At 72.1% G+C, this 56,907-nt stretch carries 51 protein-coding genes, 1 tRNA gene and 2 pseudogenes (2 of these 54 cut by a window edge); 34 read left to right on the top strand and 20 right to left on the bottom strand.

Translation table 11 applies throughout. The features are described 5' to 3' along the window. The 6 genes from JK363_RS15515 to JK363_RS15490 all read left to right on the top strand — a co-directional run. Positions 1-961 carry the 3' end of an ABC transporter permease/substrate-binding protein gene (locus tag JK363_RS15515; RefSeq protein WP_201875480.1) on the top strand. It extends 989 nt beyond the left edge of the window, so the window shows 961 of its 1,950 coding nt (coding positions 990-1,950); its start codon lies beyond the left edge, outside the window; the stop codon is at positions 959-961. A gap of 54 nt (positions 962-1,015) precedes the next feature. After that, positions 1,016-1,942, top strand: a complete 927-nt coding sequence (gene rbsK, locus JK363_RS15510; protein WP_201875479.1) for a ribokinase — start codon at positions 1,016-1,018, stop codon at positions 1,940-1,942. Beyond that, on the top strand, positions 1,939-2,343 hold the full coding sequence (rbsD, locus tag JK363_RS15505) for a D-ribose pyranase (RefSeq protein ID WP_201875478.1): 405 nt from the start codon (positions 1,939-1,941) through the stop codon (positions 2,341-2,343). Before rbsK ends, rbsD begins: the two co-directional genes overlap by 4 nt. Before the next feature lie 331 nt (positions 2,344-2,674). Continuing rightward, complete coding sequence (locus JK363_RS15500; RefSeq protein WP_201875477.1) at positions 2,675-3,028, top strand: hypothetical protein; 354 nt, start codon at positions 2,675-2,677, stop codon at positions 3,026-3,028. Positions 3,029-3,097: 69 nt separating this feature from the next. Then, complete coding sequence (locus JK363_RS15495; protein WP_201875476.1) at positions 3,098-3,730, top strand: sigma-70 family RNA polymerase sigma factor; 633 nt, start codon at positions 3,098-3,100, stop codon at positions 3,728-3,730. Further along, complete coding sequence (locus tag JK363_RS15490; protein WP_201875475.1) at positions 3,727-4,086, top strand: hypothetical protein; 360 nt, start codon at positions 3,727-3,729, stop codon at positions 4,084-4,086. The genes JK363_RS15495 and JK363_RS15490 overlap by 4 nt, the downstream gene beginning before the upstream one ends. Before the next feature lie 44 nt (positions 4,087-4,130). On the opposite strand, the gene JK363_RS15485 is transcribed toward JK363_RS15490, so the two are convergent. From JK363_RS15485 to JK363_RS15475, 3 genes are read right to left on the bottom strand one after another with little or no spacing between them, the layout of a single operon-like run. After that, positions 4,131-4,430, bottom strand: a complete 300-nt coding sequence (locus JK363_RS15485; protein ID WP_236075814.1) for an MvdC/MvdD family ATP grasp protein — start codon at positions 4,428-4,430, stop codon at positions 4,131-4,133. 31 nt (positions 4,431-4,461) lie between these two features. Then, positions 4,462-4,677, bottom strand: coding sequence for a hypothetical protein (locus JK363_RS15480; protein ID WP_201875474.1), 216 nt, complete (start codon positions 4,675-4,677; stop codon positions 4,462-4,464). Further along, positions 4,677-4,994 carry a hypothetical protein gene (locus JK363_RS15475; protein ID WP_201875738.1) on the bottom strand — a complete coding sequence of 106 codons (318 nt, stop codon included), beginning with the start codon at positions 4,992-4,994 and terminating at the stop codon, positions 4,677-4,679. Before JK363_RS15475 ends, JK363_RS15480 begins: the two co-directional genes overlap by 1 nt. A gap of 691 nt (positions 4,995-5,685) precedes the next feature. Between JK363_RS15475 and JK363_RS15470 the strand changes: the two genes are divergently transcribed. The 3 genes from JK363_RS15470 to JK363_RS15460 all read left to right on the top strand — a co-directional run bounded on the left by JK363_RS15470 (position 5,686) and on the right by JK363_RS15460 (position 7,399). Next, positions 5,686-6,516, top strand: coding sequence for a helix-turn-helix domain-containing protein (locus tag JK363_RS15470; RefSeq protein ID WP_201875715.1), 831 nt, complete (start codon positions 5,686-5,688; stop codon positions 6,514-6,516). Continuing rightward, a complete protein-coding gene (locus JK363_RS15465; protein ID WP_201875473.1) occupies positions 6,513-6,722 on the top strand; it encodes a DUF397 domain-containing protein in 210 nt (69 codons plus the stop codon). Before JK363_RS15470 ends, JK363_RS15465 begins: the two co-directional genes overlap by 4 nt. 254 nt (positions 6,723-6,976) lie before the next feature. Then, a complete protein-coding gene (locus tag JK363_RS15460; RefSeq protein WP_201875472.1) occupies positions 6,977-7,399 on the top strand; it encodes a hypothetical protein in 423 nt (140 codons plus the stop codon). Here JK363_RS15460 and JK363_RS15455 read toward each other — a convergent pair. Genes JK363_RS15455 through JK363_RS15445 form a run of 3 tightly spaced genes read right to left on the bottom strand, consistent with a single transcriptional unit; the run spans position 7,327 to position 10,552 of the window. After that, positions 7,327-8,226 carry a sugar phosphate isomerase/epimerase family protein gene (locus JK363_RS15455; protein WP_201875471.1) on the bottom strand — a complete coding sequence of 300 codons (900 nt, stop codon included), beginning with the start codon at positions 8,224-8,226 and terminating at the stop codon, positions 7,327-7,329. The two genes, JK363_RS15460 and JK363_RS15455, sit on opposite strands and share 73 nt — an antisense overlap. Beyond that, positions 8,223-9,395 (bottom strand): dihydrodipicolinate synthase family protein, encoded by a 1,173-nt coding sequence (locus JK363_RS15450; protein WP_201875470.1) that lies wholly within the window; start codon positions 9,393-9,395, stop codon positions 8,223-8,225. The genes JK363_RS15455 and JK363_RS15450 overlap by 4 nt, the downstream gene beginning before the upstream one ends. Beyond that, positions 9,392-10,552 (bottom strand): Gfo/Idh/MocA family protein, encoded by a 1,161-nt coding sequence (locus JK363_RS15445; RefSeq protein ID WP_201875469.1) that lies wholly within the window; start codon positions 10,550-10,552, stop codon positions 9,392-9,394. Before JK363_RS15445 ends, JK363_RS15450 begins: the two co-directional genes overlap by 4 nt. A gap of 306 nt (positions 10,553-10,858) precedes the next feature. Between JK363_RS15445 and JK363_RS15440 the strand changes: the two genes are divergently transcribed. From JK363_RS15440 to JK363_RS15430, 4 genes and pseudogenes are all read left to right on the top strand, one after another. Further along, on the top strand, positions 10,859-11,911 hold the full coding sequence (locus tag JK363_RS15440) for a LacI family DNA-binding transcriptional regulator (protein ID WP_201875468.1): 1,053 nt from the start codon (positions 10,859-10,861) through the stop codon (positions 11,909-11,911). A gap of 154 nt (positions 11,912-12,065) precedes the next feature. Beyond that, entirely contained in the window at positions 12,066-13,208 is a 1,143-nt protein-coding gene (locus tag JK363_RS15435; protein WP_201875714.1) for a methyltransferase, read from the top strand. Positions 13,209-13,537: 329 nt separating this feature from the next. Beyond that, a pseudogene (locus tag JK363_RS45020) lies at positions 13,538-13,624 on the top strand (SAM-dependent methyltransferase); the annotation flags it as partial. A gap of 355 nt (positions 13,625-13,979) precedes the next feature. Beyond that, positions 13,980-14,654: pseudogene (locus JK363_RS15430) on the top strand (sugar phosphate isomerase/epimerase family protein); the annotation flags it as partial. On the opposite strand, the gene JK363_RS15425 reads toward JK363_RS15430, so the two are convergent. Continuing rightward, a complete protein-coding gene (locus JK363_RS15425) occupies positions 14,644-15,645 on the bottom strand; it encodes an EamA family transporter (RefSeq protein WP_443726300.1) in 1,002 nt (333 codons plus the stop codon). The pseudogene JK363_RS15430 and the gene JK363_RS15425 sit on opposite strands and share 11 nt — an antisense overlap. Before the next feature lie 94 nt (positions 15,646-15,739). Here JK363_RS15425 and JK363_RS15420 point away from each other — a divergent pair, with 94 nt between their 5' ends. The 3 genes from JK363_RS15420 (at position 15,740) to JK363_RS15410 (ending at position 19,401) form a co-directional block, all read left to right on the top strand. Next, positions 15,740-16,654, top strand: coding sequence for a LysR family transcriptional regulator (locus JK363_RS15420; RefSeq protein ID WP_201875466.1), 915 nt, complete (start codon positions 15,740-15,742; stop codon positions 16,652-16,654). A 174-nt stretch (positions 16,655-16,828) separates the two neighbouring features. Continuing rightward, the gene (locus JK363_RS15415; RefSeq protein WP_201875465.1) at positions 16,829-17,341 is read left to right on the top strand and encodes a hypothetical protein; all 513 of its coding nucleotides are present in this window, start codon (positions 16,829-16,831) and stop codon (positions 17,339-17,341) included. Positions 17,342-17,451: 110 nt separating this feature from the next. Continuing rightward, entirely contained in the window at positions 17,452-19,401 is a 1,950-nt protein-coding gene (locus JK363_RS15410; protein WP_201875464.1) for a glycoside hydrolase family 3 protein, read from the top strand. 89 nt (positions 19,402-19,490) lie between these two features. Here the strand turns inward: JK363_RS15410 and JK363_RS15405 are convergent, their stop codons facing one another. Continuing rightward, positions 19,491-20,894 carry a S28 family serine protease gene (locus JK363_RS15405; protein WP_201875463.1) on the bottom strand — a complete coding sequence of 468 codons (1,404 nt, stop codon included), beginning with the start codon at positions 20,892-20,894 and terminating at the stop codon, positions 19,491-19,493. A gap of 183 nt (positions 20,895-21,077) precedes the next feature. Between JK363_RS15405 and JK363_RS15400 the strand changes: the two genes are divergently transcribed. Then, positions 21,078-21,521: a hypothetical protein gene (locus JK363_RS15400; protein ID WP_201875462.1), complete on the top strand. Its 444-nt coding sequence runs from the start codon at positions 21,078-21,080 to the stop codon at positions 21,519-21,521. A gap of 128 nt (positions 21,522-21,649) precedes the next feature. On the opposite strand, the gene JK363_RS15395 is transcribed toward JK363_RS15400, so the two are convergent. Together JK363_RS15395 and JK363_RS15390 are read right to left on the bottom strand one after the other, a co-directional pair. Further along, positions 21,650-25,690: an ABC transporter ATP-binding protein gene (locus tag JK363_RS15395; protein WP_372444793.1), complete on the bottom strand. Its 4,041-nt coding sequence runs from the start codon at positions 25,688-25,690 to the stop codon at positions 21,650-21,652. Positions 25,691-25,813: 123 nt separating this feature from the next. After that, positions 25,814-26,092: a helix-turn-helix domain-containing protein gene (locus JK363_RS15390; RefSeq protein ID WP_201875461.1), complete on the bottom strand. Its 279-nt coding sequence runs from the start codon at positions 26,090-26,092 to the stop codon at positions 25,814-25,816. Between the two features lie 75 nt (positions 26,093-26,167). On the opposite strand from JK363_RS15390, the gene map reads away from it, so the two are divergent. Both map and JK363_RS15380 read left to right on the top strand, forming a co-directional pair. Beyond that, positions 26,168-26,935: a type I methionyl aminopeptidase gene (gene map / locus JK363_RS15385; protein WP_201875460.1), complete on the top strand. Its 768-nt coding sequence runs from the start codon at positions 26,168-26,170 to the stop codon at positions 26,933-26,935. 234 nt (positions 26,936-27,169) lie between these two features. Continuing rightward, positions 27,170-28,183 carry a helix-turn-helix domain-containing protein gene (locus tag JK363_RS15380; RefSeq protein WP_236075813.1) on the top strand — a complete coding sequence of 338 codons (1,014 nt, stop codon included), beginning with the start codon at positions 27,170-27,172 and terminating at the stop codon, positions 28,181-28,183. Between the two features lie 96 nt (positions 28,184-28,279). Here JK363_RS15380 and JK363_RS15375 read toward each other — a convergent pair whose 3' ends face one another. Next, on the bottom strand, positions 28,280-31,015 hold the full coding sequence (locus JK363_RS15375; RefSeq protein WP_201875458.1) for a glycosyl hydrolase family 65 domain-containing protein: 2,736 nt from the start codon (positions 31,013-31,015) through the stop codon (positions 28,280-28,282). 104 nt (positions 31,016-31,119) lie between these two features. Here JK363_RS15375 and JK363_RS15370 point away from each other — a divergent pair, with 104 nt between their 5' ends. Next, positions 31,120-31,848 (top strand): hypothetical protein, encoded by a 729-nt coding sequence (locus tag JK363_RS15370; protein ID WP_201875457.1) that lies wholly within the window; start codon positions 31,120-31,122, stop codon positions 31,846-31,848. Between the two features lie 84 nt (positions 31,849-31,932). Here the strand turns inward: JK363_RS15370 and speB are convergent, their stop codons facing one another. Then, positions 31,933-32,919, bottom strand: coding sequence for an agmatinase (gene speB, locus JK363_RS15365; RefSeq protein WP_201875456.1), 987 nt, complete (start codon positions 32,917-32,919; stop codon positions 31,933-31,935). Positions 32,920-33,101: 182 nt separating this feature from the next. Beyond that, a complete protein-coding gene (locus JK363_RS15360; RefSeq protein ID WP_201875455.1) occupies positions 33,102-33,404 on the bottom strand; it encodes an SCO5918 family protein in 303 nt (100 codons plus the stop codon). A gap of 281 nt (positions 33,405-33,685) precedes the next feature. Here JK363_RS15360 and JK363_RS15355 point away from each other — a divergent pair, with 281 nt between their 5' ends. Further along, positions 33,686-33,889: a cold-shock protein gene (locus tag JK363_RS15355; RefSeq protein ID WP_010986199.1), complete on the top strand. Its 204-nt coding sequence runs from the start codon at positions 33,686-33,688 to the stop codon at positions 33,887-33,889. 289 nt (positions 33,890-34,178) lie between these two features. Further along, positions 34,179-34,988: a phosphatase gene (locus tag JK363_RS15350; RefSeq protein WP_201875454.1), complete on the top strand. Its 810-nt coding sequence runs from the start codon at positions 34,179-34,181 to the stop codon at positions 34,986-34,988. 104 nt (positions 34,989-35,092) lie between these two features. On the opposite strand, the gene tesB is transcribed toward JK363_RS15350, so the two are convergent. The 3 genes from tesB to JK363_RS15335 form a co-directional block, all read right to left on the bottom strand. Then, entirely contained in the window at positions 35,093-35,980 is an 888-nt protein-coding gene (gene tesB / locus JK363_RS15345; RefSeq protein WP_201875453.1) for an acyl-CoA thioesterase II, read from the bottom strand. 63 nt (positions 35,981-36,043) lie between these two features. Next, positions 36,044-37,201, bottom strand: a complete 1,158-nt coding sequence (locus JK363_RS15340; RefSeq protein ID WP_201875452.1) for an acyl-CoA dehydrogenase family protein — start codon at positions 37,199-37,201, stop codon at positions 36,044-36,046. 131 nt (positions 37,202-37,332) lie between these two features. Next, positions 37,333-37,959 (bottom strand): SACE_7040 family transcriptional regulator, encoded by a 627-nt coding sequence (locus JK363_RS15335; protein ID WP_201875451.1) that lies wholly within the window; start codon positions 37,957-37,959, stop codon positions 37,333-37,335. A gap of 99 nt (positions 37,960-38,058) precedes the next feature. On the opposite strand from JK363_RS15335, the gene JK363_RS15330 reads away from it, so the two are divergent. From JK363_RS15330 to JK363_RS15315, 4 genes are read left to right on the top strand one after another with little or no spacing between them, the layout of a single operon-like run. Then, complete coding sequence (locus JK363_RS15330; protein WP_201875450.1) at positions 38,059-39,702, top strand: carboxyl transferase domain-containing protein; 1,644 nt, start codon at positions 38,059-38,061, stop codon at positions 39,700-39,702. A 14-nt stretch (positions 39,703-39,716) separates the two neighbouring features. Continuing rightward, positions 39,717-41,846 (top strand): acetyl/propionyl/methylcrotonyl-CoA carboxylase subunit alpha, encoded by a 2,130-nt coding sequence (locus JK363_RS15325; protein WP_201875449.1) that lies wholly within the window; start codon positions 39,717-39,719, stop codon positions 41,844-41,846. Next, entirely contained in the window at positions 41,846-42,808 is a 963-nt protein-coding gene (locus JK363_RS15320) for a hydroxymethylglutaryl-CoA lyase (RefSeq protein ID WP_201875448.1), read from the top strand. The genes JK363_RS15325 and JK363_RS15320 overlap by 1 nt, the downstream gene beginning before the upstream one ends. Before the next feature lie 3 nt (positions 42,809-42,811). After that, positions 42,812-43,978, top strand: a complete 1,167-nt coding sequence (locus JK363_RS15315; RefSeq protein WP_201875447.1) for an acyl-CoA dehydrogenase family protein — start codon at positions 42,812-42,814, stop codon at positions 43,976-43,978. 36 nt (positions 43,979-44,014) lie between these two features. On the opposite strand, the gene JK363_RS15310 is transcribed toward JK363_RS15315, so the two are convergent. Next, positions 44,015-45,622, bottom strand: coding sequence for a beta-N-acetylhexosaminidase (locus JK363_RS15310; protein ID WP_201875446.1), 1,608 nt, complete (start codon positions 45,620-45,622; stop codon positions 44,015-44,017). 104 nt (positions 45,623-45,726) lie between these two features. Here JK363_RS15310 and JK363_RS15305 point away from each other — a divergent pair, with 104 nt between their 5' ends. From JK363_RS15305 to glmS, 3 genes are all read left to right on the top strand, one after another. Continuing rightward, positions 45,727-46,773, top strand: a complete 1,047-nt coding sequence (locus JK363_RS15305) for a DUF4429 domain-containing protein (protein WP_201875445.1) — start codon at positions 45,727-45,729, stop codon at positions 46,771-46,773. Continuing rightward, positions 46,745-47,020, top strand: coding sequence for a hypothetical protein (locus JK363_RS15300; RefSeq protein ID WP_201875444.1), 276 nt, complete (start codon positions 46,745-46,747; stop codon positions 47,018-47,020). Before JK363_RS15305 ends, JK363_RS15300 begins: the two co-directional genes overlap by 29 nt. A gap of 77 nt (positions 47,021-47,097) precedes the next feature. Beyond that, on the top strand, positions 47,098-48,930 hold the full coding sequence (gene glmS, locus JK363_RS15295) for a glutamine--fructose-6-phosphate transaminase (isomerizing) (RefSeq protein ID WP_201875443.1): 1,833 nt from the start codon (positions 47,098-47,100) through the stop codon (positions 48,928-48,930). Positions 48,931-49,431: 501 nt separating this feature from the next. On the opposite strand, the gene JK363_RS15290 is transcribed toward glmS, so the two are convergent. Then, positions 49,432-49,953, bottom strand: coding sequence for a universal stress protein (locus JK363_RS15290; protein WP_201875442.1), 522 nt, complete (start codon positions 49,951-49,953; stop codon positions 49,432-49,434). A gap of 440 nt (positions 49,954-50,393) precedes the next feature. On the opposite strand from JK363_RS15290, the gene JK363_RS42415 reads away from it, so the two are divergent. From JK363_RS42415 to JK363_RS15270, 4 genes are all read left to right on the top strand, one after another. Continuing rightward, the gene (locus tag JK363_RS42415; protein ID WP_236075812.1) at positions 50,394-50,840 is read left to right on the top strand and encodes a hypothetical protein; all 447 of its coding nucleotides are present in this window, start codon (positions 50,394-50,396) and stop codon (positions 50,838-50,840) included. A 439-nt stretch (positions 50,841-51,279) separates the two neighbouring features. Continuing rightward, positions 51,280-52,599: a helix-turn-helix domain-containing protein gene (locus tag JK363_RS15280; protein WP_201875441.1), complete on the top strand. Its 1,320-nt coding sequence runs from the start codon at positions 51,280-51,282 to the stop codon at positions 52,597-52,599. A 5-nt stretch (positions 52,600-52,604) separates the two neighbouring features. Further along, entirely contained in the window at positions 52,605-53,213 is a 609-nt protein-coding gene (orn, locus tag JK363_RS15275) for an oligoribonuclease (RefSeq protein WP_201875440.1), read from the top strand. A gap of 96 nt (positions 53,214-53,309) precedes the next feature. Further along, positions 53,310-53,382 (top strand) — tRNA-His (locus tag JK363_RS15270). Between the two features lie 145 nt (positions 53,383-53,527). Here JK363_RS15270 and JK363_RS15265 read toward each other — a convergent pair. Both JK363_RS15265 and JK363_RS15260 read right to left on the bottom strand, forming a co-directional pair. Beyond that, positions 53,528-54,268, bottom strand: a complete 741-nt coding sequence (locus JK363_RS15265; protein WP_201875439.1) for a Clp protease N-terminal domain-containing protein — start codon at positions 54,266-54,268, stop codon at positions 53,528-53,530. 59 nt (positions 54,269-54,327) lie between these two features. Next, the gene (locus JK363_RS15260) at positions 54,328-54,684 is read right to left on the bottom strand and encodes a hypothetical protein (protein WP_201875438.1); all 357 of its coding nucleotides are present in this window, start codon (positions 54,682-54,684) and stop codon (positions 54,328-54,330) included. Positions 54,685-54,890: 206 nt separating this feature from the next. Between JK363_RS15260 and JK363_RS15255 the strand changes: the two genes are divergently transcribed. After that, positions 54,891-56,907, top strand: partial view of a glycosyltransferase gene (locus JK363_RS15255; protein WP_201875437.1) — the 5' portion only. 512 nt of this gene lie beyond the right edge of the window; only the first 2,017 of its 2,529 coding nucleotides appear in the window; its start codon is at positions 54,891-54,893; the stop codon falls past the right edge of the window.

The raw sequence follows: 56,907 nt of genomic DNA, 5'->3' as shown, positions 1-56,907 counted from the left end.
GCCCGGCGATCCGGCCGGAGGACCGGCGGGGCCGGGCCGTAAAGCGGCCGCCACGGCGGGGCGGTTCGCGGTGGCGGCGGTGGCCGTCGGCGCCGTGGTGCTCGCCTCCTCCTTCCTGCACTCGGGCGGCTCCGGGGGCAAGGACACCAAGGTGGGTCTGTCGGTCTCCACGCTCAACAACCCCTTCTTCGTCCAGCTGAAGGCGGGCGCACAGGAGGAGGCCAAGGGCGCCGGGGTGAGCCTGACCGTCACCGACGCCCAGAACGACGCCTCCCAGCAGGCCAATCAGATCCAGAACTTCACCAGCCAGAACATGAAGTCGATCATCATCAACCCGGTCGACTCCGATGCCGCCGGCCCGTCGGTCAAGGCGGCCAACAAGGCCGGTATCCCGGTGCTCGCCGCCGACCGCGGCGTCAACAAGGCCGATATCGAGTCCCTGGTGGCCTCCGACAACATCGCGGGCGGCAAGCTGGCCGCGAAGACGCTGGCCGAACAGCTCGGCGGCAAGGGCAAGATCCTGGTGCTCCAGGGCGTCGCCGGCACCTCGGCCTCGCGGGAGCGCGGCCAGGGCTTCGCGGAGGGACTGAAGGCGTACCCGGGCATCAAGGTCGTCGGCAAGCAGCCCGCCGACTTCGACCGGGCCAAGGCGCTGGACGTGACCACCAATCTGCTCCAGTCCCACCCCGGTGTCGACGGGGTCTTCGCCGAGAACGACGAGATGGCGCTCGGCGCGGTCAAGGCGCTGGGCCCCAAGGCGGGTAAGTCCGTCAAGGTCGTCGGCTTCGACGGCACCCCGGACGGCCTCAAGGCGGTGGAGAACGGCACGCTCGCCGCGACCGTCGCCCAGCAGCCCCGCGAACTGGGCAAGATGGCCGTGCGGAACGCGATCCGGGCCGCCAAGGGCCAGGACGTCGACACGACGGTGAAGGTGCCGGTGAAGGTCGTCGCGACCAAGTGAATCCGGGGCGCGCCCGCCGGCACCCGTCACGCAAACGCGAAGGGACAGACACGTATGCACGACTACGACCTGTTGGTCGTGGGATCCGCCAACGCCGATCTGGTGATCGGGGTCGAGCGCCGCCCCGGACCGGGCGAGACCGTCCTCGGTTCCGACCTGGCCGTCCATCCGGGCGGCAAGGGCGCCAACCAGGCCGTCGCCGCCGCCCGTCTGGGGGCCCGGACAGCCCTGCTGGCCCGGGTCGGCGACGACGACCACGGCCGTCTGCTGCTGGACTCGCTGCGGACGGCCGGGGCGGACACCTCCGGTGTGCTCACCGGAGGGGCGCCCACCGGGGTCGCGCTGATCACGGTGGATCCGTCCGGCGACAACAGCATCGTGGTCTCCCCCGGCGCCAACGCCCGGCTCGCCCCGGAGGACGTACGGGCCGCGGCGCCGCTGCTGGCCTCGGCGCGCGTCGTCTCGCTCCAGCTGGAGATCCCGCTGGAGACCGTGGCCGAGGTGGTCCGCGCGGCGGCCGCGGGCACGGACGGGCGGCCGGGGCCGCGGGTGGTGCTCAACCCCTCACCGGCCGCGCCGCTGCCCGGTGAGGTGCTGGCCCGCTGCGATCCGCTGGTGGTCAACGAGCACGAGGCGCGGTTCCTGCTCGGCGACGATCCGGCGGGCGGCTCCACGGAGCCCGAGGAATGGGCGGCGGCCCTGCTGACGCGCGGCCCGCGCTCGGTCGTGGTGACCCTGGGCGAGCGGGGCGCGCTCGTCGCCGACGACGGCCGTACGGTCCGGGTGCCCAGCCTCCCGGTCGGAGCCGTGGACACCACCGGCGCCGGGGACGCCTTCACCGGGGCGCTCGCCTGGCGTCTGGGCGTCGGCGACGACCTGGAGACCGCGGTGCGGTTCGCGGTGCGCGTGGGCGCCGCCGCGGTGACCCGGGCCGGTGCCCAGCAGTCCTTCCCCACCGCCGAGGACGTGGCGCGGCTGTGAAGCGGGCCGGAGTCATCAACCGCCACCTCAGCGCGGGGCTGGCGCTGTTGGGCCACACCGACACGGTGATGGTCTGCGACGCGGGTCTGCCGATCCCCTCCGGCCCCGACGGCCCGGTCGTCGTGGACCTCGCCTTCGTCCTGGGGGTGCCGTCCTTCGAGCAGGTGCTGACCCGGCTGCTGGACGAGCTGGTGGTCGAGGGGGCCACGGCCGCGTATGAGGTGCGGGACCACAACAAGGTCGCGGCCGCGCTGCTGGAAGGGCTCTTCCCCGACCCGGCGCTGACGCTGGTGCCGCACCAGGAGCTGAAGGCGCTGACCGGCCGGGCGCGGCTGGTGGTGCGCACCGGGGAGGCGCGGCCGTACGCCAATGTGCTGCTGCGGTGCGGGGTGCCGTTCTGAGGCGTGCGGGCGTCCCCGGGGCGCGGTGTGACATTTCGAGGGGCCCGGCCGTAGTCCGGGCCCCTCGTTTCCCCCTCCGCACGGCTTCCTTTCGATCCCCCCCGGGTCCCCCCAGGAAGCCAGATGCCAGGTACGACCCGCCAGGGGCCGGAACGGTTGCACGGTCAACGGCGAAAGATTTTTCCGGGGCGCGACAACCTCGGGTGGGGCCGCACGTCTGGTGGGATGAAGGCGGGTTCCGGAACGGATCCTCGGGGCCTCGTGGCCCTCGGGTCCTCGGCGCACGCCTCGCCCATCAGCGTTCGCTCAATCCTTTCGGGAGTCGTTCCGTATGCAGCACGTCCGCGCCAAGAAGCCGAACCGCCGTCTGCGCCCCTGGATCGTGGGGTCGGCCGTCGGCGTCGCCCTGATCGTGGGCGGGGGCATGGCCGCCCAGGCGGCCACCTCCGACCACTCCCGCCCGGCCAAGCCGGCCCCGTCGGCGACCGCCAAGCCCGAGACCACGAAGCCGCCGACCGCCAAGCCCGAGCCCACCAAGCCGCCCACCAGCGTCCCCGAGCCCACCAAACCCGCGCCCATCCCGCCGTCCACCAGCGCGCCGAAGCCCACCAAGCCCGCGCCGGTCCCGCCGACCACCAGCGCGCCAGAGCCCCCCAAGCCCGCGCCCACCAAGGCCAGCCGCTAGCCCGACCACGGGTGAGGCGGGGCCGGATCCGGAGCCGGTCCCGCCGCACCGATGAGGTGAACGAGGACGATGCAGCTCACTCTTGTCCTGCCCTGGTGGGCCCGGCTGCTCCGCCGCGCCCGGACGACCGCCTCGACGCCGCCCGCGGAGACGGCGCGCGCCGGGCGGCGGCTCCGCGCGCTGAGGCCGGTGGGCGACCGGGGCGACGGGGAGCCCGGCCCCACGCTGGCCGATCTGTACCAGGCCCGGCGGCTGGACATGATCCGGGTGGCGGCCTTCCTGGTGGACGACCTGCACACCGCCGAGGACGTCGTCCAGGACGCCTTCGCCGCCGTCTGCCGCCGGCACGGCTCACGGCTGGACAGCCTCCAGGACGCGCACGCCTATCTGTACACCGCCGTGGTCAACGCCGCCCGCTCGGTGCTGCGCCGACGGCGTACGGCACGCGCGTACACCCCGCCGTACCAGGGGCCGGGGGCGCCCGTGGACGAGCCGCTGCTGCTCGCCGAGGAACACCGGCAGGTCCTCGACGCGCTGGCGCGACTCGCCCCGCGCCAGCGCGAGGTGCTGGTGCTGCGCTACTGGTCGGAGCTGACCGAGGCCCAGATAGCCGAAACTCTGGGCGTCTCCCGAGGCAGCGTGAAGTCGACCGCGAGCCGTGCGCTCGTCACCCTGGAGAAGCTGCTGGAGGCGGCCCGATGAGCACTCCCTCCCCCATCGAGGAGCGGTTGCGGGCCGCGCTCGACGCCCGTGCGCGGCTCATCGACGCCCGCGATCTGTCCCCGTACCAGCCCCCCACCGGCCCGGCCTGGGGCACCCGGCGGATCCGGCGGGTCGTGTCCGCCGTCGCCGTGACGGTGGCGGCAGCGGCGGCCGTGGCCTTCCTGCTGCTCTCCGGCTCCCCGGAACGCCCCCAACCGGCACCACCCGCACGGGACCCCCGCACCTCCCCTCCGACCACCTCGGTCCCCTCCTCCAACACCGCGCCTCCGAACCGGCCCTCCCCCACCTCACCGCCCGCCACCCCGCCCCCGACCTCCGTTCCCACCCGGCGCTGATCCGGCCGCCCGCGTAAACCGCGCTCCGGCGGCCGTCAGAGGACTCAGAGCACGAGTTCGCGGTACCGCAGGGCTCCGGCCGCCACGTAGGGCGGCGGTTCGCAGATCTTGTAGGTGTGGCTGTCGTAGTCGCTGCGCCAGTCGATGTGGACGATGGGTCCGCCGGTCACGTCGGCGAAGTCGTGTGCCGCCTTGGGGTCGTTCGTGATCAGTGTTCGGGGAACGCGCAGTCCGGCCTCTGCTGCGACGCGGAGTTGCAGCGGCTTGTACTCGGCATCGGCCGCCTGCCACGGGGGAGCACGGCGACCGTGGCCCGGGAACCACCCGCCGTGGCCACCGCCCAAGGGCGCGGCGGGTACGGGGCCGACGGCCGTCTCAAGACCGCCGGAAACGGTCCGGCCTGTTGTGGTCGCGGTGGCGGGGGCACTGGCACGGCGGCCACGCCTGCCCCAGCCCGTAGGGGTCGCTCAGCTCGCCGACGAGGATGGCCACCGCCGGGCGCCGCGCGGTCACCACCCCGTCGCGCGCCATGGTGTAGACCCGCATCGTCATACGGGGCCGCTCGCCCCCGTACGGCTCGTTGTCGGCCATCACCGGCCGCCCGTCTCGACCGGCGCGAGGAGCTGGAGTACGGCGCGCAGGCTGCGTTTCACCGCGCCGAGGTGGTAGGCCAGTTGCTCCGGTGCGGCGGTGGCCAGGTCGAGGGATTCGGCCCCTGCGAGGGACTGTCCGGCGACGATCACGACGGCCTGCTCAAGGCCGCCGCGGGTGGGCTTTCCGGCCGCGATGCACGCGGGACACAGGCCCGAACGCGGCTCGGCGGGGTGGTGGGGTCCGAAGTCGCCGGGGGCGGCGCACAACGTGCACCCGGGGGGCGGGACGGGCGTGGTCCGGTCGTCGGCGGTCACCGGGTCATCACCATTCCGTGTGGCGCGCACACCAACAACCTCACCCGCGGGCGGCTCTCGCGCCGCTTTTCGTGGGCCACGACGTAGGGCCGCACCATGGCGACCCCGTGGCGCTCCGATGGACCGGAGATCGGGCGGACCGTGGGGCCGTTCACACACCTCGCCGCCAGGCGCCGCGCAGGCGCGTCGGGCACCCGCGCCGTCCGCATCGTCGGCGCGTGCTGGTGCGCTGCGGGGGCGTCGCCGCTCGGCTCGGCCGCACGATGACGGCCGGACGGCGGCAACAGCGGCCGTAACAGCGCTTCGAAGATCCACGCGATAGCGTGGGCCATGCCTATCAACCTCCTGGTGGTTGAGGCCACGCCCCCGGACCGGTCGCGCGGTTGCGGGGGTCTTGCATGCGGCCTGCTTCTGTGACTCCCCGCCTGGTCGGCGCCTGAGGGAGCCAGTCATGATCGAGGCCATCTGGCCCCGCGCCCTGATGAGTTGATGGGACGGCAGACCCAGTCGGCATGGATCCGGCAGTCAGCATGGGCCGCGGGCTCAAGCCCTGGCGCGCTTGGCCGGTTCGTGGTCCCACCGGCCCCCAATCACTCCTCTCCGTAGTGATTCCACTACCAAGCGAGTTCAGCGTGACTTACGGTTGGGATGTCTTCAACTTGCGGTGCATGCACAGATGGTTGGGAGGTAGCTGGTGAACCGGAAAGAGCTGGACCCCGAAAAGTCACGGAGCGCGGCGTTTGGGTATCGTCTACGCACATTGCGGGACGAGCGCGGCTGGACTCAGGACGAGTTAGCGGAGCGCATGGGGTGCTCGGCGACGCACATCTCCGCCGTGGAAACTGGTCGGCGTCCTCCAACTCCACGTTTCGCGTCACATGCTGACCGGGTGCTCGGCACCGGGGACAGACTCGAACGCCAGAGCCGCGCCCTTCGGCACACCGCGCTCTTGGAAGGGTTCCCGGAGTACGTGACACATGAGGCGCGAGCGGCAGAGATCAGGCTCTACGAGGTCGGAGTCATCCCCGGCCTGCTCCAGACACCGGAGTATGCGGTGACGTTGCAGGCGGACGCCGTACGTCGGGAAGCGATCACCCCTGAACAAGCCAGTGAGCGGGTCGCGTTGGTGGCGGAACGGCAAGCCACACTTGCGCGTTCCCCAGCACCCTTGATGTTCACAGTGCTTGACGAGGGGTGCCTCCTCCGGCCGATGGGTGATCGCGCCACTATGGACGCTCAGTTCGCCCGGTTGCTGGAATTCGCCGAGCTTCCGAACACCGTGCTCCAGGTCGCCCCGTTCCGCATGGGGGCACGTCGGCCGTTCAGCCTGCCCATTACGGTGCTGACGATGCCGGATCGCTCGCTCATGTCCTACGCCGAGTCTGCACACCGAGGGCACTTGGAACGAGAAAGCAACTTCGTGCTGCCCATACTGGCGGCCTACCATCAGCTACAGGCCGAAGCCCTCTCCCAGGCGGCATCCGTGACCATGATCGAGCAGTTACGAAAGGGCACCCCGTGACGACCGAAACCCCCCGTTGGCACAAGTCCTCATACAGCGAAAACGGCGGCCAGTGCATCGAGGTCGCCGCCAACCTCGTCGCCTCGCGCGGCGTGGTCCCCGTGCGTGACAGCAAGGACCCGAACCGGCCGGCGCTTGCCTTCGAGCCCGGCGCCTGGTCGTCGTTCGTCGCTGCCGTCAGGCGCGGGGAGTTCCCCGCCACCTGACCCCCGCAGCAACCAGCCATCACAGCGAGCGGCCCCCGTGATCGGGGGCCGTGGTCGTGCCGACACGCTGCCGCCCGCGCCTGATGTTGCTCTCACCTGCGGAAACGGGTCGTTGTGGTGCGCTGCGGTTGAGGCACCTTGACACAGCCGGACCCCACGACGACTGAGCGCGCCACCGGCCCCCGGCCCGGCTCCGAACTCCCCTGGCGGAACTGTTAGTTTCATGTCCTTTGCGTTCTGACGGAGGGATGGGCATGAACGGGGCGGTCGAGGAGAGCGTGTGGGTGACGCGTGCGCAGCGCAAGCGCGCCTGCGGGGCGGGACTGCTGTTTCTGGCGGGGCTGAGCTGGGCGGTGCTGGCCTTGCTGATGTTCACCCCGTACGAGACCGGGGAGTACTCCAACCACTGCGACGCGCCCGCCTTCCGCGACCATCTCTCCGAGTACTGCGACAAGGAACGTCCCTGGACCGCCATGACCGGGATCCTCGCGGCCTCGGTGCCGCTCGGCATGCTGGGCATGGGGCTCTACACCAGCGGCACCACGACCCTCCGGGTGCGGGAGTACGTGTCCGAGGTCATGGTCGCGGCCAAGGCGGCGTCCGGTCAGCCCGCCGGGTCGGGTGGTCCGGACGGGACCGGTGAGGGCGACGGCTCGACCGGCACCAAGGACGCGTAGCGTTCGGCGACTTCCGCCAGCACCTCCGCCCCGTCCCGCTCCCACAGCGCCGGGTTGAAGATCTCGACCTCGATCGGCCCGTCGTACCCGGCCGCGTCGACCCGCTCGCGGAACCAGCGCAGATCGATCGAGCCGTCCCCGAGCTGACCTCGGCCCAGCAGCACACCCGCGGGGAGCGGAGTGATCCAGTCCGCGAGCTGGAAGGCAGCGATCCGGCCACCGGCGCCCGCGCGGGCGATCTGCGCGGCCACGGTGTCGTCCCACCACAGGTGGTAGGTGTCCACGACCACGCCCACCCGCTCCGCCGGGAAGCGCTCGGCCAGGTCCAGCGCCTGGGCGAGGGTGGAGACCACACAGCGGTCGGCGGCGTACATGGGGTGCAGCGGTTCGATGGCCAGCCGCACCCCGCGCTCGGCGGCGTACGGGCTCAACTCCCCCAGCGCGTCGGCGATCCGCGCGCGGGTGCCGGGCAGATCGCGGCTGCCGGGCGGAAGACCGCCGGAGACCAGGACGAGGGTGCCGGTGCCGAGAGTGGCGGCCTCGTCGATCGCCGCGCGGTTGTCGTCGAGGGCGGCGGCTCGCTCGGCCGGCTCGACGGCGGTGAAGAAGCCGCCCCGGCACAGCGAGGTGACGGACAGCCCGGCGGTGCGCATCAGCCGCGCGGCGGCCTCGACCCCGTACGCCCGCACCGGCGCCCGCCACAGGCCGACACCGGGCACCCCGGCCGCCGCGCAGCCCTCGGCCAGCTCGGGCAGCGACCACTGCCGGATCGTCTCCTGGTTGAGACTCAGACGGCTCAGATGCTCCGGCCGGTTGCCACCGCTCACTGCGCGACCCCCTGGACGATCAGCAGATGCCGCATCCGCTCGGCGGCCCGCTCCGGGTCCGGGAACAGACCGAGCCCGTCGGCCAGTTCGTACGCGCGCGCCAGATGCGGCAGCGAACGGGCCGACTGGAGGCCGCCCACCATCGTGAAGTGCGCCTGGTGCCCGGCCAGCCACGCCAGCAGCACCACCCCGGTCTTGTAGCAGCGGGTCGGTTCCTGGAAGAGATGGCGGGCCAGCTCCACCGTCGGGTCGAGCAGCGCGCGGAAGCCCGGTGCGTCGCCCGCGTCCAGCGCGCGGACCGCCCGGGCGGCCAGTGGCCCCAGCGGGTCGAAGACGCCGAGCAGGGCGTGGCTGGCGCTGTGGTCATCGCCCTCGATCAGCTCGGGGTAGTGGAAGTCGTCGCCCGTGTAGCAGCGCACCCCGTCCGGGAGCAGTCGGCGCAGTTCGATCTCGCGGCGGGCGTCGAGCAGGGAGACCTTGATGCCGTCGACCTTGCCCGGGTGGGCGGCGATCAGCTCCAGCACGGTGCGGGTGGCGGCGTCCGGATCGACGCTGCCCCAGTAGCCCTCCAGCGCCGGGTCGAACATCGGCCCCAGCCAGTGCAGTACGACGGGAGCGGACACCTGGTCCAGCAGCCGGCCGTAGACCTCCAGATAGTCCTCGGGTCCCTTGGCCACGGCGGCCAGCGCCCGCGAGGCCATCAGCACCGCGCGGGCGCCCGACTCCTCGCAGACGGTGAGCTGTTCCTCGTAGGCGGCGCGCACCTCGTCCAGACCGTACGGCCATCCGATCCCGGTGACGGCGAGCTGATCGGTGCCCGCACCGCAGACGATCCGCCCGCCCACCGCCTTGGCTTCGGCGGCCGAGCGGCGGATCAGCTCGGCCGCGCCGGACCAGTCCAGACCCATCCCGCGCTGCGCGGTGTCCATCGCCTCGGCCACGCCGAGACCGTGCGACCACAGATGGCGGCGGAAGGCGAGGGTCGCGTCCCAGTCCACGGCGGCCGGACCGCCGGGGCCGGTGTCGGCGTACGGATCGGCCACCACATGGGCGGCCGCGAACACCACACGGGAGGTGAGCGGAGCGCCGCCGGGGGTGAAGCGGGCGGGTTCGGCACGCGGCCGGTAGGGGCGGGTCGCACGGCCCGGCGCGGGGAGGCGGAGGATCACAGGCTCAGCTCCGGTACGTCCAGCCGGCGGCCCTCGGCCGACGACTTCAGCCCCAGCTCGGCGAGTTGGACCCCGCGGGCCCCCGCCAGCAGGTCCCAGCGCCAGGGCTCGTCGAGCACCACATGGCGCAGGAACAGCTCCCACTGTGTCTTGAAGCCGTTGTCGAACTCCCCGTTCTCCGGGACCTCCTGCCATTGCCCGCGGAAGGACCCGGTGGCCGGGAGGTCGGGGTTCCACACCGGTCTGGGGGTGGCCGAGCGGTGCTGGACGCGGCAGCCGCGCAGCCCCGCGACGGCCGAGCCCTCGGTGCCGTCCACCTGGAACTCCACCAGTTCGTCGCGGTGGACGCGGACCGCCCAGGAGGAGTTGATCTGTGCGATGGCGCCGCCCTCGAGACGGAAGACGCCGTACGCGGCGTCCTCGGCGGTGGCGTCATACGGTTTGCCCTGCTCGTCCCAGCGGGTCGGAATGTGGGTGGTGGCCTGCGCCTGAACGCTGCGCACGGCGCCGAACAGCTCGTGCAGTACGTACTCCCAGTGCGGGAACATGTCGACGACGATGCCGCCGCCGTCCTCCGCGCGGTAGTTCCAGGACGGCCGCTGGGCTGCCTGCCAGTCGCCCTCGAACACCCAGTAGCCGAACTCACCGCGCACCGACAGGATCCGGCCGAAGAAGCCGCCCTCGACGAGGCGCTTCAGCTTCAGCAGCCCCGGGAGGAAGATCTTGTCCTGGACGACCCCGTGCTTGACGCCCGCCGCGCGGGCCAGCCGGGCCAGTTCCACCGCGGCGTCCAGGCCGGTGGCCGTCGGCTTCTCGGTGTAGATGTGCTTGCCCGCCGCGATGGCCTTCGTGAGGGCTTCCTCGCGCGCCGCGGTGATCTGTGCGTCGAAGTAGATGTCCACGCTCTCGTCGGCCAGCACGGCGTCCACGTCGGTGGACACATCGGCGACGGGGTCCAGGCCATGGCGCTCGGCGATCGCCTTCAGCGCGCACTCCCGGCGGCCGACGAGCAGCGGCCGCGGCCACAGCACCCGTCCGTCCCCGAGGTCGAGACCGCCCTGTTCCCGCAGGGCGAGGAGGGACCGGACGAGATGCTGGCGGTAGCCCATCCGGCCGGTCACACCGTTCATGGCGATCCGCACGGTCTGGCGTGTCACGTCGCTTCTTCTCCTCACGGGACGGCACGGTAAGCGCTTTCTGGATCTTTCAACGCTAGCCGTCCCGCACCAGCCTGTACAGATGGGACACCCGCGGGCGTCATGGGACACCCCGGCCCTCATGGGGCAGTTCACGCCATGCGGCGAGGGTCGGCGCGTCGGGACGCGGAGCGGACCTCGCCGGACCGCAACGGATGGGCCAACGCCCGGCATCCCAGACCACGGTGAGGGTGGTCGGTGAGACCATGGACGCCGCCCAACCGGCGCGCTCGGCAGACCACCAGGTGACCAACCGACGGAGGAAACATGGCAGTGACCCTGGCCGATGTGGCGGCACGGGCTCGGGTCTCGGCGGCCACCGTGTCGCGCGTCCTGAGCGGCAACTACCCGGTTGCCGAGTCGACCAGGGCCCGGGTGCTGCGCGCCGTCGACGAGTTGGAGTACGTGGTCAACGGCCCGGCAAGCGCTCTCGCCGCCGCCACCTCCGATCTGGTCGGGGTCCTGGTCAACGACATCGCCGACCCTTTCTTCGGCATCATCGCGGGCGCGGTGCAGTCCGAGATGGGCGCGCCCATCGGCGCACCGGGGCGCGGGGGCGAGAAGCTGGCCGTCATATGCAGTACGGGCGGTTCGCCCGAGCGCGAGCTGAGGTACCTCACCCTGCTCCAGCGGCAGCGCGCGGCCGCGGTGGTGCTGACCGGCAGCGCGGCCGAACAGCCCGACCACGCCGCGGCGGTGGCCACCAAGGTCTCCCGGCTCGCCGCGTCCGGCACCCGGGTGGTGCTGTGCGGGCGCCCGCCGCTGGAGGACGCGGTGACCCTCGCGTTCGACAACCGCGGTGGGGCGCGTCGGCTGACCGAGCATCTGGTGACCCTCGGCCACCGCCGGATCGGCTATGTGGCGGGCCCCGCCGAGCGCACCACCACCCGTCACCGGCTGGAGGGTCACCGCGCCGCGCTGGCCGGGGCCGGGCTGGACGGGGACGCCGAGCGGCTGACCGTGCATGGCCTGTACGACCGCCCCTCCGGCTACGACGCCACCCTTGAACTGCTGCGCCGTGACAGCGGCTTGACCGCCATCGTGGCGGCCAACGACACGATCGCCCTCGGTGTCTGCGCGGCGCTGCGCGACCGGGGGCGGCGGATCCCCGAGGACGTGTCCGTCGCGGGCTTCGACGATCTGCCGTTCAGCGCGGACGCGGTGCCCTCGCTCACCACGGTCCGGCTCCCGCTGCACGAGGCGGGGATACGGGCGGGGCGGCTGGCGCTGGGCCGCGAGCCGCAGCCGCCGGGCGGGGTGGCGATGGTGCGGGGCGAGCTGATGGCGCGGTCGTCGACGACACCGCCGCCGCGCGGCTGACTTAACGTCACTCCCTGCCATGACGTGGCTGGTTGACGCGCTGGGTTGACCGGTGCACCCGTCCGGAAAACCGCTCGCGCGGCGGCGTCGGTGCGACGAGGATCGGACCGGACCAACGGCGCACGAGCACGCGCATTGAGCAAAGGGTGTCCCCCTGACTACGCAGCACCTCATCCACTGGACCGAGGACGGCCGGTCCCACTCCGCCCACTGGCGCTCCGAGAGCGGCGCCCCGCCACCGGGGCGGGTCGCGCTCGCGGACGACCGGACGGCGGCCGACACCGCCTACCGGCTGGTCTGCGAGGGCACCGCGCTGCTGTGGCGCGGCGACTACCAGGGCGCGCGTCAGCTGCTGACGGCGGTGGCGCGCCGGGTCGACCGCGGCCCGCGCCGGGCCCGCGACCGGCGGGCGCCCGCGCACACCCCCGCCGAGACGTTCCACCGGCACCGCCAGGCGCAGTCCCGGCGGGCCCGGCTGCTGGGCATGCTGCTGGTGCCCCTGGACGCCGACTTCCGCGTTCCGCTGCGCCGCGCGCCGGATGTACGGGAGGCGTGCGCGGAGGCGTACGGCCCGGCCGCCGCGCCCTCGGTCACCTCGCTGCGCGAGTTACTCGGCCTGATCGGCGCGTACGAGTGGCGCCGCAAGGGTGTCGAGGTACCGGCGCTGGGCGGCGACCGCATCCATCCGCACTACGGGGTCTTCTCCCCGGTGCGCGGCGAGTACGTCGACCTGGTGGCCGAGGCGCCGCTGCCCCCGGGCGGGACCGCGTTCGACATCGGCACCGGCACCGGTGTGCTGGCGGCCGTGCTGGCGCGGCGCGGGATCGCCCGGGTGGTGGCCACGGACCAGGACCCGCGGGCGCTGGTGTGCGCCCGGGAGAACGTCGCCCGGCTGGGCCTGTCCGATCGGGTGGAGGTGGTCCGGGCCGACCTCTTCCCACCGGGCCGCGCCCCCCTGGTCGTCTGCAACCCGCCCTGGGTACCGGCGCGCCCCTCCTCCCCGGTGGAGTACGCGGTGTACGACCCCGGGAGCCGGATGCTCCACGGTTTCCTGGGTGGCCTCGCCGCCCATCTCGCCCCGGGCGGCGAGGGCTGGCTGATCCTCTCCGACCTGGCCGAACACCTCGGACTGCGGTCGCGCGCGGAGTTGTTGGCCGCGATCGGGTCGGCGGGCCTGAAGGTCGTGGCCCGCCACGACACCCGCCCCGCCCACCCCCGCGCAACGACCCCGGACGACCCCCTCCACACGGCCCGCGCCGCGGAGGTGACATCCCTGTGGCGCCTGACCACGGCCTGACCCCCTGAGGTTCGGTGGGCCGGGCCCACCAACCCGCACGTACAACGTGCCGACGGCACACCGTGCGCACCTCCCGGCGCCCCGTATCCCACGACGGGACGGAACCACCCAGCAGCGGGTAGCCGCCTGCCACGGCCCCGGGGACGTGGCAGGCGAACCAGGCACCCGCCAACCACCGTCCCCTCGGGGCTCGCACCGTCCCGGCCCCGGCACACCCAACGCCGGGCCCAGCGGACGCGCCCGTCAGGGCCACACGCGAGAACGTGGCCAGTTCGCGGCGCAGGAGCGGATCGAGGGGCCCGCCGCTCGGCGTGCCCCCTACACGGGTGCTGCGCGCCGGACGCGGGCCGCTGTTCCCGCGCCGTGCAGACGGGTGGCTGCTGCCCCTGGAGGTCGAGCGCTGCTGCGCGGACGCACGTACAACGTGCCAACGGCACACCGTGCGCACACCCCGCCCCGGGAGCCGGGACGCATACGCCCCGGCAGTGAGCCACCCAATCGGCCGCGCCCCGAGCCCCATCGGCCCAGCGACCCGGACATCCGGCCTGGGCGACCCCAGGAGCGCGGCGGCCCGCAGGGCGACGCCCTGCGCCCAGCAGCCGGGGCCGCCGACCACCGGCCCCGGTGGGGCCCCACCGCCGCGGTCGGGCGCGCCCAGTCGCCCGGCCGCTCGGCACGGCGGGATTGACCACGCCCCCGCCCCTGCTTAGCGTCCCGTTGAAGATCCCCGACGCGTACCGACCACCCCCACACACGAGCAACGGAGCCCGCATGAAGCTCGCTTTCTCCACCCTCGGCGTCCCCGGTATGGCCATGCGCGATGTGGTCCGGCTCGCCGCCGACAGCGGGTATCACGGGGTTGAACTGCGTGCCCACCCCGAGGAGCCGGTGCATCCCGGGATCGGGGGCGGGGAGCGCGCGCAGGTGGTGGGGGAGTTCGCGGGGGGTGGGGTCGAGATTCTGTGTGTCGCCGGGTACGCCCGGGTCGCCGCGGCGGGGCCGGACGAGCCGGTGCTGGCCGAGCTGGGTGAGCTGGTGCGGCTCGCGCACGATCTGGGCGCGCCGAACGTCCGGGTGTTCCCCGGCGGCGGTGACCAGGGCACCGCCGAGGCCGACGCCACGGCCGCCCGGCGGCTCGCCACCGCCGCGCCCCAGGCCGCCGAGCTGGGCGTACGGCTGCTGCTCGAGACCCATGACTCTCATCCGGCCGGGGCCGACGCGGCGCGGGTCCTCGGGCCGGTCGGCCACGGAAGCGTCGGGGCGCTGTGGGATGTGATGCGCACCTGGCTGGCCGGGGAGGACCCGGCGGCCAGCTATGCGGCGCTCGCGCCGCAGTTGGGCTATGTGCAGGTCAAGGACATCGCCTCGGCCGACGACACCACCCCGCTGCCGCTGGGCGCCGGGGTGCTGCCGCTGACCGAGTGTGTGGAGTTGCTCAGCCGTGAAGGCTGGGACGGCTGGCTGTGCTGGGAGTACGAGAAGCGCTGGTACCCGCAGGCTCCGGAGCTGCCGGGGCTGCTCGCTCCGGGCCGGGAGCATCTGCTGCGGCTGCTCGCCGACGCGGCCTGAGCAGACCGCGCAGCCGGGCGGCCGGGAAGGAGGTCAGCGCCACGCCGCCGACCAGCAACGCGGCCGCCAGCCAGCGCAGCGGGCTGATCCCCTCCCCGAGCACCAGCGCCGCCGAGGACATTCCGAACACCGGCACCAGCAGGGAGAAGGGCGCGACCGCCGAGGCGTCGTAGGTGCGCAGCAGGAAGCCCCACACACCGAAGCCGAACACGGTGGTGATCCAGGCGACGTAGACGATCGTGCCCGCCCCGGCCCAGTCGATCCGGGCCAGCGCCCGGAGGTCGGGCTCGGCGCCCTCGAACAGCAGCGAGAGCCCGAGCAGCGGCAGCACCGGCACCAGGCTCACCCACACCATGAAGCTCAGCGCGTCGGGCGGCGCGGCCTTGCGGGTGAGGACGTTGGAGACGCCCCAGAACGCCGCCGCCGCGATCACCAGCACAAAGCCGAGGAGCGGACCGGAGGTGCCCTCGTCGGCGGCGGCCACCGCGATCCCGGTGAGGGCGACGCCCATGCCCAGCAGCCGGACCCGGGTGGGGCGTTCGGCCAGGACGACGGAGGCGAACAGCGCGGTGAAGACGGCCTGGATCTGGAGCACCAGCGAGGACAGACCGGCGGGCATCCCCTCGTGCATCCCGATGAACAGCAGCCCGAACTTGGCCACCCCCAGCGCCAGCCCGACCCCGAGGATCCAGCGCCAGGCGACCCGCGGGGGTCCGACCAGGAACACCGCGGGCAGGGCCGCCACGAGGAACCGCAGGGAGCAGAAGAGCAGCGGCGGGAAGTGGTCGAGCCCCACCTCGATGACCGTGAAGTTGACGCCCCAGACGGCGGCGACGAGAACGGCGAGGGCGATGTGTGCTGGTCGCATGGGTCGAGGATCACGTCCGATGACCTTGTAGCACCAGCGCGGATATCTGCATGGTTGGATGCAGCGAACGTGAAAGGTGAGAGAGGGGCGCCCCATGCTGGATCTGGCCCGGCTGCGGGCCCTGCACGCGGTCGCCGTGCACGGGTCGGTGAGCGCCGCGGCGACGGCGCTCGGCTACACCCCGTCCGCGGTGTCGCAGCAGATCGCCAAGTTGGAGCGGGAGACCCGTACGACCCTCCTGGAGCGCCAGGGCCGGGGCATCGCGCTGACCGACGCGGCCCAGCATCTGGCCGCCACCGCCCAGCAGTTGCTGGCCATCGTCGAGCAGGCGGAGACCACGCTGGAGGAGCGGCGCGGCCGTCCCACCGGACGGCTGGTGATCGGCGCGTTCGCCACGGCGGCGCGCGGGCTGATGCCCCCGGTGCTGGCGCGGGTGCGCGAGGAGCACCCCTCGCTGGACGCCCGGCTGCTGGAAGTGGATCCGCATCTGTCGGTGGACCTGGTGGCGCAGGGCGTGATCGACATGGCGGTCGCCCACGACTGGGACATCGCACCGCTGCCCGCCCCGGAGGGTCTGGACCGCGCGGTCATCGGGGACGACTCCTGCGACATCCTGGCCCCGGCCGGACATCCGCTGGCCGAACGCGGCCGGGAGCGGGCACTGAGCCGCGACGATCTGCCGGGCCAGCGCTGGATCTGCCAGCCGCCGGGGTCGGTGTGCCACGACTGGCTGGTCCGTACGCTGCGGGCGTCGGGCCATGAACCGGACCTCGCCTATCAGGCGGCGGAGAACCACACCCAGATCGCGCTGGTCGCGGCCGGTCTCGGGATCGCCCTGATGCCGCGCCTGGGGCGCGGCCCGCTGCCGGAGGAGGTGCGGGCGGTCCCCCTCGAACCGGTCCCGGTACGACGGCTGTACGCCCTGTGGCGCACCGGCGCCTCCCGCCGCCCGGCCATCACCGAGAGCGTCCGCCTGCTGCGCGAGCTCTGGCCCCAGCGGACCACCTGACCCGACGCGTCGGGGGGTTCGGTGGCGGCGCGGGGCCGGGGGCACTGTCACTATGGGCGGGTGTGTCCCGTTCCTCACCACGGCCCTCACCACGGCCCGCACCACGGCCCTCAGCACGGCAAGAATTCCGCACCGCACCCGGAACCGCCCCGGCGGGCCGGGCGTCCAAGCGATGTGCTGACGGGGAGTCTCCGCAGAGCGGTATCGGCCTCACTGCTGGCTGCGTCGCTGATCACCCTCTCCGGCGCCTGCGGCCAGCAGCATCCCGCCGCCGGTGCGCACCCCTCCCAGAGCGCCGGCGGCGTCTCCCCCTCCCGGAGCGCCGGGCGGATCGACACCGGGGCGGCCTACTTCACCAGCGCCTCCGGCGGTGTCCCGGAGATCCACACGGTGCTGCGCACCACGGCCGAACTCGATGCCTTCGCCCACCACTTCGGCAAGCGGGCCGACGCCATCACCGCCAAGGCCCGGGACACCGACTTCTCGCGGACCGCGCTGGTCGGCTGGTCCACGACCACCGGCTGCGCGCAGTGGCCGTCGGCGACGCTGCGGCGGTCCGGGGAGCGGCTGACGCTCATCGCGGGGCGGCATCCCGCGCCACCGCCGGAATGCTTCGCACCGTTCCATATCATCGCCGTCTTCGTGGTGCCGAAGGAGCGCCTGCCATCGGAACCGGTCTTCTCCTGACCGAAGTTGCACCGAAAAGGCCATTCCCATTGACCCGGATCTGCTTTCCACTGAACGGTGTCAGAGCACACACCAGCCACCCCCTCCAGACCCCGACGGAAGGAGTGCGGGTGCCCGAGCCCACGTCACGCCGCGCCCTGCTCGCCGCCACCGCCGCCACCGTGGCCGCCGCCGCGACCGCCTGCGCCCCGGGGGCGCTCGGCGGCACCCCGGCGCGCCATCCGTCCCGCTCCACCACCTCCCCGGCCACCCGCCCCGGTGCCGGGCCCGGTACGGCCGGGGACCGGGCCGCGACCCGCGACGGGGACACCGCCCGCGACCACCACCGCGACCGCGTCGACGCGCTCATCGGGCGGATGACGCTGGACCAGAAGATCGGCCAGCTCTTCGTGATGCGGGTGTACGGGCACTCGGCCACCGCGCCCGACCCCGCCGACGTCGCGTCGAACCAGAAGGAGCTGGGTGTCGCCAACGCCGCCGAGCTGATCGCGAAGTACCACATCGGCGGGATCATCTACTTCGGCTGGACGCACAACATCCGCGACCCCCACCAGGTCGCCGCGCTCTCCAACGGCATCCAGAAGGCCGCGCTGGGAGACCGCCGGGCCCCCGTGCCGCTGCTGCTCTCCACGGACCAGGAGCACGGCATCGTGGCCCGTGTCGGCGCCCCGGCCACCCTCCTGCCCGGCGCGATGGCGCTCGGCGCGGGCGGCAGCGCGAAGGACGCGCACTCCGCGGGCCGGATCGCCGGAGCCGAGCTGGCCGCGCTCGGCATCCGGCAGGACTACGCCCCGGTCGCCGACGTCAACGTCAATCCGGCCAACCCGGTGATCGGCGTACGGTCCTTCGGGGCCGACCCGCAGGCCGCTGCCCGCCTGGTCGCCGCCCAGGTCGCGGGGTACCAGAGCGCGGGGGTGGCGGCCACGGCCAAGCACTTCCCCGGGCACGGCGACACCACCGTGGACAGCCATGTCGGCCTGCCGGTGATCACCCACTCCCGCAAGGAGTGGGAGCGGCTGGACGCACCCCCGTTCCGGGCCGCCATCGACGCGGGCATCGACTCGATCATGACCGCGCATCTGCTGTTCCCGGCCCTGGACCCGGCCGACGACCCCGCCACCCTCTCCCGGCCCATCCTCACCGGCGTGCTGCGCGAGGAACTGGGCTACGACGGGGTGGTGGTCACCGACTCGCTCGGCATGGAGGGCGTGCGCAAGAAGTACGGCGACGACCGGGTGCCGGTGCTCGCGCTGAAGGCGGGCGTGGACCAGCTGCTCAACCCGCCGGACCTGACCGCCGCCTGGCGCGGGGTCCACAAGGCCGTACGGGACGGCGAGATCACCGAGGAGCGGATCGACACGTCACTGCGGCGCATCCTGGAACTCAAGGCGCGCCGCGGCCTGTTCGACGATCCGTACACCAGCGCGCGGGAGGTGGACCGCACGGTCGGCATCCGCAAGCACCGCGCCGCCGCCGACCGGATCGCCGAGCGCACCACCACCCTGCTCACCAACCGCGAGGGGCTGCTGCCGCTGTCCCGCAAGCGCCACCACCGGCTGCTGGTGGTGGGGGTGGACCCTGCCTCTCCGTCCGGGACCGGCGGGCCGCCGACGGCCGTGCTCGCCCGCGCCCTGAACGGTCTCGGGTTCTCGGCGGAGGCGCTGTCCACCGGTACGGGTACCGCGCCCGATCCCTCGCCGGGCCGGATCGACGAGGCGGTCGCGGCGGCCCGGGGCCGGGACGCGGTGGTCGTGGCGACGTACAACGTGGGCGCCGGATCGGCGCAGCGGACCCTGGTCTCGGCGCTGGTGGCCACCGGGAAACCGGTGGTGCACCTGGCCATCCGCAATCCGTACGACATCGCGCGGCTGCGCGGTGCGGACACCGAGCCCGGGGCGTCGCTGGCCGCCTACTCATGGACGGATGTGGAACTGCGCGCGGCGGCCCGGGTGATCGCGGGCAAGGCGGATCCGCGCGGACGGCTGCCGGTGGCGGTACGGGACGCGGACGAGCCGTCCCGGGTGCTGTACCCCATCGGGCACGGTCTGTCCTACGACTGACGGCGCAAGCGGAAGGGGCCGGGGGCAGTTCGCCCCCGGCCCCGTACACCTCCGTCCCGCCGGAACGGGGACGAGGGCTCCGCCCCGCTTTACGGCCGCAAGGCCGGCCGGCGCTCGATCTCGCGCTTGTCCAGCCGCTTGTCGGCGGGCGCCAGCGGCTTGCCGGCCGGGGAGACCCCCGCCCACCGCTGGACCGCCTCGGTGGCCTTCGTCTTCTCATCGGCCGCCAGCCCGGCGATGTTCGAGCCGTGGTTGCCGCCCGCGACGGTGTAGACGTACGAGTCCTCTGCGCCCTTGCCGAGCCGGAACGGCTCCGCGCCCCACGGGTCGTTCTGCCCGTACACGAACATCATCCGCTGCGCGTCCTGGCGCACCCAGCTGTCCACATCGCGCATCGCCCGGGTCTTGAAGTGCATGGGGATGTCCCGGGGGACGTAGTTGCGCGGGGCGTAGATGCCCGGGTAGCGCAGCAGCCCGTCCAGGTGCGGGGTGCGGAAGGAGGGCGAGCCCAGCTCGGTGCCCGCCTGGTAGTAATACGGCGTGTAGGTCTCAAGACCCTGGTCGGTGTAGGCGGAGAAGCCGGAGATCTCGTCGATGAAGCTGTAGAGCTCATCGGTCGAGGCGGTGGGCGCGGGCACGTCCGCGCAGTCCTTCAGCAGGTGGTACTGCCAGAAGGCCCACACCAGGTCCAGCACCACGTTCTCGTACGCCTTGTCGGCGCTGCCGACGACGGTGAAGGTCTGCTTCTCCTCGTCGGCCCACTTCTGGTAGCGCGCCACGATCTCGTCACGGCGCACCAGCGCCTCCCGCTGCACCGCGTTGAGCTTGGTGCGGCACTCGGCCGTGCCGACGTCGCGGAAGAAGCGGTCGTAGGCCGAATCCTCCTTGTTCACCACGTCGTTGGGGGCGACGTAGGCGATCGTTCCGGCCATGTCGCGGGGGAAGAAGCGGCGGTAGTAGGTCGCCGTCATCCCGCCCTTGCTGCCGCCGGTGGCCAGCCACTTCTTGCCGTAGACGGGCTTCAGCGCCTGGTAGAGGCGGTGCTGGTCGCTGGCGGCCTGCCAGATGTCCAGCTTCGACCAGTCGGCGGGCTGCGGCCGGGAGGGAGTGAAGAATCGATACTCCATCGACACCTGGTTGCCGTCGACGAGCTGTGTGGGCTCGCTGCGGCGCGGAGTGGTGTTGACGTTGTAGCCCGAGGTGAAGAACACCGTCGGCCGGTCCGTGGCCTTGTGCAGCAGGGTGAAGCGCTGCTGGAAGGTCCCCTTCGACGGATGCCGGTGGTCCACCGGCTGGGTGTAGTTGAAGACGAGGAAGCGGTAGCCCTCGTAGGGCTTCTCCTCGACGAAGCTCATCCCCGGAATGCCGAGGACACGTTCCTTGATGTCCGGCTCCTTGGGGGCGGCCGGGTGCGCGGAGGCGTTCCCCGCACCCCATCCGGCCGCCCCCACGAGTATCACCAGCGACAACAGCCATCTGAGCGCCTTGCCCATGCGGCCTCCTCTTCTTCCCCTGGTTTCCCATGAATTGACACAGGTCGCCGAGAACCTACTCGTGGCACACCCGGAGCCGCTAGGGCCCCTGGTGTCTCTCCCTCCGCCAACAGGAGGTCGAATACGGAGAGTTGTTGCTACCGCCCTCTTTCGTAGCGGGCTGTGATGGCCCATGCTGCGTACATGGACCGAGACGAACGGCACGACCGGAGTGAACGGGCCGAGCGGCTGACGCGGTATCTGACGGAGTTGCAGGAACGGATCGATCCGCGCTCGCTCGAGCTGCTGATGCGGCTGCTGCGCGAGCTGAGCACCTCACCGGCCGTCCGCGGGGGGACCTATGAGCTCGGTATGGGTCCGGAGGAGAAGGAGCTGTTCACTCCCGCCTTGCAGGCCGAGCTGCTGGTGCTGTTCGGTCTGCTCACCTCCCAGGACGAGCGGGTGGTGGTCGATCTCGGCGACAGCCCGCACGCCAAGGGGATGAAGGTGCTGGTCCCCCAGGAGCGGGCGGGCGACCCCGATTTCCTGTACCGCCACAAGCAGCGGGTGGCCGCCGAGGCGGAGCAGCGGGAGCGGGACCGGCGCGAGGTGGAGGGCATAGCGCGGGCCAGTGGCATGGAGCTCTGACCTCACCCTGCGTCATCTCGGGCGGATGCCGAGAGTGACGGACGGCGGGGCGACCGGCGGGGGCGACCGGACCGCCGCGCCCCGCGCCGCACAGCCTTCCGTGCGCCCCCCGTGCGCCGACCGCCCGGTTACGCGCCGACCGGCGTCGCCTCGCCGGTGAAGGTGCGCCACAGCGCGGCGTAGCGGCCGTCCCGCGCCACCAGCTCCTCATGGGTGCCGTCCTCGACGACCCGGCCGTGGTCCAGCACCACCACCCGGTCCGCGCGGGCCGCGGTGGTCAGCCGGTGGGCGACCACCAGGGTGGTGCGGCGCCCCGCCAGCCGGTCGGTGGCCTGGTTCACCAGCGCCTCGGTGGCCAGGTCCAGCGCGGCGGTGGCCTCATCCAGCAGCAGGATGTCCGGGTCCACCAGCTCCGCCCGCGCCAGTGCGATCAACTGCCGCTGTCCGGCGGAGAGATTGCGTCCGCGCTCGGAGACCGGATGCAGATAGCCCCCGTCCAGCGAGGCCACCATGGCGTGGGCGCCGACCGCCCGCGCCGCCGCCTCCACCTCGGCGTCGCTCGCGTCGGACCGTCCGTAGGCGATGGCGTCGCGCACGGTCCCGGGGAAGAGATACGGCTCCTGGGGGACGACGCCCAGGCGGTTGCGGTACCCGGTGAGGTCGAGCTCCCGCAGATCCGTGCCGTCGACGCGCACCGCGCCCCCGGTCGGGTCGTAGAACCGGGCCACCAGCTTGACCAGCGTGGACTTGCCCGCGCCGGTCTCCCCGACGAAGGCCACGGTCTGGCCCGCGGGGATGGTGAGCGAGATGCCCGCCAGCGCCTCCTCGCCCTCGCCGCCGTAGCGGAAGCGCACATCCTCGAAGGCGATGTCGCCGCGGACGGCGGACACCGCGCGGGGGGCCTCGGCCGCCGGTGTGGTGGTCGGCTCGCGCAGCAGCTCCTGGATCCGGCCGAGCGAGACACTGGCCTGCTGATAGCCGTCGAAGACCTGGGAGAGCTGCTGTACGGGGGCGAAGAACAGATCGATGTAGAGGAGGTAGGCGACCAGCGCGCCCGCGCTCAGCGTGCCGTCCCCGACCCGTCCGGCGCCCACGATCAGCACCAGCGCCGCGGCGGTGGACGACAGCAGCTGGACGAAGGGGAAGTACACCGAGATCAGCCACTGGCCGCGCACCCGCGCCTGGCGGTAGTCGTCGCTGCGCCCGCTGAACCGCTCCCGGCCGGAGCCCTCACGGCGGAACGCCTGCACGATCCGCAGCCCCGCCACGCTCTCCTGGAGATCGGCGTTGACCACGCTGACCCGTTCGCGCGCCAGCTCGTACGCCTTGACGCTCTGCCGCCGGAAGAAGACGGTGCCGATGACGAGCGGCGGCAGGGTCGCGAAGACCACCAGCGCCAGCTGGATGTCGATCACCAGCAGCGCGACCAGGATGCCGAAGAAGGTGAGCAGGCTGACCACGGCGGTGACCAGACCGGTCTGGAGGAACGTCGACAGCGCGTCCACATCCGTGGTCATCCGCGTCATGATCTTGCCGGTCAACTCGCGCTCGTAGTAGTCGAGTCCGAGCCGCTGCAACTGCGCGAAGATCTTGACGCGGAGGGCGTAGAGCACCCGCTCACCGGTACGTCCGGTCATCCGGGTCTCGCCGATCTGCGCCGCCCACTGGGCGAGCACCACGACGAGTGCGAGCCCGGAGGCGGCCCACACCGCCCCCAGCGCCAGCCGCTGGACGCCCTCGTCGATGCCGTGCCGGATGAGGACCGGCAGCAGCAGTCCGGCGACGGCATCGATGGAGACCAGCAGCAGCGAGATCAGCAGCGGCGTGCCGAAGCCGCGCAGCAACTGCCGCAGTCCGTACGCCTTCTCGGGGCGCACCGCGCGCTCCTCGTCGACGTCGGGGGTGTCGTCGGCGGGCGGCAGGGCCTCGACCTTGGCGAGCAGATCGGGGGTGGCGGGCATCCCGGCGAGCGCCCCGGCGATCCCGGGGGCGGGGGCGGCGGTGGTGGTGCCGCCGTCCTTCACGGCGGGCCCGGGGTTCTCGCCCGCGCGCCGCACCCACAGTTCGGGGGTCACGGCGGAGGTGGCGGCCGGATCGGCGCCATCGGCCGCGGCGGCGTGCTCGGGGTCGTCACCGCCGTGCGGACGCCGCCGGGCCGCCGCGGTCAGCCCGGCCAGATCGGGGGTGGGGTGGCCGTCGGCAGCATGCTCCCCATGCGCCGACGGCGGCTGGAGGCCACCGGCCGCCGCGGAGCCGTCGAGCTCCGGTTCGGCCAGGCCCGTGGCCGGTGCCTCGCCGTCGAAGGCTCCAGCGGACACCTCCCACCGCTCGTGGCCGGTCCGGTCCGCCACCGGGGAGGTACGGCCGGGGTCGGCACCGCCGCGGAGGGTGAGCTGCCCGGCCGGGTCACGGGTGATGCCGCCGAGCTCGTCCGGGTCGGTCAGCAGCCGCCGGTACAGCGCACACCGCTTCCGCAGCTCCTCGTCGGTGCCGATGTCCACCAGGCGGCCCCGGTCGAGGACCGCGACCCGGTCGGCGAGCGCGAGGGTGGAGAGGCGGTGGGCGATCAGCAGGGTGGTGCGCCCGGCCATCACCCCGCGCAGCGCCTCGTGGATCTCATGCTCGACGCGGGCGTCGACCGCGGAGGTGGCGTCGTCGAGGACCAGCAGCCGGGGGTCGGTGAGGATGGCGCGGGCCAGGGCCAGGCGCTGGCGCTGGCCGCCGGAGAGGGTGAGCCCCTGCTCGCCGACCTGGGTGTCGTAGCCGCCGGGCAGTGCGGAGATGAATCCGTCGGCCTGGGCGGCACGGGCGGCGGCCCGGATCTGCTCCTCGGTCGCGTCCGGCAGCCCGTAGGCGAGATTGGCGCGCACCGTGTCGGAGAAGAGGAAGCTGTCCTCCGGCACCAGCCCGATCGCCGCGCGCAGCGAGGCGTAGCTCAGCTCGCGGACGTCATGGCCGCCGACCCGGACCGCGCCGGAGGTCACGTCGTAGAACCGCGGCAGCAGCATCGACAGGGTGGACTTGCCGCTTCCGGAGGCGCCGACGACGGCCAGGGTCTCGCCCGGCTCGACGCGCAGCGAGACCTCGGAGAGCACCGGGTGGGCGGGGTCGTAGCCGAAGGTGACCCGGTCGAACTCGACGGTGGCGGGCGCGTCCGCGGGCAGCTCCCGGGCGTCGGGGCGCTCCTCGATGGCGGGCTCGGTGTCGATGAGTTCGAAGACGCGCTCCACTCCGGCCCGGGCCTGCTGGCCGACGGTCAGCATCATGGTGAGCATCCGGACCGGGCCCACCAGCTGGGCGAGATAGGTGGAGAAGGCGACGAAGGTGCCGAGGGTGATCTGATGGCGGGTGGCCATCCAGCCGCCGAGGGCCAGCATGGCGACCTGGCCGAGGGCGGGGACGGCCTGGAGGGCGGGGGTGTAGCGGGAGTTGAGCTTGACGGTGCGCAGCCGGGCGGCGAACAGGCCGCGGCTGACCTCCCGCAGCTTGCCGGTCTCCTGGCGCTCCTGTCCGAAGCCCTTGACCACGCGGACGCCGGTGACGGCCCCGTCGACGACCCCGGCGACGGCGGCGGCCTGCCCCTGGGCGTACCAGGTGGCGGGGAAGAGCCGGACGCGGCTGCGCGAGGCGATGACCCACAGGGCGGGGGCGACGGCGAGCGCGACCACGGTGAGCAGCGGTGAGAGCACCGCCATCACCACGAGGGAGACCAGGAAGAGCAGTACGTTGCCGATCATCATCGGCACCATGAACAGCAGTCCCTGGATCAGCTGGAGGTCGCTGGTCGCCCGGCCGACGATCTGGCCGGTGGACAGCTCGTCCTGGCGTCTGCCGTCCAGCCGGGAGATCGCGGCGTACATCTCGGTGCGCAGATCGTGCTGGACGTCGAGCGCGAGCCGTCCGCCGTAGTAGCGGCGGACGTAGGTGAAGGCGTAGACCGCGAGGGCGGCGACGATCAGCAGGGTGGCCCACGGAGCCATCGACCGGTCATGGCCGACGATCACGTCATCGATGATCAGCTTGGTGACGAGCGGGACAAGCGCCATGACGGCCATCCCGCCGAGCGAGGAGCCGAGGGCCAGCAGCACATTGCGCCGGTACCGCCAGCACCAGCGGGTCAGCCGCCGCACCCAGCCCTGTTGTGTCTCCGGCTCGTCCGCCGCCACCACGTCCGTCACCCCGTGTCCTCCCGACTCTCCACGTCCTGCCGGAAGGCACCAACACACAGATGTGCGGATTTCATCCTGCCGCAACAAAAGCCGCCCGGGGACGGGCGCCCGGAGTGGGCCGGATCACGCCGCCGCGCTGTCCTCCTCCGGTGGGGCGGTGACCGCGGCGCAGCGCGCGGCGATCTCGTCCAGGGCGAGTCCGAGGGTGGTGGCCAGGGCCGCGATGGTGAAGAAGGCGGGGGTCGGGGCCCGGCCGGTCTCGATCTTGCGGAGGGTTTCGGCGGAGATCCCGGACGCCGCGGCAATCTCGGCCATGCTGCGTTCGCCGCGGGCCTGCCGCAGCAGGACACCGAGGAAGCGGCCGCGTTCGCGTTCCAGCGGAGTGAGAGGGGTGCGCACCATGACCGTGATACTAATACCGGTATAAGAATTGGGTCGCCGGGGGCTCGCCCCGGCGGTGACGGAAGGCAGCAGCCCATGGTGGAGATCAAGACCGACGCGTCCCTGGACGCCATGCGCGAGGCGGGCCGGGTCGTGGCCACCGCGCTCGCCGCCGCGCAGAAGGCCGCCGCGGTCGGCGTGTCGCTGCGCGAGCTGGACGAGGCGGCCCGCGCGGTGCTCACCGAGGCGGGGGCCGGATCCCCGTTCCTCGGCTACCGGCCGCACTTCGCGCCCACCCCCTTCCCGGCCGTCATCTGCGCCTCGATCAACGACGCGATCGTCCACGGCATCCCGGACGGCTACCGGCTGCGCGACGGCGACCTGGTGAGCGTGGACTGCGGCGCGACGGTCGACGGCTGGGCCGGCGACGCCGCCGTCAGCTTCACCGTCGGCACCCCGCGCCCGGACGATCTGCGGCTGATCGAGACCACCCGGCAGGCCCTGGCGGCGGCTATCGAGGCGGCTGTCGTCGGGGCGCGCCTCGGCGATATCTCGCACGCCGTCGGCTCGGTCGGCCGCGCCGCGGGCTACGGCATCCCGGCGGACTTCGGCGGCCATGGCATCGGCCGCCGGATGCACGAGGACCCGCCGGTGCCCAACGAGGGCCGCCCCGGCCGGGGTCTGCCGCTGCGGCACGGGCTGGTGCTGGCCATCGAGCCGATGTTCCTGGCGGGCGGCCGGGACACCTACATCACCGACCCCGACGGCTGGACCCTGCGCACCGACGACCGCACCCGCGCCGCCCACAGCGAGCACACGGTGGCCATCACCGAGGACGGCCCGCGCGTCCTGACCGCGCCATGACGGCGTGGGGCGGGAACTCGGCCTTCCAGGGCCGCTGCCTCCGGCGGTGCTGCCGGGGCCCGTCCTCAAAAGGGGCGTCCGGCCGTGTGGACAAGGGCGCATGGGGGATCGGACGGATGCACGCCGAATCGGGCGGATGCGGACTGTTCGCCATGGAACCGTTCATCAAACATTGATGCCCGCCAGGGATGATCGCACTGAGCGATGACCTGATACGGGAGGGTGATGACGGGCATGGTGCTCCCTTACGACAACATCCCGCCCGCGGAGCGGTTCGCGGCGTGGCGTGCCCGGTGCGACGAGGCGTCGATCCCGATCGAGCTGCGCTCCGACCACGAGCACGACTTCCGCGCCACCATGAGCGGCGTCGGCCTGGGCGATGTCTCGCTCTCCTGCACCTCCGTACCGTCACTGCGGAACCACCGGTCGGCGGCCCACATCCGGCGCTCGGACCCGGAGCTGTACCACCTGATGCTGGTGGTGCGCGGGGAGACGGATCTGTCGCACGCGGGTCACCACACCACGCTCGGCGTACGGCAGTTCATGCTCATCTCCACCTCCCAGCCGTGCCACGGGACCAGTGTGCGGGGCCGGGTGCAGGAGATGTCGGTGGCGATCCGCCCGTCGCTGCTGCCGTTCCCGGCGGTGGAGCTCGACCGGCTGCTCGGGCGGTGTCTGTCGGGGCGGAAGGGGATCGGGGCGATGCTCGCCGACTTCCTCACCCGGCTGGCGACCGAGGCCGAAGGTCTGCGGCCGTCCGACGCCCCGCGTCTTGGCACCGTGGTGCTCGATCTGCTCACCGCGATGCTCGCCCATGAGCTGGACACCGGGGAGGGCCGGAGCGCCGCGGCCATCACCCCCGAGAGCCGTCGGCGCGCCCTGTTCCTGCGGATCGAGGATTTCGTCCAGCGGAATCTGCACCGGCCCGAGCTGAGCCCGGCCTGGATCGCCGCGACCCATCACATCTCGCTGAGATATCTCTACCGCCTCTTCGAGCAGGAGGGTCACACCGTCTCGGCGTGGATCCGCGGTCAGCGGCTGGAGCGCTGCTGCCGCGACCTCGCCGACCCCGCGCAGAGCGACACCCCCATCCACGCCATCGCCGCCCGCTGGGGTTTCGGTCACGCGGCGGACTTCAGCCGCGCCTTCCGCGGCGCCTATGGGGTCGCGCCCCGGGACTTCCGCCAGGAGGCACTGGCAGGAGGCAGGCAGGGCTCCCCCCGTCGAAGCCCTGCCTACCTGACCTGATCAGCGTGACCGAACGGGGGCGGGGTGTCATTGGCATCCCCTGCACACTCCTTGACGCCCCGTGCACAGCGTCGTACGACAGCCCCGCCGGCCCGCTCAGTCCTCGCGCGTCACCCTCAACTCCTCGACGCCCGCCCGCTTCTTGTCGTCCACCGAGCGCACCGTGACCCGGACGTAGCGGGCCGGGCCCGATCCCGCCGGATGCCAGTGGCGGCCGTCGGCCGAGGTCCGCACCCGGTACGAGGCGGGCCGTACCGAGGTCCACTCCGGGGTGACCTTCGCGCCGCGCACCACCCGGCCGAGGTCGGCGGTGAGCGTGCCCCGCGCGGCGTTCGGCACCCAGGCGGTGGCCGCGCTGCCGTCCAGAACGCCGCCCGCGTACATACCCGGCTCCTCCGAACTCGCCGTCGCTTTGCGGCAGCGGGCGAGGTTGGACGTCGGCTCCAGGTCCGGACGGCGGGTCTTGAGCACGGCAGGGGCGTCCTGGCTCACGATCTGCTTCCCGGTGGGCGTCTCGATGGTGAACGGCTCACCGCCGGTCAGCCGCACCGTGGTCTCCCGCGGGCCGATCGCCACGTCGTAGCTACGCCCCTGCCAGCGCAAGCCCCGCAGGGTGACGCCGTCGTGGAGCTGCGGCGGCAGCACCGGGTTCAGCCGCACCCGGTCCTCCGCCATCCGCAGCCCGGTCAGCCCGTGGGTGAAGACCTGGAGGAAGCCGCCCTTGCCGGTGAGGAAGTCCTGCGCCGGGGAGCCGGCCAACGGGTCCTGCGCGCCCGCCTGCCGGCCCCGCGCCTCGGAGAACTGCCGGAACGGCCCACGGACGAACGGCCTGATGGAGCGCATCAGATAGGTGTACGAGGAGCAGCCGGGTTCGCCGATGGCGGCGGCGTCGATGGCGTGCACCGAGTCCGTCATGGCAGGGCCGTCCGGATCGGTGCGCGCGGCGTAGTAGTCGAGGGTCCGGGCGGCGGCCTGGTCCGGCATCGGCCACTGGAGCGGGTACATCAGCAGTACGGTGTCCGCCTGCTTGATCATCGAGCCCTGGTAGCCCTGGTACTGCTGGAAGATGCCCTTCTTCTTGTCGTAGGGGATCCGCAGCCGGTCGGCGATCCGGGTCCAGGAGGCGGGGGCGTCCTGGCCGAGCAGCCGGGCGGCGCGGGCCGCGTGGCGCAGCGTGGTGGCGGCGCCCGCGTTGGTGAAGACCGCGTCGTCCACACCGTTGCTGTACTCGTCCGGTCCGGCCACGTTCTTGATGGAGTAACTGCCGTCGTTGTTGCGGGTGGCGCGCCCGGCCCAGAACTCGGCGGTCCCCTTGAGCAACGGCCAGCCGCGGTCGCGCAGCCAGCCGGTGTCACCGGTCGCCTGGAAGTACTGCCAGGCGGCGAGGGCGATATCGCTCTGGAGATGGTTCTGGGTGCGGCAGTGCGGCGGGTCCCAGCTGTGGCACTCGGTCCACAGCCCGCCCTTGCTCGCACTGGTCCAGGGGTAGAACAACCCCGGGTAGCCCAGCGTGCGGGCGTTGGCACGGGCGCCCGCACGGGTCTTGTAGCGGTACTCGACCACGGACCTGGCCAGTTCGGGATTGGTGGCCAGCAGCCCCGGATACATCCAGGTCTCGGCGTCCCAGAAGATCAGACCGCCGTAGTTGTCACTGGTCAGACCGGTCGGCGCGATGCTGTCGCGGGATCCGGCCCGGGTGGCGGACAGCAGCCCGTACCGGGCCGAGCGCACCCAGGAGCGCAAGGAGGCCCGGTCGCGCCCGGCCACCTCGATGTCCGAGCGCCACAGCTTCCGCCAGGCGGCGGAGTGCGACGCGAACAGCGCGTCCCAGCCGCGATCCGCGGCGTGCCGGGAGGCGTTGAGCGCGTCGGCGCGCGGCGCGCGGGAGGTGAGGGCGGTGTCGACGCCGACGTACTTGGTGAACGCGTAGGAGCGGCCCCGCCGGACCGGGAAGCGGAGGGCCTGACGCGCGCTCAGCTTGCCGTCGGCGCCGGGGGTGCCCTGGGCCCGCGCCCGGACTCCCCGGCCGGGGCGCAGGGTGGAGGCGACGGTCCCGTCGGTGCGGGTGCCGTCGGTGCGGAAGCCGACGTCCACCGAACCGCCCCGGTGGGCACCGCCGCCGGTCCCCGTCATCCGCCGGGCGCCGCGTCCGTCGAGCCGGTCGGTGACGGTGGCGTTGCCGCTCCAGTGCGGGGTCATCCGCAGCCGTACGGCCCCGACATGAGCGTTGCGGCGGTCGGCGAGCACGTCATAGGTGAGGTCGGTGGCGCGTCCGTCGGACGCCGTCCAGGTGAGGGAGGTACGGACCAGGCCGCAGCGCATGAAGACGGTCTGCCGGTAGTGGGAGATCCGCCCTCGGGACGTGCCGGAGCCGAAGGTCTCGCCCGCGGCACCCCCGGTGGCCACCTCCAGGGTGGACCAGGTCGGGATGGCGGCGGCGACCTGCCGGTTGTCGGTGGTCTTGGTGTGGTGCGCGTAGAGCCCGGAGACGAAGGAGCCGTCGTAGCGCGGGGTGAACAGCGGCCAGCCGGTCTTGTCGCCTCCCCCGGTGTAGCCGGTGCCCTGGGGCGGGACCCGCTGTCCGAGATATCCGTTGCCGACGTAGGCGTGGTAACTGTCCTTCGGATCGATCCGGGTGGACGACAGCGACCAGCCGTCCGACACCCGGCCGCCGGAGCCGCGCGGACAGGACCCCGCGCCCTCCTCGGCCGCCGGGGACGGTTCGGGCACGGGTCCGGCCGAGGCGGTGGGCACCGCGGCGATCAGCCCGCAGACGACAAGTGGAGCGATCAGTCGGGCGGTGCGGGGTAGCCGGGGCGTGGGGTACCTCATTGTTCTCCGTCGTGGTTCGCCGATGACACATCCGATACACGTCACCTTGCCAACACCCGTATCGCGGCGGGGGGATGTCGGCGCCCCGGCCTAGTCTTCCCGCCATGATCGAAAGCCGTCTGGAAACGCTGCTGACCGCCGGGTTCACCGACCGCCTGAGCGAACGCGACAAGGAACTGCTGGCCCGCCGCGCCACGCTCAAGTCCTGCGGGGAGACGCCGCCGCGCCATCTCGACCTCGGCTGGTGGTACGCGGTGCCCGGCGAGAGCTACGAGGGCCTGTTCACCGCCCTGGATCTGCATGACCGGGTTCCGGTCACCTTCCACGAAGGGATGGACGTGCAACGCCTGCGGACCCACCCCGGAGCGGTCCCCGTCTTCATCACCCCCGAACTCGACGGCTGGCGGCTGATCTTCGGCCATCTGGAGAGTGTGGTCGGCATCGAGTGGGAGGACATGATGGGCGCCGTGGAGCGCCTGAGCGCCCATTGCGGCGAGGCGCAGATGTTCTTCGAGGACATGGCGGGCGGGGCGAACATGTGGGTGGTCGCCGAACAGGGCGCCATCCGGCGCCGGTACGCGCGGGAGAGCGATCCCGAGTGGGTGGGCGAGCCGCTGCCGTGGGAGGAACGGTGGATGGACAGCGAGGACTTCGACCCGGAGTACGACGAGGCCGAGCCCAACGAGGGCACCGCGGGCGTCGCCACCGCGTGCGGCAGTCTGTCGGTGGATCCGACCCGGCTCGGCCCGGACACCGAGATGCGCGGCCACGGCTGGCTGGCGCTGGACGCACCGGGGGTGGGCCACCGGGATCTGGACATGGTCGTCTGCTAGGGCGTCCTGGAGCCCAGGTGTGCGCCGGGCCGGTCACCGTCGCCCGGACGGTGACCGGCCCGGGTCAGGAGCGGTCGGCCCCGATCAGGCGCCCCGCGCGGCCGCGATCTGACGGGCCATGATCGTGGTCAGCTCGTACGCCGTGTGGGAGGCGGCGACCGAGGTGATCTCCGCGTGGTCGTAGGCCGGGGCGACCTCGACCAGGTCGGCCGAGACCAGATGGCAGCCGGACAGGCCGCGCAGGATCTCCAGCAGTTCCCGGGAGGTCAGACCGCCCGCCTCGGGGGTGCCGGTACCGGGGGCGTGAGCCGGGTCGAGGACGTCGATATCGATGGAGATGTACAGCGGGCGGTCACCGATGCGCTGGCGGAGCTGATCGGTGATCTCGTCCACCCCGCGTCGCATGACATCGGCGGAGGTGACGATGCCGAAGCCCATCTTCTCGTCGTCGTCCAGGTCCTTCTTTCCGTACAGCGGACCCCGGGTACCGACATGCGAGAGGGCGGAGGTGTCGAGAATCCCCTCCTCGACCGCGCGCCGGAAGGGCGTGCCATGGGTGTACTCGGCGCCGAAGTAGGTGTCCCAGGTGTCCAGGTGGGCGTCGAAGTGGAGCAGGGCCACCGGGCCGTGCTGACGGGCCACCGCGCGGAGCAGCGGAAGGGCGATGGTGTGGTCGCCGCCGAGGGTCATCAGCCGGGCGCCGGTGTCCAGGAGGTCGTCGGCGGCGGCCTGGACGGTCTCGACGGCCTCGTTGATGTTGAACGGGTTGGCGGCGATGTCACCGGCGTCGGCGACCTGCGCGAGGGCGAAGGGAGAGGCGTCCTGCGCCGGGTTGTAGGGGCGCAGCAGCCGGGACGCCTCGCGGATGGCGTTGCCGCCGAAGCGCGCGCCGGGCCGGTAGGAGACACCACTGTCGAAGGGCACTCCGACCACGGCGACGTCCGCGGTGCCGCCGACCTCGTCGACGCGCGGCAGCCGGGCGAAGGTCGCGGGGCCGGCGAAGCGCGGGACACGGGAGGAGTCGACGGGACCGACGGGGGCGGTGGAGGACTGTCGGGGTGCAGTGGTCATACGGAGGAGCCTAGGCAGATCCGCCGCCGCGCCACATGTACGGATCCGAGGACCCGGAGCCGCTTATTTGGACACCGCGTCCATGTGCCTCCCGGGGGCTCCCCCGCGCGGCCCGACGCACGCCGGCACGGTCGGCCGGGGCACCTGCCGCCGGCCGCCCCGGGGCGGCTGTCCTGCCCGGGTCAGCTGTCTTTCGTCGGTCCGCCCAGCAGCCCGGAAGCGTTCTCGACGGGGTCCGCCGGGGTGGGCTCGGGGGTCGGGTAGCAGGTGAATCCGAGACGCTTCATGGCCCGGGTGACCTCGCCCGCGCTGAAATCGCGGCGGTCCTGGCGGGTGATCACCGCTCCGACCTGCTTGACCGGGTAGGTGCGGCGTCCGATACGGACCGAAGGGCCGGTGACCGGTTCGGGGCTGATGCCACTCATCGCATCCGTCACCTCGCGCGCGGTCAGGTCGAAGGCGAAATTGGCGATAATGCAGCGCATAGTGCCTCAACGGGGAGAGGAGAATCCGGAGGCACCAGCGTCCCACAGCGGGCCGCCCACGGGAAGCGGCAGATTCCCCGCAAGATTCCCACTGCTCGGCAGCGGCACGTGGTAAGGTCTTTGCCGTTGCAGTTTTGGTACCCATGAACTCTGTGTGCGCCTGACGGGATGTAGCCTTCAGGCGCATTTTGTTTTCCGGTCATTTCCGGATGGGGTCATTGCGGCGACACGGAATCCGGCGAATACGGGTTCCGACTCGGCCCCTATCAAAGGAGATTGACATGGCGACCGGCACCGTTAAGTGGTTCAACGCGGAAAAGGGCTTCGGCTTCATCGAGCAGGACGGCGGCGGCGCCGACGTCTTCGCCCACTACTCGAACATCGCCACCCAGGGCTTCCGTGAGCTCCAGGAAGGCCAGAAGGTGACGTTCGACGTCACGCAGGGCCAGAAGGGCCCGCAGGCCGAGAACATCGTTCCCGCCTGACGCGTCACATCACAGCCGGGGCCCGCACCTGAAGAGGTGCGGGCCCCGCGTTGTGCCCGCGGGCCGTGGCCGAGCCCCCCGGACGGCTCCCGCAGTGTGGTGACTCTCGTCACACCGGATCAGGACGGTGCGACGACCCGTCCGATGAGCGGCGCGGGCATCATCCCGCGGACCGCCCGAATCCACTCCGCGGACCCGGCCCAGGGAGCGGGCGCCCTGGCATTTCGCCATGATCGCGCCATGTCCGCCCTGCGGCGGAGGCCGCCATTCCGCCTCCATAGGGGCGACAATGGGCCACATGCCCATACCCAGTACCGTGCCCAGTCGTGCCGAGCTGATCGACCACCTTGTCCGTACCCGCATCGCCGGCGATGTCGCCACTCCCCGGGAGAACAACCTCTCCCACTACCGCGAGCTCGCGAACGGCGACCGCCACTACTGGCTCGGCCTGGAGCTGGGCGACCGCTGGGCCGACGAACAGGACGTACTGGCCGTCATGGCGGAGCGGTGCGGGGTGATCGACGATCCACAACACCGCTCGGGGCAGGACACCATCGACCCCGAGCTGACGGTGGGCGCGCTGGACCGGATGGCGTCGGTGCTGCGGAAGGCGGCCGAGACACAGGAGCGGGTGCTGTTCGCCACCGGCCACCCGGGCGGGCTGCTGGAGGTCCACCGGGCCACCGCGGCGGCGCTGCGGGCCTCGGGCTGCGACATCGTGGAGATCCCCGGCGGGCTCCAGGCGGACGAGGGGTATGTCTTCCAGTTCTGCGACGTGGCGATGCTGGAGAGAGGGGCGACCCTCTGGCACACCCACTCCCCCGCCCCCATGGCGGCGATCCTGGACGGACTGGCCCGCGAGGGGCGCCCGCAGCCGGATCTGGTGGTCGCCGACCACGGCTGGGCCGGATGCGCCGGACAGCGGGGCATCGACGCGGTCGGGTACGCGGACTGCAACGACCCGGCCCTGTTCCTCGGCGAGTCCGAGGGCACCCTCTCGGTGGTCGTCCCGCTGGACGACCATGTCACCGATCCGCGGTTCTACGCCCCGATGACCGCCTATCTGCTCGACGCGGCCGGACTCGAGGCCCGCTTCTGACGCGTCGGCCCCGACACGTCATCCCCTGACGCACGGGCGCGCGTCCCCGCCGCGCGCCGAACCCCCGGGGCCCCGGGCGCCCGCCGCGCCGCCGCACGGCGCGCTCACGCCTGGTGCGGCACCCGCATGACCCCCTCCTGGATCACGGAGACGGCCAGCCGCCCGTCGGCGGTGAAGATCCGGCCCTTGGCGAGGCCGCGGCCACCGGACGCCGAGGGGCTCTCCTGGTCGTACAGCAGCCAGTCGTCCACCCGGAACGGACGGTGGAACCACATGGCGTGGTCGAGGCTGGCGCCGACGATGTCCCCCACCACCCAGCCGCCCCGGCCGTGCGCGAGCAGCACCGAGTCCAGCAGGGTCATATCGGAGACATAGGTGGCCAGGCAGACGTGGAGCAGCGGGTCGTCGGCCACGCCGTCCAGTTTGCCGTTGGTCCGGAACCACACCTGCGACTTCGCCTCCCGCGGCTGTCCGACGCTGCCGTAGGGCGGCTCGTCGACGTAGCGCAGATCGACCGCGGCCCGGGCCATCAGCATCCGTTCGCTGACCTCCGGCCGGATGAGGTGCTTGTAGCGGGGCAGCAGCTCCTCGGCGGCCGGCAGGGACAGCGGATCCGGTACGTCCGGCATCGGCTCCTGGTGCTCGAGCCCCTCCTCGTATGTCTGGAAGGACGCCGAGAGGTGGAAGATCGGCTGTCCGTGCTGGACGGCCACCACCCGGCGGGTGGTGAAGGACCGGCCGTCGCGGATCCGGTCGACCGTGTAGACGATGGGCGCCCCGGGGTCGCCGGGCCGCAGGAAGTAGGCGTGCAGCGAGTGCGCCGAGCGGTCGTCCGGGACGGTGCGGCCCGCGGCCACCAGGGCCTGCGCGGCCACCTGGCCGCCGAAGACCCGCGGCACCATGGGCGCGGCGTCGCTGGTGCCGCGGAAGATGTCCCGTTCGATCCGCTCGAGGTCGAGCAGTTCGAGCAGACCCTGAAGTGCGTCATTCATGGTTCAAGCAGTCTCGCAGAGCGGTGTTGCGGCGCTGTTGCCGACGGGTGGGGCGGGCGGCCATCACAGCCCCATCGACTTGGCGACGATGGACCGCATGACCTCGCTGGTGCCGCCGTAGATGCGGTTGACGCGGGTGTCCGCGTACAGCCGGGCGATGGGGTACTCCATCATGTAGCCGTAACCGCCGTGCAGCTGGAGGCACTTGTCGATGACGACATTGGCGCGCTCGGTGGTGAACAGCTTGGCGGAGGCGGCGTCGGCGGCGGTCAGCTCACCGGCGTCGTGCGCGTCCAGGGCCCGGTCCACGACCGCCTGCATCGCGTCCACCTCGGACTTGCAGTCGGCGAGGGTGAACTTGGTGTTCTGGAAGGACGCCACCGAGGTGCCGAAGACCGTGCGGTCCTGGACGTAACTCTTGGCGAACTCCACGGCCGCCGCGGCCTGGGCGTAGGCGCCGACGGCGATGCCCAGCCGCTCCTGGGGCAGGTTGTGGGTGAGGTAGCCGAACGCCTTGCCCTCCTCGCCGAGCAGATCCTCCACCGGCACCTTGACGTCGGTGAAGGACAGTTCGGCGGTGTCGGAGGTCTTCAGGCCCAGCTTCTCCAGCTTGCGGCCGACCACATAGCCCTCGCTCCTGGCGTCGACCACCAGGATGGATATGCCCGCGCGGCGGTCCTCGGGGGTGGCGGGGGCGGTGCGGGCGCAGACCAGCACCCGGTCGGCGAGCACCCCGCCGGTGATGAAGGTCTTGGCGCCGTTGAGGACGTAGTGGGTGCCGTCCTCGGAGAGCTTGGCGGTGGTCTTCATGCCCGCGAGGTCCGAACCGGTGCCCGGCTCGGTCATGGCGATGGCGGTCATCATGTCGCCGGTGACGAAGGGGGGCAGCCAGCGCCGCTTCTGCTCCTCGGTGGCGTACGCGAGCAGATAGGGGAGGCACAGCGCGGTGTGCACACCGCTGCCGCCGAAGCCGACCCCGGCCCGGGCGCACTCCTCGGTGATCACCGCGTTGAACTTGAAGCTGGTCTCGCCCGCGCCGCCGTACTCCTCGGGGACCTCGATCCCGAAGACGCCCAGCTCACCGAGTTTCTTGTAGAACGCGCGCGGAGCCTGACCCGCCTCGCGCCACTCGTCGTAGTACGGCACGACCTCGGCCGCGATGAAGTCACGGATGGTCTGTCGGAACGCCTCGTGGTCCTCGTTGAACACCGTGCGGCGCATCAGCCACTCCCTACTCGTTCTCACGGCTCCACCACCACCGCGCGCGGCTGTGAGCGCTCGCCGCCGTGGTCGCACCATGCCGGGTTGACAGCAAGCACCTAAGCGCTTGCTCAGCGAAAGCTACCGGCCGGTCAGTGACCCTGTCCAGAGGAGCCGTCCGTGGCATGGGCGGCGGCGAAGGCGCCCAGCGCCAGCCGGTGCAGCAGGGCGGCGGTGGCCTCGCGCCCCGGAAGGGCGCCGGGGCGGCCGAGGTGGGGAGTGGAGTTGAGCAGCCCGAAGACGGCGTGCACACAGGCGCGGGCCTCGGTCTCGGCGAGCCCCGGGTAGACCGTGCGCACCACCTCGACCCACAGCTCCACGTACTGCCGCTGGAGCGAGCGCACCAGCTTGCGGTCGGTGTCCCGGAGCCGGTCCAGCTCGCGGTCGTGGAGGATGATCAGCGGCCGGTCGTCGAGGGCGAAGTCGATATGGCCCTCGATGAGGGAGTCCAGCACCTCGGCCGGGGTCAGCCCGCCGCTCTCGGCCTCGGCGGCGCGCCTCTTCCCACCGGTCAGCAGCCGGCCGCTGATGCCCACCAGCAGCTCGGCGAGCATCGCCTCCTTGCCCGCGAAGTGGCGGTAGAGGCCGGGGCCGCTGATGCCGACCGCCGCGCCTATCTCGTCGACACCGACGCCGTGGAAGCCGCGCTCGGCGAAGAGCCGCGCGGCCTCCTTGAGGATCTGTTCACGGCGGGTCGGGGCAGGGGCGTGCGTGCTCATGGAAGCAATTCTAGACAGCGGGGTTAGTGGTCGTTAACCTGATGGGTGGGTTAACGCTTATTAACCGATTCGGCGGACCGAGCGAGGGGGCTCGTAGCGATGGAGCAGGCACCGGTGTTGCGGAGCGGCGCCGACCCGGCGTCCGACGCCTGGAAGGCCCATGAGGCCGCACACCGCGAGCTGGCCGCGCGCCTGCGCGAGAAGCTGGCCGCGGCGCGGCTGGGGGGCGGCGAGAAGGCGCGGGCGCGCCACACCTCGCGCGGCAAGCTGCTGCCGCGCGACCGGGTGGACACCCTGCTGGATCCGGGCTCCCCGTTCCTGGAGCTGGCCCCGCTGGCGGCCGACGGGATGTACGACGGGCAGGCCCCGGCGGCGGGTGTGATCGCCGGGATCGGCCGGGTCGCGGGCCGCGAGGTGGTCGTGGTCGCCAATGACGCCACCGTCAAGGGCGGCACCTATTACCCGATGACGGTGAAGAAGCATCTGCGCGCCCAGGAGGTCGCGCTGGAGAACCGGCTGCCGTGTGTCTATCTGGTCGACTCCGGCGGCGCCTTCCTCCCCATGCAGGACGAGGTCTTCCCCGACCGCGACCACTTCGGGCGGATCTTCTACAACCAGGCGCGGATGTCCGGCGCCGGGATCCCCCAGGTCGCGGCGGTGCTGGGGTCGTGCACCGCGGGCGGCGCCTATGTCCCGGCGATGAGCGACGAGGCGGTCATCGTGCGCGGCCAGGGCACCATCTTCCTGGGCGGGCCGCCCCTGGTGAAGGCGGCCACCGGCGAGGTGGTCACCGCCGAGGAGCTGGGCGGCGGCGAGGTCCACTCCCGGGTCTCCGGGGTCACCGACCACCTCGCCGAGGACGACGCCCACGCGCTGCGGATCGTGCGCGACATCGTCGCCACCCTGCCGCCCTCCCCCGCCCAGCAGGGCACGCTGCCCTGGCGGGTGGAGCCCTCCGAGGAGCCCGCGGTGGACCCCGCGGGGCTGTACGGAGCGGTTCCGGTCGACTCCCGCACGCCGTACGACGTGCGGGAGGTGATCGCGCGGGTGGTGGACGGCTCGCGGTTCGCCGAGTTCAAGGCCGAGTTCGGCACCACCCTGGTCACCGGCTTCGCCCGGATCATGGGTCATCCGGTGGGCATCGTCGCCAACAACGGCATCCTGTTCTCCGAATCGGCCCAGAAGGGCGCCCACTTCATCGAGCTGTGCGACCAGCGCGGCATCCCCCTGGTCTTCCTCCAGAACATCTCGGGCTTCATGGTGGGCCGCAGCTATGAGGCGGGCGGTATCGCCAAGCACGGCGCCAAGATGGTCACCGCCGTGGCCTGCACCCGGGTCCCCAAGCTCACGGTGGTGGTCGGCGGCTCCTACGGTGCGGGGAACTACTCGATGTGCGGCCGGGCCTATTCGCCGCGCTTCCTGTGGATGTGGCCCAACGCCAAGATCTCGGTGATGGGCGGTGAGCAGGCCGCCTCGGTGCTCGCCACCGTCAAGCGCGACCAGTTGGAGGCGCGCGGCGAGGAGTGGAGCGCCGAGGACGAGGAGGCGTTCCGCGCGCCGGTCCGCGAGCAGTACGAGACCCAGGGCAACGCCTATTACGCCACCGCCCGGCTGTGGGACGACGGAGTGATCGACCCCCTGGAGACGCGTACGGTGCTCGGCCTCGCGCTCACCGCGTGCGCGAGCGCCCCGCTGCCCGAAAAGGACCCCGCGGCGCCCGGCTACGGCGTCTTCCGGATGTGAGGGGAATGCACCCGATGTTCGAGACAGTCCTGGTGGCCAACCGCGGTGAGATCGCCGTGCGTGTCATCCGCACCCTGCGCCGCCTCGGGGTGCGCTCGGTCGCCGTCTACAGCGACGCCGACGCGGACGCCCGCCATGTGCGGGAGGCGGACACCGCCGTGCGGATCGGTCCCGCCCAGGCCGCGGAGAGCTATCTGTCGATCGAGAAGCTGCTGGAGGCCGCGGAGCGCACCGGCGCCCAGGCCGTCCACCCCGGCTACGGCTTCCTCGCGGAGAACGCGGCGTTCGCCCGCGCCTGCGCCGACGCCGGGCTCGCCTTCATCGGCCCCCCGGCCGACGCCATCGAGCTGATGGGCGACAAGATCCGCGCCAAGGAGACGGTGCGCACGGCCGGAGTGCCGGTGGTCCCCGGCTCCTCGGGCAGCGGGCTGACGGACGCCCAGCTCACCGAGGCGGCACGGGAGATCGGGATGCCCGTGCTGCTCAAGCCCTCGGCGGGCGGCGGCGGCAAGGGCATGCGGCTGGTGCGGGACGAGGCGCTGCTCGCGGACGAGATCGCGGCCGCCCGGCGGGAGGCGCGCGGCGCCTTCGGCGATGACACCCTGCTCGTGGAGCGCTGGATCGACCGGCCCCGCCATATCGAGATCCAGGTGCTGGCCGACGGCCATGGCGGGGTGATCCACCTCGGGGAGCGCGAGTGCTCGCTCCAGCGCCGCCATCAGAAGATCATCGAGGAGGCGCCCAGTCCACTGCTGGACGAGGCCACCCGGGCGCTGATGGGCGAGGCGGCGGCCTCGGCGGCGCGGTCATGCGGCTATGTCGGCGCGGGCACGGTGGAGTTCATCGTGCCGGGCGACGACCCCTCCGCGTACTGCTTCATGGAGATGAACACCCGCCTCCAGGTCGAGCATCCGGTGACCGAGCTGATCACCGGGCTCGATCTGGTGGAGTGGCAGCTGCGGGTGGCCGCGGGCGAGCCGCTGCCCCACGCCCAGCGGGACATCACCTTCACCGGCCATGCCGTGGAGGCCCGGATCTGCGCCGAGACCGCACGTGCCACCGGCGAGCGGGTCGACTTCCTGCCCTCGGCGGGCACCGTGCTCGCGCTGGACGAGCCCGGCGGCGAAGGCGTCCGGGTCGACTCCGGGCTGAGCACCGGCACCGAGGTCGGCACCACCTACGACCCGATGCTCGCCAAGGTCATCGCCCATGGCCCGGACCGGCCCACCGCGCTGCGCAGACTGCGGGCCGCCCTCGCCGAGCTGAGCGTGCTCGGCGTGGACACCAACGCGGGCTTTCTGCGCCGACTGGCCGCTCATCCGCAGGTGGTCTCCGGCGAGTTGGACACCGGTCTGGTCGACCGCGCGGCAGCCTCCCTGGTCCCGGAGCTGGTCCCGGACGAGGTCTATGTGACGGCGGCGCTGCTGCGCCAGTCGGCTCTTGAGCCCGATGGGGCCGGTGGGGCTGGTGGCGCCGGTGCGCCGGGCGAGGCCCGCCCGCGGTCCGGTGGCTGGGTCGACCCGTTCTCGGTGCCGACCGGCTGGCGGCTGGGCGGCACTCCTGCCTGGACCGTCCACCGGCTGCGGATCTCCGGCCACCCCCCGGTCACGGTCCGGGTGCGCGGCCGAGCGCATGACGCCGAGGTGGTGATCGAGCGGCAGGACAGCGCCCCCGCCGCCCAGGACGCGGCCCCGGCCGAGGCCCTGCGGACGCGGCTGACGGGGCTCGGCGGGCACGGCGGACGGGTCGTGCTCGATCTGGCCGGGGTCACCTACCCGTTCCGTCATGTCGCGGACGGCGCGAGCCAGTGGCTGGGGCGCGAGGGGGACACCTGGCGCGTGGTGGGCCACGACCCGGTCGAGGAGGCGCTGCGCGGCGGTGCGTCCGCCGCCCACGCCGGGGAGCTCACCGCCCCGATGCCCGGCACCGTCACCGTGGTCAAGGCCGCCGTCGGGGACGAGGTCACCGCGGGCCAGGGCCTGCTGGTGGTCGAGGCGATGAAGATGGAGCACCTCATCTCCGCCCCGCACGACGGCACCGTCACCGAGCTCGATGTGACCCCCGGCAGCACGGTCGCCATGGACCAGCTGCTGGCGGTCGTCACCCCGTCCGAGATGCCCAGCGAGACCGAGGAGCGTGTGTGATGTCCGCGCCGGACACCCCCGCCGGACCGGCCGGGCTTCCCATGACCGTTCCGGCCCCCGGGCTGCCCGCCCGGGTCCGGATCCATGAGGTGGGCCCGCGGGACGGCTTGCAGAACGAGAAGACGCTGGTGCCGGTGACCGTGAAGGCCGAGTTCATCCGGCGGCTGGCCGAGGCCGGTCTCGATACGGTCGAGGCCACCAGCTTCGTCCACCCCACGTGGGTGCCCCAACTGGCCGACGCCGAGCAGCTGATGCCGCTGATCGACGATGTCTCCGCGCGGCTGCCGGTGCTGGTGCCCAATGAGCGCGGTCTCGAGCGGGCCCTCGCCCTGGGCGCCCGTGAGATCGCCGTCTTCGCCAGCGCCACCGAGTCCTTCGCCAGGGCCAATCTCAACCGCACGGTCGACGAGGCGCTGGAGATGTTCACTCCGGTGGTCACCCGCGCCCGGGAGGCGGAGGTGACGGTGCGCGGCTATCTCTCGATGTGCTTCGGCGACCCCTGGGAGGGGCCGGTCCCGGTCTCCCAGACGGTCTCGGTCAGCCGCCGCCTGATCGACATGGGCTGTGCCGAGGTGAGCCTCGGCGACACCATCGGCGTGGCCACCCCCGGCCATGTCCAGGAGCTGCTGGCCACCCTCAACGAGGCGGGCGTGACCAACGACCGGCTCGCCGTCCACTTCCACGACACCTACGGCCAGGCGCTCGCCAACACCCTCGCCGCGCTTCAGCACGGCGTCACCACGGTCGACGCCTCCGCCGGGGGCCTCGGCGGCTGTCCGTACGCCAAGAGCGCCACCGGCAATCTCGCGACCGAAGACCTGGTGTGGATGCTCGACGGCCTCGGCATCGAGACCGGGGTCGACCTCGGCCGTCTCACCGCCACCAGCGTGTGGATGGCCCGGCACCTGGGGCGCCCCAGCCCGTCCCGTACCGTCCGCGCACTCTCCCAGAAGGAGATCTGAGTCATGACCATCGACCACCGTCTCTCCGCCGAGCACGAGGAACTCCGCCGCACCGTCGAGGAGTTCGCGCATGACGTGGTCGCCCCGAAGATCGGGGAGTACTGGGAGCACCATGAGTTCCCCTACGAGATCATCCGGGAGATGGGCCGGATGGGTCTGTTCGGCCTGCCGTTCCCCGAGGAGTACGGCGGTATGGGCGGCGACTACCTTGCGCTCGGCCTGGCCCTGGAGGAGCTGGCGCGGGTCGACTCCTCGGTCGCGATCACCCTGGAGGCCGGGGTCTCCCTCGGCGCGATGCCGATCTACCTCTACGGCACCGAGGAGCAGAAGCGGCGGTGGCTGCCGGGGCTGTGCTCCGGGGAGTCCCTGGGCGCCTTCGGGCTGACCGAGCCCGGCGGCGGTTCGGACGCGGGCGCCACCCGCACCACCGCGCGGCTGGACGAGGCCACGGGCGAGTGGGTGATCAACGGCTCCAAGTGCTTCATCACCAACTCCGGTACGGACATCACCGCGCTGGTCACCGTCACCGCCGTCACCGACCGCGCCGCCGACGGCCGCCCCGAGATCTCCTCGATCATCGTGCCCTCCGGCACCCCCGGCTTCAGCGTGGCCGCCCCCTACTCCAAGGTGGGGTGGAACGCCTCGGACACCCGTGAGCTGTCCTTCACCGAGTGCCGGGTCCCGGCGGCCAATCTGCTGGGCGAGAAGGGCCGCGGCTACGCCCAGTTCCTGCGGATACTGGACGAGGGCCGGATCGCGATCTCCGCGCTGGCCACCGGGCTGGCCCAGGGCTGTGTGGACGAGTCGGTGTCGTACGCCAGGACCCGTGAGTCGTTCGGCCGTCCCATCGGCGCCAACCAGGCGATCCAGTTCAAGCTCGCGGACATGGAGATGCGCGCCCATATGGCCCGGGTGGCCTGGCGTGACGCCGCGTCCCGGCTGGTCCGCGGTGAGCCGTTCAAGAAGGAGGCGTCGATCGCCAAGCTCTACTCCTCCGGTGTCGCGGTGGACAACGCCCGTGAGGCGACCCAGATCCACGGTGGCTATGGATTTATGAACGAGTATCCGGTGGCCCGGATGTGGCGCGACTCCAAGATCCTGGAGATCGGCGAGGGCACCAGTGAGGTCCAGCGGATGCTGATCGCCCGGGAGTTGGGCTTCGCCGGCTGACGGTGGTGGGCCCCGTCGGGGCCCACCACCCCCGGTTCAGGATGTGGGCCAGGGGACCTGCGGTGAGCGGTAATAGGTGATGCCCAGGGCGTCCCATCGGGGCCCCTGGGCGGCCAGCCGCACCTTGTAGGAGTCCCAGTCGTGGGTGGCCTGCGGCGACCAGCCGAGTTCGGCGATCCCGGGCAGCCGGGGGAAGGCCATGTACTCGATATGGGCGCTGGTCGACAGGGTCTCCGTCCACAGCGGTGCCTCCACCCCGAGGACCGATGAGGCCGGGGCGTCCTTGATGTAGGCGCCGGGGTCCCAGTCGTAGGACTGCCGGGCCTCGACATATCCGGCCCAGGAGAGCCCCAGCGGGGTGTCCTTGGTGTACTTCATGTCCAGATAGGCGTGGTTGGCGGGCGAGAGGATCAGCCGGGTGCCCGCCTTGGCCGCGTCCGCGACCTCCTTCTCGCTGCCGTCCAGCCCCCAGTACTGGGCGACGGCCCCCTCGGCGGGGCGGGCTCCGGTCAGCTGGTGCCAGCCCACCACCGTCTTGCCGTAGCGGGCCACGATGGGCTGTACCCGGTCCATGAAGGCCGTGTAGTCGGCATGGCTGGTGGAGTGCGCCTCATCCCCGCCAATGTGGATCAGACGGCCGGGGGTGAGCGCGGCGAGCTCACGGATGACGTCGTCCACGAAGTCGTAGGTCACCTCCTTGGGCACGCACAGGGAGCTGAAGCCGACATCGGTGCCGGTGTAGAGCGGCCGGGCGACCCCGTCGCAGTTGAGCTCCGCGTAGGAGGCGAGCGCCGCGTTGGTGTGCCCCGGCAGGTCGATCTCGGGAACGACCGTCAGCTCCCGCGCGGCGGCGTAGCGCACGATCTCCCGGTAGTCGGCCTTGGTGTAGTAGCCGCCGGGTCCGCCGCCGACCTGGGTGGAACCGCCGTACGTGGCCAGCCGGGGCCAGGAGTCGATGGCGATCCGCCACCCCTGGTCGTCCGAGAGATGCAGATGCAGCTTGTTGATCTTGTACAGGGCGAGCTGGTCGATATAGCGCTTGACCTGGTCGACGGTGAAGAAGTGCCGGGAGACATCGAGCATCGCGCCCCGGTAGCCGAAGCGCGGCTCATCGGTGATGGTGCCGCCGGAGATCCGCCAGGGGCCGGGCTGACGGGTCGTCCGCTCCACGGACGCGGGCAGCAGCTGGCGCAGTGTCTGGACGCCGTGGAACAGCCCCGCCGAGGCGCGGGCGCTGATGGTGACGGCGCGGCCGGTCACCTGAAGCCGGTAGCCCTCCGCGCCGAGGCCGCGTACCGCACGCGCCCCGGGCGTGAGCCGCAGCCGGATGCCGTCACCGCCGTCCCGCGCGGTCACCGGCAGCCGGTAGCCGGTGGAGGGGCGCAGCACGCCCGCGAGATAGTCCCCGACCCGCCGCGCCGCGGACGCATCCCCGGACACGCGGATACGGGCGTCGGGGCCGAGGGTGTACGGGGTGGTGGCGGGACGTACGGAGGCGGGCGCGGGCACCACCCGGTCCAGCGGGGTGGGGGCGGCGGAGGAGGGCGACGTGGCGGCGGACGGTTCCGCCGTGGCGGCGGTCCCCGCCCCCGCCGCCACGGTCAGCAGGAGGGAACACAGAAGTCGGGCACGGCGTCGTCTCACAGGGAATCCCTTCAACGAAGCGTCGCGTCCTGGGTACCGTGCGCCCCCGTCGCGGTCAAGGGTGTAGACCAATGTGCCGCTGTCGGCCTGTCAGAATTCACGCCATGGCGGAAATCACCCAGAGCGATGGCGCCTGGACCTTCGACGGCGGCTCGATACGGATTGTCCCGGGGCGGGACAAGAGCGTCGGCCCGGCGCGGCAGATGCTCGGCGAACTGACCGTCCCTCTCCTGGCGTTGGCGGGCATCGCCCATGAACCCGGGCGCAGGTCAGGGCGGTTGCGGCTGAAGCTGCGCGAGGGCGCGGATCCGCTGATCCAGGTGACGGGCGGCACGCTGCCGGACGCGGCCGATCCGTATCAGCTGTCGGTCGAGCAGGACCGCACGGGCGTGGCGGAGTACATGGTCGAGGAGGTCCGGCGGGCGCTGCTGCTGGACCAGGTGCCGTCGGGCCCGTGCGACCGCTATCTGATGCCCGGCCCGTCCGTTCCGCTGTCGGCGGCCGCCGGGGATGCCACGGCCGGCTTCGACGGGGAGCAGGTACGGCTGGAGTGGAACTGGAAGACCGAGGAGTCGAAGAAGTCGGGCGGCACCCGGACCATCCGGCTGACCGACCTGGAGGCGGTGGAGTGGCAGCCCGCCATCGGACTGGAGAACGGCTATCTGCGGTTCCGCACGGCGCGGGCGGCGGCCCCGGCGGCGCCGAAGTACGACCCGCACGCCGTGGTGCTCTACGGCTTCAAGAAGGATCCGCTGATGGCGCTGGTCGCGGCGGCCGTCACGGCCCGGCTGCCACATCCGGGCGCCGCCGGGGCCCTGGCGGCCGAGCCCGCCGACGCGGTCCCGGCACTCTCCGCGGGTGACCGGCACCAGAGCACACATCACGCACACAGCGGGCAGAGTGCGGCGGACGGCCCCGGCGGCGGTGACACAGATCACGACGCCCTGCTGCGACGGCTGCGGGAGCTCGGCGATCTCCACAGGAGTGGGGTCCTCACCGAGGAGGAGTTCACGGCCGCCAAGCAGGCCGTGCTCCGCCGATTTTCTCGCCATTCACCACACCCCCTGCCCGATATCGGGCAGGATTCTTGCGAAACGGCCCTCATCCCCGCAGTATCGACGGGTGCTCGATCGCCGTACGTCCCACGATGACCTTGTCGACCACCTGGTCCGCTCCACGCCGCTGAGCCGCGGCGAGGCGGCCCGGGTGGTGCTGGACGTCCTGGCGTACTTCGACGAGACGACCGAGGAGTTCGTCCGCCGCCGCCACCGCGAGCTTCAGTCCGGCGGTCTGACCAACGCGGACATCTTCGAGCGGATCACGGCCGAGCTGCCGTACCGCGCGGTGGCGCCGCCCGAACTCTCGCTGCGGCAGCTGCGCCGCATCGTCTACGGCTGACACCACGCCCGGCGGCCGCCACCGCCGCCCGGACCCCGAGCACCTGTGAACGATCCACTAGGGAGGGCCTGAACACCATGTGCGGAATCGTCGGATACATCGGCAAACGCGACGTGGCACCGCTGCTGCTGGAGGGACTCCAGCGGCTGGAGTACCGCGGCTACGACTCCGCGGGCATCGCGATCCAGGCCAAGCCCGCCAAGGGCGCCCAGGGCGCCGGACTGAAGACCGCCAAGGCCAAGGGCCGGGTCCGTGACCTCGAGTCCCGACTGCCCAAGCGCTTCGCGGGCACCGTCGGCATCGCCCACACCCGCTGGGCCACCCACGGCGCACCCAACGACATCAACGCGCACCCCCACACGGACGCCGACGGCAAGGTCGCCATCGTCCACAACGGGATCATCGACAACGCCGCCGATCTGCGCGCCAAGCTGGTCGCCGACGGGGTGGAGCTGGTCTCCGAGACCGACTCCGAGGTGCTGGCGCATCTGATCGGCCGCTCCCAGGCGAGCACCCTGGAGGAGAAGGTCCGCCACACGCTCGCCCTGATCGACGGCACCTACGGCATCGCCGTGCTGCACGCGGACTTCCCCGACCGCATCGTCGTCGCCCGCAACGGCTCGCCCGTGGTGCTGGGCATCGGCGAGAAGGAGATGTTCGTCGCCTCCGACGTCGCCGCGCTGGTCAGCCACACCCGCCAGGTGGTCACCCTGGACGACGGCGAGATGGCCACTCTCAAGGCCGACGACTACCGCACCTACACCACCGAGGGCAGCCGCACCTCCTCCTCCCCCACCACCGTGGAGTGGGAGGCCGAGTCCTACGACATGGGCGGCCACGACACCTATATGCACAAGGAGATCCACGAGCAGGTCGACGCCGTGGACCGGGTGCTGCGCGGCCGGATCGACGACCGCTTCTCCACCGTCCGGCTGGGCGGGCTCAACCTGGACGCCCGCGAGGCGCGCGGAGTGCGCCGGGTGAAGATCCTCGGCTGCGGTTCGGCGTACCACACGGGTCTGATCGGCGCCCAGCTGATCGAGGAGTTGGCCCGGATCCCGGCCGACGCCGAGCCCGCCAGCGAGTTCCGCTACCGCAACCCGGTGGTGGACCCCGACACCCTCTACATCGCGGTCAGCCAGTCCGGTGAGACCTACGACACCCTGGCCGCCGTCCAGGAGCTCAAGCGCAAGGGCGCGCGGGTGCTGGGCGTCGTCAACGTGGTCGGCAGCGCCATCGCGCGCGAGACGGACGGCGGGGTGTACGTCCACGCGGGCCCGGAGGTGTGCGTCGTCTCCACCAAGTGCTTCACCAACACCGCCGTCGCCTTCGCCCTGCTCGCCCTGCACCTGGGCCGGATCCGCGATCTGTCGGTCGCCGACGGCAAGCGGATCATCGCCGGGCTGCGCAAGCTGCCCGAGCAGATCGCCGAGGTGCTGCGCGGCGAGGAGGAGATCAAGAAGCTCGCCGCGGAATACGCGAACGCAAAGAGCATGATGTTCATCGGCCGGGTCCGCGGCTACCCGGTGGCGCGTGAGGCGTCCCTGAAGCTCAAGGAGGTCAGTTACGTCCACGCCGAGGCGTACCCGGCCTCCGAGCTCAAGCACGGACCGCTGGCGCTCATCGAGCCGGAGGTGCCGACCGTGGCGGTGCTGCCCGATGACGACCTGCTGGAGAAGAACCGGGCGACCCTGGAGGAGATCAAGGCCCGCAGCGGCCGGATCCTCGCCGTGGCACACCAGGAGCAGGAGAAGGCGGACCACACGATCGTGGTACCCCGCAACGAGGTGGAGCTCGATCCCATCCTGATGGGCATCCCGCTCCAACTGCTCGCCTATCACACGGCGCTTGCGCTGGGCCGGGACATCGACAAGCCCCGCAACCTCGCCAAGTCGGTGACGGTGGAGTAACTCCCCGAGCGCGCTCCCGGCGGTCCCCGCGTATGCCACCACACACGCGGGGGCCGCCTCCCTTGGCCGGCGTCGCCCTTCCGCCGGCGGCGGCCGCCGCGCGGGAACCGTCACTTCCCGCGCGGCAGCGCGAATGATGCGTACGTACCCCTCACACCCACCCGATCCACCTCTACGCGCCAGTAGACTTATCGACTGTCAAGGTGGACTTGACGCCATCTCACCTGCGGTCGAGGCGAGTTGGGGGTGTCCGATTCCTGGCGCATGGCCCATCGGAGGCACTCGGCGGCGGTTTGGCACGGCACGCACCGGATCGAGGTGAACTCAGCGGACCTTCACGAGGTCCTCGACGGGTACTCAAGCGGAATCCAGCGATAGTCAGCCGACTGTCAACCCGCGCTCAGGCGCCCATCAGGCGATCCTCAGGACATGGTTCATCAGGCAACCCCAGGGGATGGAAGCCGTGGAAGGGAACCGCGGAAGGGATCCGTCAGCGGGCGGTCAGGGGATGACCACGACGGGCCGCTGCGCCCGCCGCGCGAGCCGCCCGGCGACCGAGCCGAAGATCCGCCCCACCAGACCGTGGGTGGAGCCGACCACGATGGCGTCGGCCTCGTACTCCCGGCCGACCTCCTCCAGCTCATGGCAGATGTCCCCGCCCCGCTCGACGAGGATCCACGGCACCTCGGAGAGATGGTCGGCACACGCCAACTCGAGCCCCAGCACCTCGGTGCGGTGATCGGGGACATCGACGAAGACGGGCGGCTCACAGCCCGCCCACACAGTCGTCGGCAGCCGGTTGGCGACATGGACGATGATCAGGCCCGAGCCTGAGCGCCGGGCCATCCCGATCGCGTAGGCGAGGGCGCGCTCGCTCGAGGTGGAACCGTCGAATCCCACCACAACACCGTGCTGGAACGCTGGATCGCAGGAATGACGTGTTTCTTCCGCCGCTTCGGGGTGCGCCATGTGATCGGCGACCCGCTTGCGGTCCGCGGGTTCGGGGATTTCGTGACCGGCCATCGGTGTCTCGGCGAAGGATGTCCTCGTGCGGAGGGAATCGGCGGGGACTCGGGTTGGAGTTGTCGGGGGACGGGAGCTCCGCTGGAGCTCGGGGACGGAGATCGAACGAACCAAATCCGTCCGGGATTCATCTTTCCAAGCCCTTACCCCTCAGGGTACGGCGCCATTCCTCGCCTGCCCAGAGGCCGCTTCGGCAGCGGAGCGCCCGAAGCGTTCCCCGGAGCATGCCGGAGGGCGGCCCGATACGCAATGCCCCAAGTGGCCCCCCTGAGGCCCTGTGGTCCCCTCACGTACACCGTGCGGCCGCTCCGCAGTGACCTGGGGGCGGGGCCGGCGTTGTAGTAGCCGCGACCGGACGCCACCGGGCCCCGGCGGCCCGGCCGGACGCCCGGGTCCGGCCCCGTCGGTGCCCGTCAGCGGCCTGAGAGGAGCCCCCGCACGTGTCCGTGCCCCGCGCCCACGACGCCTTCGGCAGCAGCCCGGGCGCGACCCCCGCGACCGCCTCCCGCGCCACCGCGCGCGGCCGGTCCCGGGGCCGCGCCCGGACCGCCGCGCGGGCCTCCGCCGCACGCCCCGCTCCGGCCCCCGCGGCGGTCCCCTCGCCGGTCCCCGCCCCGGTCCTGGCGGGCGAGGCGGTGACCGAGGTGATCCGCTGGGCGTCCTTCAGCTGTGCGGTGGTTCCGCTCGTCCTCCTGATGTGCGGACTGCCGTTCGGCGCTGCACTGGCCGCCGCCGCGGGCCTGGCGGTGGTGACCGCCGCCAGCCGCGCTCTGCTGCGCCATTCCGAGCGGGTCGCGGCCCGGCTGGGCACGGACGCGGTGAGCCCCCACCGAGGCCGTCACGGGCGCACCGGGATCGGCGCCCACCGGGGCGGCCGGCACGGCTGAGGGCGCGCTGCGTAGTGCTCCGCACACCCTGTGGTGACGGCGTACGAGGGGGTCGTACGCCGGGCGCATGACGCTTTTCCACATCTACACCCGGCTGTTTTCGGCCAACTTCGCGTCACAGTTCTTCCCTTGGCAAACACGGTGCTCAACCGCGTTCGGTCAAGCGTAGAAAGGGGCGTGAGGCGTTCTGACCCCCTACGCGAAGTGGATGTCCGCACTAGGCGCACTTCACAGCGAGGGCTACGAGTGCAACGCTTCGTGATCGAATGCTTCGCGCCAAGTTGTCATGTCGACATAGTGGCGGGTGGTGAACTGGTCACGGCGACCACACGCGACACAGTAGATTCGATCTTGGCCATGACCGGCGGGGGAACCGTTCAGGACCGAGGGGAAACGTGCAGGACCGAGAGGACGCGACCACCGAGGGGGGCTTAGAGCCATGAGCCAGGACTCCACGACCGTACCGGAGACCTCGCGCAAGCTCTCCGGACGCCGGCGACGAGAAATCGTCGCGGTGCTGCTGTTCAGCGGCGGCCCCATTTTCGAAAGCTCCATCCCGCTCTCCGTCTTCGGTATCGACCGGCAGGACGCCGGGGTCCCTCGCTACCGACTTCTGGTGTGCGCGGGCGAAGATGTGCCACTGCGAACGACTGGCGGACTGGAACTGACCGCACCATACGGCCTGGAGGCGCTGTCCCGGGCCGGAACCGTCGTCGTACCGGCCTGGCGGTCGATCACCCAGCCGCCACCGGCCGCCGCGCTCGACGCGCTGCGCCGTGCGCACGAGGAGGGCGCACGGATCGTGGGCCTGTGCACCGGGGCCTTCGTACTGGCGGCCGCCGGGCTGCTCGACGGCCGCCCGGCAACCACACACTGGATGTACGCGCCGACGCTCGCCAAGCGCTATCCGTCCGTCCATGTGGATCCACGCGAGCTGTTCGTGGACGACGGCGACGTACTGACCTCGGCGGGCACCGCCGCCGGGATCGACCTGTGCCTGCACATCGTGCGCACCGACCACGGCGCCGACGCCGCGGGGGCCCTGGCCCGCCGCCTCGTCGTACCGCCGCGCCGCGGTGGAGGACAGGAGCGCTATCTTGACAGGTCCTTACCAGAGGAGATCGGCGCGGATCCGCTCGCCGAGGTGGTGGCGTGGGCGCTGGAGCATCTGCATGAGCAGTTCGATGTCGAGGCCCTGGCTGCGCGCGCCTATATGAGCCGTCGCACCTTCGACCGGCGTTTCCGGTCCCTCACTGGGAGCGCTCCACTTCAGTGGCTGATCACCCAGCGGGTGCTCCAGGCGCAGCGGCTCCTGGAGACCTCCGACTACTCCGTCGACGAGGTCGCCGGGCGCTGCGGCTTCCGTTCACCGGTGGCTCTGCGCGGCCACTTCCGGCGTCAGCTGGGGTCCTCCCCGGCTGCCTACCGGGCCGCGTACCGCGCCCGCAGACCGCAGGGCGGGACCGCGGAGCGGCCGGACCGGCTGGAGCGGCTGGAGCGGGGCGAGCGGGTGGACCGGCCGGAGCGGGCCGAGGTGATCGAGCAGCGTCCGGGCGAGCACGCCTTGCCGCTGCGGCGCCCCGGCACGCCCCTCGGTCACTCCGCGGCCCACCATCATCACCCTCCGCATCCGCACGGTGGCACGGACCCGGGCAAACCGGAGTCGGACGCGTACGCCCCACGTCTGCCCGAGCAGGCGGCGGGACGGGCTCCGGGCCGTCCGACCCTGCCCGGCCAGCGGGAACGCCCCGTAGGGTGAGACGTATGAACGATCGCATGGTGTGGATCGACTGCGAGATGACCGGGCTCTCGCTGTCGGACGACGCTCTCATCGAGGTGGCCGCGCTGGTCACGGACTCCGAGCTGAACATCCTGGGCGACGGAGTGGACATCGTTGTCCGGCCGCCCGCCGAGTCGCTGGCCACCATGCCCGAGGTGGTGCGTGAGATGCACACGGCCTCCGGTCTGCTCGCCGAGCTCGATGGCGGCACCACACTGGAGGACGCCCAGGAGCAGGTCCTGGCGTACATCCGCGAGCATGTCCCGGAGCCGGGCAAGGCTCCGCTGTGCGGAAACTCGGTCGGCACCGACCGCGGCTTCCTGCTCCGTGACATGCCCGTCCTCGAGAGCTATCTGCACTACCGGATCGTCGACGTCTCCTCGATCAAGGAGCTGGCCCGCCGCTGGTATCCGCGGGCCTACTTCAACAGCCCCAAGAAGAACGGCAACCACCGCGCGCTCGCCGACATCCATGAGTCGATCGCGGAGTTGCGCTACTACCGGGAGGCGGTCTTCGTGCCCCAGCCCGGCCCGGACACGGACACCGCGAAGTCGATCGCGGCCAGGCACGTCCTGCCCGCCCGGCACGCATGATCCACCGCTCGCGCCCGGCTCCCCGAAAGCCGGGCGCGAGCACCCCCGCCGACCCTGTACACTTTTTCTCGGCCGGTGCGAGAAGCGCCGGTCATGGTGGGTATAGCTCAGCTGGTAGAGCACCTGGTTGTGGTCCAGGATGTCGCGGGTTCGAGTCCCGTTACTCACCCTGAACGAGGAAGGCCCCCGGCCGCGGAAGCGGACGGGGGCCTTCCTCATGGCCCAGCGGCGCGCGGGCAGCGGTCGGGGCTCAGCACCGGCCGCTGTCGATGACGCAGAAGCGGTTGCGGACCGGGCTTCCCGCCCCCGGGAGGTCATTCCTGGCCGTGGGCGGCGGCGATCTCTGCGACGGCGCGGGCGATGTGCTCCGAGGCAGCGGCCTTGTCGACGCCGAGGGCGGCGAGCGGGCCCGAGCCGTCCTCGAACTCCAGGAGGGCGAGCAGTATGTGCTCGGTGCCGATGTAGTTGTGCCCCAGCCGCAGCGCCTCCCGGTACGTCAGCTCCAGCACCTTGCGCGCGTCCTGGTCGTACATGATGAGGTCGGGGATCCGCTCGGCTGCCGGGGGCAGGGAGGCGGTGACCGCCTCGCGGACCGCGTCCGCCGCCACGTCCTGGGCGGTGAGTGCCTTCGCGCCGAGGGAGTCCGGATCGACCAGCAGCCCCAGGATCAGGTGGGCGGGGCGGATCTCGTCGTTGGACGCGGCGCGGGCCTCGTTCTGGGCCGCTACCACCACGTTCCGGGCGCGCTCGGTGAACCGGCTGAAGCCCTGGGCGGGGTCGAGGGCCGACTGATCGCCGACGCTCTTGGGGACGAAGCGCTTCTGGGCCGCCTGGCGGGTGACCCCCATGCTCTTGCCGATATCCGTCCAGGAGGCGCCCGAGCGCCGCGCCTGGTCCACGAAGTGGCCGATCAGATGGTCGGCCACCTCATCGAGGTGTTCGGCGGCGATCACCGCGTCGGTGAGCTGCTCGAGGGCGTCGGTGTGGACCTTCTTGATGGCCCCGATGAGGTCGTCGAGGCGTACGGGATGCGTCATGCCGACTGGTTCCGTCATATGTCAACCCTAGGTTGACAGTTCGGGAGTGTCAACGCTTGGTTGACAGTCGTAAGGCGTCAGTCACGTGTCTCGTCGGGTTCGCGCTCCTCGGGGCCCTCGGGGCGCTCCTGCCGTCCGCGCCTGCCCTGCCGCCTCCCGCGCCGCTCGCCCTCCTCGTACGGCGGCGGGTGATAGGGCCACCACGAGGTCCAGGTGAACTTGTCACCGCCCACCCAGCGGACGACATCGGGGTCGTCGAGATCGATGTCGTCGAGGCCCACCGACCGGGCGATCTCGATCACCTCCAGGACCGAGTGCGCCTTGCCGGCCAGCTCACCGGCCACCTCCACCAGCCGGTAGGGGGGTTGCCCCGGCTGGACACCGAGCACCACGATCGGCGGCCGGGTGATACGCGGGAGCTCACTCTCGGTCATGCGTCCAACGTGCGGCTGACGGCCCGCCGCCGCACCCCGGGCGCCCCAGACGGGCGATCCGCGCACGATCGGACCCCCTCCGCTCGCCCGCGGCCAGGGGAAGGCCCACGATGAACCCGGCGCGGGGTCCACGCCCCGTGTTCTCCCTTGGGCCGGGCGGGTGACACCGCGGCCGGCCCCCTGCCGTACCCGGACATACTGTGCGGATGGCCGAGCAGACCGGAATTCCGCCTCTTATCCATCAAACCTGGAAGGACGATGACGTACCGCCCCGATGGCGGGCCTGGGCCGCGTCCTGGCGGCGTCACCATCCCGAGTGGGAGTACCGGCTGTGGACGGACGCGGACAACCGCGCCTTCCTGGAACAGCACTACCCCTGGTTCCTGCCGGTCTACGACGGCTATCCCGAGCCGATCATGCGCGCCGACGCGATCCGGTACTTCCTGCTCGACCACTTCGGCGGGGTCTACGCCGATCTGGACTTCGAGTGCCTGCGCCCGGTGACCGACCTCCTCGCCGGCCGTGAGCTGGTGCTCGGCCTCGAACCCGAGGAGCACACCCGGCTGTTGTGGGCGCGCCGGCGCGGACTGCGGCGCGTGGTCGGCAACGCGTTCCTCGCCTCGCGGCCCGGCCACCCCTTCTGGGCGCATGCGCACCGGGAGTTGGTCGGCACCCACACCGCACCGGGCCCCCTCGACGCGACAGGCCCGTACTTCCTCACCCGCGCGGTCGACAGCGCCCCGTCCGGCTGCTCGATCAGCCTCCTCGGGCCGCAGACCCTCTACCCCGTGCCCAGCCCGCATGCCACGGAGGCGTACGGGCGGCACGAGGTGGACCTGAGCCAGGCGTACGCCGTGCACCACTGGTCGGGCAGCTGGGCGATCGACGCCTCGTTCCGGCCGCGGACATCGGCCGCGCGGAAGATCCCGTTCTGGACCAGTGAGGGGCTGCGGCCGTGCGCCACGGGTGAGTTCGACCTGGACGCGCAGCGCGCCCGGTGGGCCGCGGGCGCTCCCGCACCGATGGTGTCGTGCCTGATGGTGACCAAGGACCGGCCGGCGGCGGCCGCGCGTGCGATCCGGTGCTTCCTCGCCCAGACCTACGCCCCTGCCGAACTCGTCGTCGTGGACGACAGCGCCGACGACGCCCTGGAACGGCACATCCGCGCGCTCGACGAACCCCGGATCCGGCTGCACCGACTGCCGCCGGAGGGGCGCACGCTGGGTGAACTCCGCAATGTGGCGGTGGACGTGGCCGCCGGACCGTATGTGTGCCAGTGGGACGACGACGATCTGTACGACCCGGAGCGGCTGGAGGTGCAGATGGCGGCGATCGCCGGGCTCGGCGCGAACGCCTGCTTCCTCGCCCGGGAACGGCTGTGGTGGCCGGCCCGCCGCACCCTGGGGATCTCGGGGGCGCGGGTGTGGGAGGGCTCCATGGTCTGCGCGAAGGAGGGGCTGCCGCGCTATCCGGCGCTGCGGCGCGGCGAGGACTCCCCGGTCGCGGCGCAGGTGGTCGGCGCGGGCCGGGTGGTGTCCGTGGACGTGCCCGCGCTGTACACCTACGTCTGCCACGGGGCCAACACCTTCGACGAGTCCCACTTCGCGAGCATCTTCGAGGCGGCGACCCAGGTGTGGACCGGGGGAGGTTACGGCGATCTGGTGCGGGAGATGGCGGTCCGGCTGCCGCTGGACCCGGCGGACGTCCTCCAGGCGCAGCCGGAGACGCCGACACCAACACCGGCGGAGTGCGGAACGGAGGCGGAAGCGGAGGCCGGTGCGGAGCGCGGGCCCGCGGCCGGGCACGGCGCACCCGACGTGCCGCCACCGTCGCCGTCGCCCTCGCCGTCCGTCCGTGTCCCCGCCGCCCGGCGCCCCGCCCCGCTCCCCCCCGCGTCCGCCGAGCGGCCGCCCGTCCTGGTGCTCACCCCGGTCAAGGACGCGGCCGCGTTCCTCCCCGGCCATCTGGAGAATCTGCGGGCCCTGGACTACCCCCGGGAGGCGCTCTCGGTCGGTCTGCTGGAAGGCGACAGCCAGGACGGCACCTGGGAGCTGCTGCGGGACGCCCTGCCCGCGCTCAGGGCCGAGTTCCGCCGGGTCACCCTGGTACGGCGGCACTTCGGCCTCCGGCTGTCCGGACCCCGCTGGGAGCCCGCCGTCCAGCGGCGGCGGCGGTCGGTGCTGGCCAGGGCCCGCAACCATCTGCTCTCCCGGGCGCTCGCCG

This window comes from Streptomyces coffeae (genome assembly GCF_016741875.1).
GTDB classification, from domain to species: domain Bacteria; phylum Actinomycetota; class Actinomycetes; order Streptomycetales; family Streptomycetaceae; genus Streptomyces; species Streptomyces coffeae.
Note: the sequence above shows the minus strand (reverse complement) of the source record. Positions and strands in the feature narration are given on the sequence as shown.

Bases quoted from the DNA above. Each gene is read 5' to 3' on its own strand.
- rbsK (WP_201875479.1), top strand. From the start codon at position 1,016: ATGCACGACTACGACCTGTTGGTCGTGGGATCCGCCAACGCCGATCTG.
- JK363_RS15500 (WP_201875477.1), top strand. From the start codon at position 2,675: ATGCAGCACGTCCGCGCCAAGAAGCCGAACCGCCGTCTGCGCCCCTGG.
- JK363_RS15495 (WP_201875476.1), top strand. From the start codon at position 3,098: ATGCAGCTCACTCTTGTCCTGCCCTGGTGGGCCCGGCTGCTCCGCCGC.
- JK363_RS15490 (WP_201875475.1), top strand. From the start codon at position 3,727: ATGAGCACTCCCTCCCCCATCGAGGAGCGGTTGCGGGCCGCGCTCGAC.
- JK363_RS15480 (WP_201875474.1), bottom strand. From the start codon at position 4,677: ATGGCCGACAACGAGCCGTACGGGGGCGAGCGGCCCCGTATGACGATG.
- JK363_RS15460 (WP_201875472.1), top strand. From the start codon at position 6,977: ATGAACGGGGCGGTCGAGGAGAGCGTGTGGGTGACGCGTGCGCAGCGC.
- JK363_RS15440 (WP_201875468.1), top strand. From the start codon at position 10,859: ATGGCAGTGACCCTGGCCGATGTGGCGGCACGGGCTCGGGTCTCGGCG.
- JK363_RS15425 (WP_443726300.1), bottom strand. From the start codon at position 15,645: ATGCGACCAGCACACATCGCCCTCGCCGTTCTCGTCGCCGCCGTCTGG.
- JK363_RS15420 (WP_201875466.1), top strand. From the start codon at position 15,740: ATGCTGGATCTGGCCCGGCTGCGGGCCCTGCACGCGGTCGCCGTGCAC.
- JK363_RS15405 (WP_201875463.1), bottom strand. From the start codon at position 20,894: ATGGGCAAGGCGCTCAGATGGCTGTTGTCGCTGGTGATACTCGTGGGG.
- JK363_RS15400 (WP_201875462.1), top strand. From the start codon at position 21,078: ATGGACCGAGACGAACGGCACGACCGGAGTGAACGGGCCGAGCGGCTG.
- JK363_RS15390 (WP_201875461.1), bottom strand. From the start codon at position 26,092: ATGGTGCGCACCCCTCTCACTCCGCTGGAACGCGAACGCGGCCGCTTC.
- map (WP_201875460.1), top strand. From the start codon at position 26,168: ATGGTGGAGATCAAGACCGACGCGTCCCTGGACGCCATGCGCGAGGCG.
- JK363_RS15380 (WP_236075813.1), top strand. From the start codon at position 27,170: ATGGTGCTCCCTTACGACAACATCCCGCCCGCGGAGCGGTTCGCGGCG.
- JK363_RS15375 (WP_201875458.1), bottom strand. From the start codon at position 31,015: ATGAGGTACCCCACGCCCCGGCTACCCCGCACCGCCCGACTGATCGCT.
- JK363_RS15370 (WP_201875457.1), top strand. From the start codon at position 31,120: ATGATCGAAAGCCGTCTGGAAACGCTGCTGACCGCCGGGTTCACCGAC.
- speB (WP_201875456.1), bottom strand. From the start codon at position 32,919: ATGACCACTGCACCCCGACAGTCCTCCACCGCCCCCGTCGGTCCCGTC.
- JK363_RS15360 (WP_201875455.1), bottom strand. From the start codon at position 33,404: ATGCGCTGCATTATCGCCAATTTCGCCTTCGACCTGACCGCGCGCGAG.
- JK363_RS15355 (WP_010986199.1), top strand. From the start codon at position 33,686: ATGGCGACCGGCACCGTTAAGTGGTTCAACGCGGAAAAGGGCTTCGGC.
- JK363_RS15350 (WP_201875454.1), top strand. From the start codon at position 34,179: ATGGGCCACATGCCCATACCCAGTACCGTGCCCAGTCGTGCCGAGCTG.
- tesB (WP_201875453.1), bottom strand. From the start codon at position 35,980: ATGAATGACGCACTTCAGGGTCTGCTCGAACTGCTCGACCTCGAGCGG.
- JK363_RS15340 (WP_201875452.1), bottom strand. From the start codon at position 37,201: ATGCGCCGCACGGTGTTCAACGAGGACCACGAGGCGTTCCGACAGACC.
- JK363_RS15335 (WP_201875451.1), bottom strand. From the start codon at position 37,959: ATGAGCACGCACGCCCCTGCCCCGACCCGCCGTGAACAGATCCTCAAG.
- JK363_RS15330 (WP_201875450.1), top strand. From the start codon at position 38,059: ATGGAGCAGGCACCGGTGTTGCGGAGCGGCGCCGACCCGGCGTCCGAC.
- JK363_RS15325 (WP_201875449.1), top strand. From the start codon at position 39,717: ATGTTCGAGACAGTCCTGGTGGCCAACCGCGGTGAGATCGCCGTGCGT.
- JK363_RS15320 (WP_201875448.1), top strand. From the start codon at position 41,846: ATGTCCGCGCCGGACACCCCCGCCGGACCGGCCGGGCTTCCCATGACC.
- JK363_RS15315 (WP_201875447.1), top strand. From the start codon at position 42,812: ATGACCATCGACCACCGTCTCTCCGCCGAGCACGAGGAACTCCGCCGC.
- JK363_RS15305 (WP_201875445.1), top strand. From the start codon at position 45,727: ATGGCGGAAATCACCCAGAGCGATGGCGCCTGGACCTTCGACGGCGGC.
- glmS (WP_201875443.1), top strand. From the start codon at position 47,098: ATGTGCGGAATCGTCGGATACATCGGCAAACGCGACGTGGCACCGCTG.
- JK363_RS15290 (WP_201875442.1), bottom strand. From the start codon at position 49,953: ATGGCCGGTCACGAAATCCCCGAACCCGCGGACCGCAAGCGGGTCGCC.
- JK363_RS15280 (WP_201875441.1), top strand. From the start codon at position 51,280: ATGAGCCAGGACTCCACGACCGTACCGGAGACCTCGCGCAAGCTCTCC.
- orn (WP_201875440.1), top strand. From the start codon at position 52,605: ATGAACGATCGCATGGTGTGGATCGACTGCGAGATGACCGGGCTCTCG.
- JK363_RS15265 (WP_201875439.1), bottom strand. From the start codon at position 54,268: ATGACGGAACCAGTCGGCATGACGCATCCCGTACGCCTCGACGACCTC.
- JK363_RS15260 (WP_201875438.1), bottom strand. From the start codon at position 54,684: ATGACCGAGAGTGAGCTCCCGCGTATCACCCGGCCGCCGATCGTGGTG.